Genomic DNA, 57,671 nt, shown 5'->3' with positions numbered 1-57,671 from the left:
CTAAAATTTGGTAAAAACATCATATTAATAATGGGGCAATCATGAAACATACTATAAACTTCTGGTCTTTTATTTTTTCATTTATTTGTGTTGCTTTATTCTTTTTATATCTTGAAGTATGGTCATCTAAAATGAATGAAACTATTATGAATACAATATATTTTCATCCTTTATTCGTTTTACTAGTTTTAACACTAGTAACTTTTTTTGTTGGTATGATAGGATTCTCTAAAATAAACAACTGGAAAGCGATGCTCAGGAGCATAATAACAGTCTTTCTGACATTTTCATTATCTGTCTTTTTAGCCATTATTTTGTTTGTGGGATATGGATTAAGTTAAAAAAAAAAACTAGGTGCCCCTGAATAAAACTCAAAGTTCCGTCAATATTATAGACACATGGTTATCTTTCTTCGATTTCCTCATATGAGCAGTTAGCTTTTACTAGCTGCTCTTTTATTTGTGACCTTTATAAGTAGGCTTTCATATACTATAGTCAGTCCTTTCTTATAACATGAGCTCGTCACTTTCGTTATAAAAATGAGCTTATATTCTATAACCTTTTCAAGAAATATTCATATTTTATTTCTGAAAAAGTTGCTCTGTTTTATAAAAAGGTGGTTGCGGAAACAACCGCCTTTTTATTTATGACAAAATGAAATTTTTATTATAATCTCTTTAAATCCAGTCAATAATTTCACCTTAATAGGAAATTTCTCATCATTCCCGTTCTAAAAAACCATGTATTATTATATTGCACTCAAAAAAATATTGAGCTGTTATACCGTAACTCCCGGATTTCCAGAAGTTTTGATATATAATAGCGTTTTTGTTCAAAATGATGCCCTTATTTATTTGGACACATTTACCAGTATTTTTACCAAAATATTCATGATATGGTTATTTAGTCGAGTACGTCATTACTTGACAAATACCCTTAGGAACCTCGTTGACAAGCGGGGTTTCTTTTATTCAAATAAGAATTTTGTTTAAGCATTAATAAATTTCTCCTGGATAGAGCACTCTATAACCAAAAAGGAGTAATCATGAAAACCTTAAAATATACCGCACTTTTATTCGGCTGGATTATATACGCAACATTTTTGTATGCAATATTCTTTTTATGATTACTCTTTCTATACATAAGTCTAAAATTTATAAAACACTTTAATTTTCCATCTTCTAAAAATAACTATTTTTTTGATTTTCCAAGATTTCCTTACATCTAATCCTAAAATTTATATATAATAAAATATATAGTTACAACATCTTATTATAAGGAGGGATAATTATGTCTTTTGCCGCATGGAGTATACTCTTACCAACTTTAACCGGTGCAATGTCTGGTGCAATTTTCGGTGTAATTTCTTCTCGAAACAAGAGAAAAAACCTAAATTAAAAGCTTAATTATAAAATTTAATAACTACTCTATTGGCAGCTGATTCATCCTTGAATTTTAGGCTGCCGTTTTTTATTCAAATAACGCTTTTATTTCAAAATTATATTATTTTAAACTATCTATCCAATTTCTCTTCTCTTGTTCATATGCCAAGCTCTTTATTGATAAACTAAAGATAATTGGCATAACTGAATGGGGGGCTAACTATGTCTTTTGCAAATATTTTTAAATACGGGCGCGTTCCCCACTTTAATTCTAACTTCCCTTTGATTTTATTTTGGAGTCAGAAAAGTGGCTGTACTTCTCTTTCACATTAGTTTTTTTATCAAATAAACTTATTTAAACAAGCCATAAAATACAATTCTTTCATCCATAATTTTGAAAATAAAATATACAAAAACTCCTCGGACTATTTTATTAAATTAGCTGCGGCTTTATATACAAACAGAAAAGATACCTATAAATTAGTGAGAAACCCCTATACAAGAGCTGTAAGTTCATTCTTTTCACTCATTGCTCCCCCTTACATAGAAAACCCTGCATGGAATCCTATTCGGAATTTTTATTATGGTAATGAATTTTGTAATAAACCTATTTCATTCAAAATCTTTCTCTACTACTTAAAAGAGCAAATGATAGATTTAGAACAAGTAAATCCACATTTAATGCAGCAATATGAACCCGGTGAGGAGGAGTTTGTTACAAAGTATATATACCTTGAAAATTTCTCCTTTACACATACTAACCAAATCATGGCATCATCAAAAAGACAGAGCGATTTTTAGAGGGAATTTTGCAGATGCTGATATTACTGACCCTTTATTCCCCCTCCTCCCAACATACGATAGTTTTTATGATCATGAAGCTATCCAATTAGTACAAGATATTTTTAATAAAGATTTCAGCGCGTACAACTACCCATTAACTCCTTTAAAAAATAAGTGATGTTCTACTTACAGTTTCATATAGGATATTAAACGTACAGAAGACAATACGAAATCCAAGTCCCCTTCAATGCGCTTATTATGCAGTTAATGAAAGAGCTAATTCTATACAAGGATTAGCCCTTTAATTACGACCAATCGAATATCATTTATTTTTAGAAAATATCGCTACAACATCTGTTATACTGTATATTGAAATTTAAAATAATTAAGGGGGGATAAAGATGGCAAAAGCAATAAATGAAAAAGAAGAAACAAAGCGCAGAGGATGCGGATGTTTTGGGTGTCTAGGTATTATCATTTTATTAATTCTTTTAATTGGTTCTTGCGCTAAAGACTCGGATAACGAAAAATCCGACAAAGCCGCTACTACTATTAAGCAAGAAGAAACAAAGAAATCAGAGGAAGTCAAGGAAGACGAGAAAAAACAACAAGATCTTCAAAAGCAACAAGAGGAACAAAAGAAACAAGAAGAGCTCAAAAAACAAGAAGTTGAACAAAAAAGACAACAGGAACTTCAGAAACAACGTGAAGAGCAGCAAAAACAACAAGAATTGAAGAAACAACAAGAGCAACAAAAGAAACAAGAAGCTGTTACTGAGCCCAAAACAAATCAAGTAACAGAACAAAATGGCACTTGTACTATCAAAGGTAATAAAAATAGCAGGGGCGAGAAAATTTATCATATGCCTGGTCAACAGTTCTATGATAAAACGAAGGCTGAGGAAATGTTTTGTTCAGAAGCCGACGCAAAATCTGCTGGTTATAGAGCATCAAAAAAATAAATTAAAAAACCGGCTCCTTATGAGTCGGTTTTTATCTTCCCATCATTACCTCTAATAATTTCAATAATCCTTATTAATAAACCCCATAGCAATTGTGTAAACTACCCACCACTTAATGATCTATCCTCCATACTATCAACTATGTCTCCCATCTTAATATTGGGACAAATCGTTATTTCTATGTTTTTTCTTTGTAGAATTAATGAAAAACTTTCATATAAATCAACAATTCTAAACTTTTGACTTAAAAAAGGATAGGTTCAAAATTGCCCTAACTTTTATTTTGTTAACATATTTTATAATTTTCCACACCCCCATTTAATTAAAAGGGATGCTATTCTGCTGTTTTTCTATTAAATACATATCTTTTTTATACTCATTCTCTTCATATTCAAATCATAGTAAACACTAATTACATTGAATGCTAGGAAAAATCCTAATATTTTTTATTTCTCTCATATCAGTCTGTCTTTTCCATTTCTCCTCACTTTCCCACTTCTTTTTAAGCTTTCCAACATAAGTAAAGCTACGATTATACATAATACTAATTTCCTTTTGATTCATAAGATACGGTTCCCCCTCCATTCAATCTATTTACTTTTGAATGGATTATTTTTTTGAGTTTTAGTATGCAATAGTGCATATTTCGTACTTTCAATTTTCATACATGCAATAATTTATTTATAAAAATTAAAAGTATTAGTAAGGATGATTTATATGAACAAATTCCGACAAAAGATTATTAAATCGTTACAAACATTTTGGGGAGGCTTAGCATTCGGTATATTAATTTTTGCTATCTTTTTAATTATGGATCTAACAGATACACCTTTAAATACATTAAGCTTGAGAGACTGGATAGGTTCTGCAGTAGGCGCAGCCATTATATCTGTAGGGATATTTACTTTAAGTAAATTGGATTTAAAATAAATTTCCCGTCAATACTGTATATAGGCTGTATGTCTTAACTCATTTGAAGTAGTTTACTTTGTACCTCTTTGTATTGAGCAGTTAGCTTTTGCTTGCTGCTCTTTTATTTACGAAAAAAGATGAGTTTCTTTATAGTAATTATTCTTTATTTCTCAACATAAAGATTATTTGATTTTATTTAATAATCTTTTACTATATGAACAAAGAGTAATTAAAAGACTTACTCTTTGCTATTGAGGGAAGAGCCTGAAAGCCATATCAGGCTCTTCCTTGTTTATATACGCTTTAACCAAATAACGATTTTATTAAAATTTAATTCACGCCTTATTTTCAATTTCCATATACTTAAATTGAACTGTTGGAATTTTACAAGCCTTGCTAAAGCAATTAAGACATTTTAATTGTTGGTTCAAACGCTGACGAGAAAAAGAGAGTGCTTCATCATTAAAGCAGAAGAAATGAAATAGTATCTATTGTTAAAAAAATCTATACAGTTAAAGCAAATATAAAAAAGACCGCACATAACGGCGGTCTTTTTCAAAAGATCTTTAACCTCTAATATTGTCTATACTTCCCTGTACGAAAATCGATACATTACTTAAATATTATTTTGCTTTTACAGAAACATGTAATATAGAGTAATTTGGATTTAGAGTAACTACAGACTCTCCAGGGCTTATTGAATGTAGAGGACTTATACCTATTTCTACGCTATGATTATCTTTTTCAAAACGATTGATATAATCCTTATTATTTTTTACAAAACTATCAATTTCTTTTTTTAATTCTGGACTTGGATTTACTAGTCTATCAATCTCTTTATCAAGGTTGAAATTCGGATTTATCATATGCATCCAATTTTCCGCTAGCTCAACAGTTGATTTGTCAACGACAAACACGAAATAGAAATTATCTTTATCCTTCCCAACAAACGAAAATGAACCATGAGAATCAATCATTCTTGGCAAATTAGGAGTATATAGATCAATTTCTGATGCAACGTATCTATATCTTAAATTCGCATTATATTTCTTATTTACTTCAGTAACAAGATTTTGGCCTTGCTTAGAAATAGATTGCTCTCTTACAGGTGAAATTTCAATTGAATATCTATCAAAGAAAAAATCATCTGTCACTAACGCATTGGGAATACCTATTGGCGTTACTCCTGGTTTTGTCTCTGGCTTTGTCTCTGGTTTTGTCTCTGGTTTTGTCTCTGGCTTTGTCTCTGGTTTCGTTTCTGGCTTTGTCTCTGGTTTCGTTTCTGGCTTTGTTTCTGGCTTTGTTTCTGGCTTTGTCTCTGGCTTTGTCTCTGGTTTTGTCTCTGGTTTTGTTTCTGGTTTTGTTTCTGGTTTTGTTTCTGGTTTTGTCTCTGGTTTTGTTTCTGGTTTGTTCACACTATTAATTCCATTGTATAAAAACTGTGCATATTGCTCACGTGTTACAACTCTTTTTGGCTCGAATAAGTTACTTCCTGTACCAGCAGCAATTTTACTTTCCTGCACTGCACTAATTGCCTTCGTAGCCCAATAATTCTTGTCAACATCTTTAAAAGTAGTGACAGTTGTTGCTTTTAAATCAAATGCTCGTGTTAAAACAGCTGCTAATTGTTCACGATTTAAGACCTCATTTGGTCCGAACTTTCCATCACCATATCCACTCATAATCCCTGCTTTTGTGATTGCTAAGATTTCTTTTTCAAACATAGAACCTTTTATATCCGTATATGGATTTTGAAATTTAGCATCTACATCTACTGGTTTCAAGTATACATAAAGCAATCTAGCAACTTGACCACGTGTAATATTATCACCAAAACCAAAAATGCCATTTCCATAACCAGCTACGATATTTTTCTCTTTTAGATCCATAATTGCTTTATATGACCAATGATCAGTAGGAACATCTTTAAATGTTGTATCTGCCTGTACATTTGTTAAAGATGTTAAAGTTGTTGCTGCAAGTACTGCACCTGTTAAAATTATTTTTTTCATTTTCATGCTATTTCCCCTTCTTCTCTTAATTATTCTTGCAAATAAAATATACTTTATTTTCCAACATAAATATAATAACACAAATACATTATATTTATATATAATCATTTAAAGTTATTTATGATAAAAAAATTAATTCCCCCAGAATGCTATAGATTCACTAAAAAAACTTCTTGCCTATAGAAGATTTTTTACTAAAATGTGGCTCATATATCAAGAGTATTATCAATATTATATGAAAAATAAGAAGACTCCATTTTGAAAAAAGATTAATCAAAATGGAGTCTATTGTTAGAAATCTGAATTTAGTATATATATCTTCTACCTAAAACATTGTATTATTATTAGCTGCCTCATTTGGAATTTCTTGAATTACATCCCAGTGTTCGACAATCTTTCCATCCTTTATACGGAAAATATCCACTATAGCAACTCCCTTATCTTGAGAATTAGTACGAGAATGTACATGAAGAGCAACTGTATCTCCTTCAGCCACTACACGTTTAATTTCTGCAGAGGAATTTGGATTTTTAACAAAGTCCTCCTTAAAGAAATCCATGAAGGCTTTTCGTCCATCAGCAACAAAAGGATTATGTTGCTTATAATCTTCACTTACATATTTAGGAATAATATCGATATTATGTTTGTTAAAAACTTCATTATAGAAATCAACTACCATCTTTTTATTTTTTTCTTTTTCTGTCGCATTATCATTCGATACCGGTGCAACGTTCTCACTCTTTATTGAGTGACCTTTGGTATTCCCAGTTGAAGCTTGAAATATCAAAGTCGACACAATTCCTAAAATAAACACAGAAATAATTATTACTATTAAATTCTTCTCTAATTTCATATATATCTACCTCTTCTAATTTTATAATTCACCTTCGATAACACGCTTAATAGGGGAAAAACCTTTCCCAGAATGTGATGTAAGAGATATTGTTAGGAAAATCCAGCTATCCTAACAATACTCCTTGTATGAGGCATATTAGAAACTTTTAACTCTAACTTAATACCTCATTAACAGTTGCACTGTCCACAATTTGAATAAACTTTTTAACCTTATCGTTCTCATCAAACTCATAAAGATGACAAAAATCTGCTATGAATGATTTCCCTGTTACTTTATATGTTCCACTATATTTTCCATACACGATAACAGTATTGTTATTAAAGGTATAAATTTCATCTTTAGCACTATAGTTATCCCATTCAGTTCCAAGACGTTCGTGTACATTTTTCACTACTTCATTGGGACCTATATAAATACCCGCATATGGAAATCCAGCAGCCTCTGTCCAAGATACTTTTTCATTTAAATACGTTTTGAAAACATCCAATTTTCCTTCGCCAGTTAACACATATGTTTCATGTAATAGTTTTTGATATTTGTTCATAGCATTAACCCCAAGGCATTTCTTTTGTTACAACTTTTGCACTTAATTCTAATACACCTTTATTAGCATAGCCTGGATATGCTGTTTCAAGTTTTGCTACAAAATCTTTTGAAGTTTTACTTTCCTCAGAAGCTTGAATTGCAGTTCTTAAATAATCCATAGTTGCAGTAATCGCTTGATTATCTAAGGATTTTTCAATTGATCCATGGCTCGGTACAATTACGTCAGCATTTAAAGCCTGTAACACTTTCAAGTTCTCAATCCATGCCTCCATTGCTGCTTTTGAACTAGTATCTGCTAAGAACAGATGGATTTCGTTAAATACATCTATTCCCCCAATTAATAATTTCAGTTCTCTGTTAAATAAGCTAGTTCTGTAATGATCTAAGCCTACTAGTTCAAATGTTAGTCCTTGAAAATCAATAGATTTTTCCTTAAAGACTTGAGGTAATATCACATTACTTGGTGCATTTTCTCCAAGTGCATCTTTCCAAACTTTCAATTTCCCTAATACAGAATGAACAATATGTTCAACCGTAGACTCTGTAGCATATGCTATAGCTTCTGGGTAAGCAGCTTTTATACTTTCTAACCCAAAATAGTAATCAGGATCTCCATGGATAATAAAGATTTTATCTAGAGATAAGTTATTGTTTTTCAAATAGCCCACAATTTCTTTCGAATCAGATTGAGTAAATTTTGAGTTTATTAAAAATGCATGTCCTGCTTTCTCAACTAAGGTTGTAGTGACCATAAAACTTTTTTCATCCGAACTAAACACTGTTAATTTCACATCTTTATGATTTGTATCGATTGTTTTAAACATGGATCTTATTCTCCTTTTGTTATAGTTATTGAATAGATAACACACTTTTATTTTGCCTCGACAGAAGGCCCCTCCTCAATTCTCTGAAATGCTCATGGCACCAGTAAATAGATGGAAGATGTATGTCGGTTGGCGTAAGCTAACATGTTTACTACTATAGTCTAAACTTTCTTAGTATAAATTTTTAAAACGTGCTTCAATTTTATCTGGCGTCATTACCCCACCACCAATAGGAATAATTTGATTATCCTTTTGTAAAAGTAATGAAGGGTAGCTATTAACACCAAGCTGTCGAACCTTATTAAAATCATTTTGGACGTCTATAATTGTTTCTTGCGCATTTAAACGCTCAATTACTTGTTCAGGGTCCAAACCATGCTCAATTGCAATCTTACGATATGTCTCAGGATCACTTAGGCTTTGTCCATCATAATAAAACGCTTTTTGCATAGCAGACGTGAATTCTAACAAACGGTCTGGCGCTAATGAGCGTAAAGCTGAAAAGCCAATTGCAGCATCTTTCGAATTCATTTTAAAAGTCCCTTCTTCCACCAATTTTTGATAGGAAGGACCAAATTCTGCACCTGTAAGTTGATTAATTCTTTTATTTCCCTCTTCTATATATGAGAAATTTTTTATTGGTAGATCATCTAAAAATAACCCCCCACATAAAACTGTTAACGGCATTTCAGTGTGGTCTTTGTAAAATCCTTTAATACTTTCTGAAAAACCATAGCACCATCCACAATATGCGTCCCATACGTATATAAGGTTATCTTGTTTTTTCTCCATTTAAATCTCCTACCTTTATTTTTATTAGCTAGTTCAGCTATCACTTAAAAATTCTTAGCTAGCTTTTTGGTTTGTAAAATTGTATCTTTTTTAGAAACCTTATTATTTTCCCCAAATACTAATCTTTCCAAAAAAATATCAACTAAAATTATTCATAAAAGATAACTCTGCACGTTATGGCTCTAAAGCAGGAAACACTACCGATTAAAATATGCATAGTTGTTAATATAGTAGTAACTTCCTGTACTGGACGACAACGTATAGACCGCTATCCTCAATTACATATATAAATCTTTTTTCTTAAAACAGGACTTCGTTGTAACTAAATAAGTTACACCTTATGTAACCATATTAGTTACAACTAAGTCGAAAGTCAATTCTTTTTTACAAAAAAAATTAAATTTCTACTTTAACGTTTCCACAATTATGGAATTAAAATAAATCTCCTTTACCCTAAATGTCTATTGTTTAAAGTAATGAATTCTAAAAACATCTTCTTATTTCTCTTTAAATGGAACAAACTTGCTACTTAGATTGTCTATTCATTATACGTATAAAACAGGTGTTTATGATAAGAGTGATGCAAGAAGAATGTTACCCTATACACTCTTTAATTGTATTGATATTTAGAACACCTAGAAAAAAAACATATATCTTTGAAAGAGGTTGAAAATTTATGATAGTCTTGAACAAGTTTTTTAACATGTTACCTTACAAAAAGATTGTACCTGTATTATTTCTTTCATGCGCAACGCTTATAGGCTGTTCCAATAGTAATACTCAATCTGAACCACCTAAACAGGCCAAACAAGAAAATACAGGTAATCATTCTTTTGCTAAGCTTGAAAAAGAATTTGATGCTAAACTCGGCATTTATGCCTTGGACACTGATACGAATCAAACCATTACTTATCAATCAGATGAGCGTTTTGCATACGCTTCTACCCACAAAGCTTTAGCCGTAGGAGTACTTTTGCAAAAGAAATCAATAGAAGATCTAAATCAAAGAATTTTGTATACTCGTGAAGATCTTATTAATTACAATCCAATTACCGAAAAGTATGTTGATACAGGTATGACCCTGAAAGAGCTTGCAGATGCTTCCCTTCGATATAGTGATAATACTGCACAAAATCTTATTCTTAAACAATTAGGTGGGCCAAGTGAATTCAAAAAGTCACTGATAGAAATAGGAGATATTGTTACAAACCCTGAACGTTTTGAACCAGAATTAAATGAAGTGCATCCAGGAGAGATTCATGATACTAGTACCCCAAAGGCATTAGCTATTAGTCTGCAGGCTTTCGCGCTAGGAGATATACTTTCAACTGAGAAACGGAATTTATTAATAGATTGGATGAAAAGGAACACTACAGGAGACAAATTAATTCGTGCTGGAGTTCCGGGAGGTTGGGAAGTAGCTGATAAGACGGGATCGGGATCTTATGGAACCCGAAATGATATCGCAATTATTTGGCCACCAAATAAAAAGCCAATTGTTCTTGCAATACTTTCTAATCATGATAAAGAGGATGCTAAATACGATGATAAGCTTATTGCAGAAGCAACCAAAATAGTGTTAGATGCTTTAAAAACTCCAAATAAACAATGATAGTATTAAGCCATCAGAATTTTTTTATTTTCCGTCACAATACTGTGACGGTCTTTTTGTGTATTTTACAAGAAATCTACCATTATCACTACAAAATCACCTCCATTTCGTACATAACTTTTAATTTTTCCTTTTATTAGTATCCAGGAGAATTCCATACTTAAAAATCTCCCACATAACGACCCTACAGCCTATAAGAAATAAAAGTAGTTTAATTCTTAAACATGGATTGTGGAACAACTTTTTTTCCTACTACTTTAAATTCAATTTCACCTTTTTCTCCATACATTAGTTCTATAATTGGAATAGTTACCATTAATTTTCCCTTCTTTTTTCTTTCTGTCTCTAAATCAATTATTTTCATGTCACAATCCCCTTTATTTATTATAAACAAGGAGAAAGCACTCACTTGAGTGCTTTCTCCTTGTTTATAAGTGGACCTTGTAGGACTCGAACCTACGACCGAACGGTTATGAGCCGTTTGCTCTAACCAGCTGAGCTAAAGGTCCAAAGCATAAAATTTATTTCATAAAGCGCATTCATATATATCATTTTACCATATAATGTATCAATTCACTTTACTTTTTATTTAATATGCATATTTACATCGTGGTAAAAGTGTTTATATTCTGTACTCCTAATATTTTGTAATTTGTATTATCTTTTAATACCTTTACAGAGTTCTGTTTAACAGTAAAAAATGTATATATCAATCATATTAAAAATGATATAGTTACAATATTTACTTGTTTATATTACCAAATACTCTTATGCTATATTGTTTAATATCAGAAATAGTAACTAAATTATATGCCTGTTTCATTGTGTTAAAGCAATTATCTATCTCCTCTTTTTCTAAGATAGATTTACACATATCATTATCTTCTAATTCTAGATCAGCTACTGCCCATGGTAAGTCAAATAGAATCATTTTCTCTAAACTCTTCCCACTATAACACCCTAAAGTATTAACTACACACTCTAATAGTTCCTTTTCTATTTGAGTTAACTGATTTGTACTATCATAATTAACTTCAAGATTGTCGTACTGATATCCTTTGTATTTATCAAAAATAACTCGATATACCGGGCCGTGACTTCCTACTTCACAATCATCTTCAAATAAATATGTTCCAGTAAACACCTTACAAAATCCTTGCGCATAGTATAAAAGTCTTTGAAGAGCTAAAGGAGTAACATCATCATTTTTATATAGCAAATAGTTAGCAACTTCCTCGATTTTCGTAGTCTGCGTAGAAATAATATCATCATTTTCCTGTAGCTTTGCGATTGCTTCTTTAGAGACTCTATATGCTTTTTGAGTAATTAAATCTTTATTTCTTTCCAAAATATCTAGCATAAAAGATTGATCTCTACCTAATCTTTTCAATATATCCGAGTACTGCTTTGTCGGAATATCTCCATTTACATACCTTGTTAGGGTAACTTCTCCCCAACCTAAAAGTAAAGACAATGGACGTTTTCCAATTTTATATTTTTCTAAAACCTCTCTTATTTCAGAAATAGTAACTAACTGTTCCTGTTGTCTATAGGCATGATCTAATTGTTCTAAATTATAATCATGAATGTTAGGAACAAATATTTCAGATTTACACTCCTCGCAATTTGCTTCTTTACCTACGTAATGATATTGCTTCCCTCTAATGACTGTCACTTTTGGAACATCTTTAGTAGAATACTTTACCATATCTCGACAAAACTCACATAAAACCAACATAAAAATCCTCCCTCATTTTAAAACCATTAGTCACTTATCTTTACCTAAAAAGATAAGTGACTGGTTTATTCCTTTTATGAAAAGAAACAACAATCATGTATTTGTTCCTGTCCTTATTTTCAATTAGATTCGTCTTAACATATATGTCTACCGTCCTATTTTGTCCCCAATTATCTAGCTCATATTGTGGACAAAAGATATACAATTTTTCATAAGCAAAATTTGGATTTTTATTATCAACTGCATAACAAAAATCACGTACTCCTATATTAAGAAGAATCTCTTTCACCTTACTAGCGTTAATCTTATTTGCCTCTAAAAATTCACTATTCTCTTTCCTTTTTTCATTTCGAGAAACCGTAAATCGGTTATTTTTAATTAACTTTTTAAACTCTAATATGTACTGCTCAATCTCCCCGATTGTAAAATTAGTGTGCTTTTTTGTCTCCCTATTTTGAAAGCTAATATTCATTAAAATTCTTTCCCCTTTCAAATCGTACCTCATATTTACTAGAAAAACAAGAAAAAACGTATCAATTGATACGTTTTTGTTAATTAACAGTAAACTTCCATTCTCTCCTCTTATAATCAGAACGTTTATGTCGTCTACGAAACTTCTATATGGTTGTTTTGCTGTAGTTTAATTCGTAAATAAATTACGTATCTACTTTAGAATCACAGCTTCATTAAACTTCTGATGAATAAAATCTTTATTTAACATAAAGCATGTTTCTCTTGTATCATCAAAAAATCTCTCATAGCCCCCTGTACCACTTCCTTTAGTTGAAACAACCAATTTAAGCTCCTTTCCTACATCATGTGAAGCTTTTGGAAGTTTACGAATGTCCCCTGTTTCAATTGTCTCCTTTATCATGTTATAAGTTTTTTCAAACTCATCCACTTCTTCAGGAGTAAATGTAACCTTAAAAATTTTATCCAGAATCCTTTGGCCATTACCTAGCTTCTTACCATCTTTCTCTCCTAGATAGCCTATATATATGAAAGTTACTTCCTCAAAGAATGTTTTCCAGGAAGACTCTTCCCAAGAATTTTCAAAATCTGCAAGTTGCAAAGTTCTGAACGTTGCTTTTTCTATAGGACTGTTATCTTCTCGAATTGGTATATTTTTAATTAGAAAATTAGATTTACTGAATACCTCATGCTTCTCTGGTAATTCCTTATCTGTACCTACTATCCTATTAGATACCATTTTACTAATACTGTTAGGAATTTTTTTAGCTGGATCACGCTTCTCAAAAAGATTTAATATATCTAATTGATTCATCCCCTTATACGGTTTTAGTTGATTCCAAATGTATCCTTCAGGTGTGACAAATACATTAGATTTTTCACCTCTGTCCATTCTTTCTACATGGCTTCTCAAAACACCACGAAAGAAAGAATTTTTTAGGGAAAATGCTCTTGTAGGTGCAGAGATTTCCGAATTAGGCTGTTCTGCTTTTTGTCCTTTCTGTCCTTTTGTGGCCGCCCCTAGAATAACGGTATCGCCCTCAGACAATTTATGAGCAAGTCCTTCTAGCACTTTTTGCTTTATTGTATAAAAATCATTTCGGATTATTGCTTCATCTTGCGACATATCATAGAGTTGAAAATCTCGAATTATAAAATCTCCATACGGAACACCTTTCATATATTCGTACCAAATAATTAGCAACTTTTTGTTCTTAGAAACAACTTTGCTAAACTCATATTCTTCATGAATAATATTTTTATAGTTAATCATGCTTAAAGAAATTCTTTCCTTTGCCGACCATGATCCATTTCGAAGTTTATTAAAACCAGAAACTTTCAACTCAATTCCTAATTCCCCAAAGTCTGCCTCAGGACTATTATTTAATTCATAATCATAAAATCCTGTCTCAACAACCTTACCTAGTATTCCTTTATCGTTACTATTTCCTTGTAAGATTCCTTTTGTATCAATTTCTTTAAAACTCTTCCCAATAATTCCTTCCGTAAATGCTACTAGTTCTTCCTCTGTTTTAAATTTCATACTCATCCCCACCTATCTTTCGTTATTATTTAGTTACTAAAACTGAACAATTAACTATTCATACATTAAAATAAAAAAACTACATACCCCTACGAATCAATTACTCGTAATTGTTCTCTTCCTATATAAACTTTCTTTTTTAATCTGTTATTGTATACAGAAATACATTTTCATACTTGTTTCCACCACAACAAAAAAGGCTTCGTCAAGTCGATTAATTGTGCATAGCAAAATAAGCTATTTACACTAATCGGCTCAAAGAAGCCCTTTCAAAATTAAAGTAAGAACAAAACTTACTTCTACAACTCAACCACAACACATAAGGTGTGGGAATAAACGGAATCAAGTAAACTAATAATATACCTATATATTACAAAAAAAGTATATTTATATCAACATATTTTCAAAAACTAAAATACTACTATTTTTCTATTCATTTAATTTTATTACATTCTTTTTTGACTTTTCATTTACTTACATTCCTGTATATGTCACATCAAAATTTTTTTACTATATTTGTATTTAAGGATTCGTTGCTCACGTTCATGAATTGATTATTTTTTAGATTCGCTATAAATATTTCAAGGAAATCATAATAATCTTTGGAGAAATTATTGTTTTTGTAAAGATTCAATTTCTCATCAAATCTCTCTCTGTCACCTAAAGGGAAAAATAAACAAATACCAGTGGCTTTTTTCCAAGGGCTTTTCACATTATAAACTACAGCCTGATCAACTGCACTCATAATTCTTCTTGAATAAAATGGATATTGAGAATACATTTGTTTTGCCAAATCTCCCAAGTCTACCATTTCTGAATCCTCTGGGCCATCCATTTTTCCGTACTCCTCTACATTACGTCTTGCAGTAAGGATAGATTGAAATTTATCATCATTTAATACATCTACTTTCAATAATCTTGCTATATCATCAAAAGCTTTTGTAATAGGTTTTACCTTAGACAAATCTATCACAGACATAGCTATATCATCATCTTCTTCATTTTCTATGGCTTGCTTATAAAAACCATCTGCTATGATTCTTCCCAACTCTGCTCCATTCATATTTGGTTTATTTAATAACTTTTCAAATGTATATATATAATTTAAACCATGACCTGGAACCATATCTTCTGAACCAACAATATAATTAGCATACTTATTTATATAACTAAGAGTTTCTAGATTTGTAACTAAACAAGCATCAAATGCTACAATCTCTAGCTTTTTTCTTGTTTTTTCATAAGTGTCTTTAAACGTTTTTTCTAGTTCTGGCAATGTAAGTGGATCCAATCCAAATCGTTCATCATGACCATATCCATATACAGATCCCGATCCATGCCCCCATAAAATCACAGCATATTTTTCTGCTGGATACTTTTCCATACCCCAAACCATAAAATCGCTAAGTGTAGATGATTCCCCCATATTCTTAAATCCAACATCCTCAATTAATTGTAGGGAATCTTTTTGAATGATCCATCTTTGATTGGTTTCTGGATTAATCGCAGGTGTATGCCATTTTTTTGCTCCACCTGTTTCCATAACTATGTTAACTTCTTCTGAAGATCCTATCTTCAGCATCTCTTTTAAATCTTCAGAAGCTAGCTCAAAATCACTCTCTAAACTAGAACCATCCAAATAAACCATCACAGTATATTTTGCTTTATTTACCTTATTTGTATCTGCTGAAACTTTTATTACATTATCCTCTACTAGACTACAAACCCCTATTAAAAACATTAATATTAATAGTATCCTATACGTTTTTTTCATCTTTATAGCCCCCTTTTACTTTTAAATTGATTCATAAGTAAAGCTCGCATAAAACAATGTATAGAGTTATATTCAACAAAATAAATCTTCACATTAAAGTATTAGCTGTATTTCTTAGCTTGAATAGAGTACAGCTCTGCATACTTCCCATCTTTAATTATTAATTCTTCATGGGTTCCTTGTTCTGTTACATGTCCTTTATCCAAATAAATGATATGGTTTGCTAATTTTGCAGTACTTAACCTATGCGTTACAATAATAACAGTCTTATTATCCGCCAGGTTTGATAAAACTCTTAATATTTCATCTTCAGCGTATGGATCAAGTGCTGAAGTTGGTTCATCAAATATTAAGATTTCTGCTTCTTTATCACGCATAAATGCTCTTCCAATGGCAATTCTTTGCCATTGTCCACCTGATAATTCTTGTCCACCAAATAATTTCCCCAATTGAGTGTCATATCCATCTGTCAAGGTAGGAAGCAATTCCTTTACATTGCTTTTATCACTTGCTAGTTGAATCTCATGAATATTATTAATATTTTTCACATCACCAAGGCCTATGTTTTCCCTTAGTAACATTTCGTACCTTACAAAATCCTGTAAAACTGCTGTACACTTTTTTTTGTATTCAGTTGAATCATAATCGTTTAAGTTTTTATTATTATAGTAAATCGAACCTTGACTCGGATTATATAGTCTTAATAATAATTTAATAAGCGTCGTTTTTCCTGCTCCATTTTCGCCAACTAATGCAGTAATTTTCCCTTGAGGTATGTGCAATTTCTTTATACTTAGAGAACTTTCTTCTGAATTTTGATATGAAAAATCCACTTGCGATAAATAGAAACCCGAATCCTTCTCCTGACTCTCTACTAAAGATGAATTTACTGTCTTAGGATTAGGAAGTTGAATAAAATTCAGTAAGTTCCTTAAATGTCTTCCTTCCCTAGCCCCTATAGCAATTAATGCAAAATACTCATTAACGCCTTCACATAATTGGATGGTCATACCTAAAAATAAAACTACACTTCCAATTGATACTTCATTATTAATCGCACTATAAATAATAAAAATTATGCTGAAGGAAATTACACAAGATTGTATTAGCCCCCAAAGTAGACTATGAACAGCTAATTTTCTTTGATCTTTACTTAAAGTTGCTGACAGCTTTTGTACCGTCTTAACATATTTCTCTTTAAAAAAAGGTGTTAAGTGAAATAATTTTACCTCTTGCGCTAATTGTGGTAATAGGGGAACTGACGTATAATATTCAGCTCTCCTCCTTAATTCCATTAATTCTGGCCTACCTTCAAATGTTGCTTGATTTAAATTTACCTCTTTAATAAGTTTTGGAATAGAAACTACTAAAAGTAGAAATGGATACCACGGTAAGAGAGAAAATAGTAATGCAACACTAGCTATAATCTTTACGGTGCCTCCAAATGATTTCATGATTAAATCAATCCACATTGTAATCCAATACTCATTATTTCTAAAAGACCTTATTTTGTTATAAAGTTCTTTATCTTCAAAAAACTCAAGACTCTCCAATGTATTAGCTTTTTTCATAATTAATACATCGATATACATCTGTAGTTTCGCTACCAATAACCTTTTTTTCACTTCAAAAAAAGGATTAAATAAATCTGCAGTGATTGTGAGAATAATGAATGTAATGATTATCCAAAACGTGAAATTCGAGTTTAATAATGCTGCAGGATCTTTTGATAAATCATCAATTACCTTAGTACTTAACCAAATAAGCAATGGCTGAATAATTGATTCCAGTATTTTAATGAGCATAATGTAGGTAAATCCCGCTTTATCAGCTTTCCATAGCATTTTTAAAGAAGCCAATGTTTCCCTTGTAAATTTATAAGTATGATATACCTTATTGAGACTTTTCATTTTTCACAGTCCCCTCTAAAGAAAAACTAGATGCTTGCATTAAATACATCTTTGCATATTCTCCTTGCTTATCCATTAATGCTTCATGCGAACCTTGTTCAATAACCTCTCCATCCTTAATTACAATAATAGAATCCACCATTTTTACAGTACTAAAACGATGCGAAATTAATAATACTGTCTTTTGTCTCGTTAATAAATAAAATTGATTGTACAATTGCTCTTCTGATTTAATATCTAAAGCGGCTGTAGGTTCATCCATTATTAGGGTAGAAGCGTTTCTAAAAAAGGCCCTAGCTAGTGCTATTTTTTGCCATTGTCCACCTGAAAACTCTATGCCATTCCATTCATTTCCTACCATTGTTTTATAGGAATCTGTATAACTATTAATTTTCTCGTGTATACCAACACGTTTAGCTATTTCTTGAATTTGTTTCTTATTTTCTATACTTTCATAATCACCAATTCCAATGTTCTCATCTATTGCTAAACCATATTTTCCAAATGATTGAAAGATGGCAGAAATATGTTTACGCAGATGCTGAATATCTATTTCTTTTATGTTTATATTATTAATTAGAATTTCCCCTTCATTGGGATCATAAAATCGACAAAGTAATTTTACAATTGTACTTTTCCCTTCACCATTCATTCCTACAATGGCTGTACTTTGCCTTGCATTCAGTCTAAAACTAAGATTTCTTAGAATTTTATGTTCATTATTAGTTGGATAACTAAAGCTTACATTTTTAAATTCAATATTCATTTCATGCAAATCTACAAATTTAGAATTTGGAGAGATTTGGACATCCGGCTTTAATTTAACAAAATCATGAAAATCTCCCCCCATTCTCCAAAGCTCAAGTGTTTCAACAAATTCATTGGAAACATTTCTTAATAATACATTTAATTGAAATAAGGCAGTTAAATATAAGGCGATATCTCCTATTGTCAAAGAAGCATTACTTATTTTATAAGTTATCCACAAATACCCTAATCCAGCCACTCCCCCAGATAATAAACCAGTTAAGGTAATTGGAATTAAAGATTTTGTTTGAATTTTTTTATATGCTGAAAAAACTACATCAAATGTTTCTTTATATTGCTTCAAAAAAAATTCACCCAAATTAAACAATCTAACTTCCTGTACGGTATTTTTTATTAATAAATTATCCCTATAATATGACATCTTTCTTCGATTTGATGCAAATTCATTTTCATATACCCATTCCATTGCAGTAAATTTATTTGCATATATGACATAAGGGATAGCGCTTACAATTAATATCACCGCTAAAAGAGGAGATAGCGTACCAACTACTATGATGATACTAATTAAAGAAATTCCTCCTGTTATTACACTGCCCGTTGATTCAACTATTTGCATAGGTAACCAACTAGTACTGTCTCTTAAAGTCTCAAGTTTATCCCTATATTTCGTTTCTTCAAAAAAACGCATACCTGGCATTTTTTCTATAGCTTCTAAAAGTGTCGTATTAATTGTTAACATAGATTTTTCACCTAATAACTTTTGAATCCAACTGGTAATTGATACAGAGAAAATTCCTATAACAAAAGTTGAACAATATACAATTCCCCAAATAAACACGTATGTATCACCAGGATTTGCATTTTTAATTCCATTCAGAATCTCTCTTGTAGCAAATAACTGTATAGCAACAATTAATCCCTCAGCACTAAGTAAAACTAACAAAACTATGACCAAAATCGGACTAGATTTCCATATTATTTTCCCTAAAAAAAAAGCTATGCTCATCGTATTTTTAAAATTGAGCATACGCTCTTTACAAAAATTAAACATTGCTCTCCTCTACTTTCAATAGAATGTTGCTTGTTTTAATTCTGAAGAAAAAATACACTTTCCTATATTACGAGGATCCACTGGTTTACTTCTTTCTAAAATATAATCTCTTCCCTTTTCAACTTCTTGTAACCAAATTTCTAACTCTAAAACAGAACGTAAATATTGAAAACTCATCCCTAAATCATTATTTGGATCATTAGATCTTATTAACATTGCAATTAAGTGGTCTCTATATTTCTCCTTATCAATAATCCCTAATTCCGCCACAAAATTCTTTTTATCTTTTGAGAACAATTGTAAAATATTATGTTTTTCATTTAATAAACATTTTCTAGCCATGTGCGCATAAGTGGTTTTTATTTTTCTATTCAATAAATAATCTGGTAAAACATCCTTAAACGCTTTTCTCATCAATTGTTTAGACCCTTTATAATATCCATTTTTATGCCCTTCTAGTAAATCGTAATGTTCTTCAGGTGGAACGCAAAAACTAAGTTCAATCATTTTTTTATCATAAAACGGGTACATATAATCTGTTGCTACCCTAGTTGTATCTAAACATCTTGCCCTTGGATATAAGTAATCATAGTGATATCGGTGTCCCCAAAGTTTAAAATCCTTACTTTTTTTATACTGCTCATACTCTCTTTGATTACCTTTATTTTCACGTTCAATATGTTCTGGGGTAAAAAATGGCATATTTGCTTCCACTTTTTCAGCCCAAACGGTCTTATAGTATAACCTCTCGTTTAAACCTGGAATAAATGGTGCAATTCCATAAGTAAATGTTTTATCTAAGAATCCTCCTACCTTTTTATCAGACCAATTCCATAATTTTGATACTGCTTCTTTAAACTTTTTCTGTCTAAGTAAAGAATCAATGACTAATTCCTCTCCACTCGCTACATAATCTCCACCATCGCCAGATATGGAACGATTGGCACCAACTTCAATAGAGATTGCTGCTACAACTTCATCATACAAAGGATTCCCTCGTGGATCAGGTCCATCTATATACCACATCGGATCTCTTCCTATTTCTGCATTTAAAATCTTGTTAATATCATCCCCCATAATAATGGCATGTTCAATGTTTAAGTCTTGTAATAACTTAGTTACAAGTTCTTTATCATGACTAAATGACATATCATTAGATTCAAAAGATAGATTAACTCCAAAAATAGAGGAGCTTGAGCCATTGGCAATTGCAGCTCCTAAAATATTTCCTGAATCTAAGCCTCCACTTACATCTAAAATTGTCTTTTTATCTGATATACGAAGTTGAACAACATCAAGCATTGTCTGTCTGAACTCATCCACATAATCCGTAATATTCGTATGTTTTACTTTATTAAGTAGATTATTTAGTCCCCAATACGAACGAATACTTAATTTATCATTTTTATTCCATTGTAAAATTGAGGCTGGTGGTAATCGATAAATACCTTTAAAAAATGTTTCATTGCTATATTCCGCTTCACTAATTGCAAATTGTGTAGTTGGATAATTTAAGCATGCGTTGTAATTAACTGTAAAAGGAATTTCATAATTTAATAGCAACGTTCTTAAATCATTTGATGCACAAAAGAAATCGTCATTTGGATGTTTATAATAATAGATTGGCCTCGTCGCATAAATGTCATTAGCTATTACAAGATTATCCATATTTCGATCAACATATGTAATTGTGAAATCACCATTAGCATTTTGTAATTGATAATCTATATTTGATGTTAAACCCTTATACAGATTTTCCCTAGCTTTTGATGTTAAACTTTCAACATAAGAATGCTTTAAGGAATCACTTAGTACACCATTCATAATTAATGGAGTAGCTAAAAAGGAAATTTGCTCATTGGTCTTTTTATGAGAATCTTTATAAGAGAAATCAACTTCACTTAAAAAAAATCCCTCTCTATCAAAATTAAGTTGGTTACTTATCTTCATTGAACTTAACCAATTTCTTAAATTCTTGCTCCATTGTTTTTTTATAGTATTATTTTCTCCCCACATAGCTATCCACATTCTCATTTTCCGTAACCCACCTTTCAACTCCATCTCTCATTTTAAATATATGCATTACTTGTAATTTCCCAAGATGATTTTGGGGATCAATAACTTCTCCATTCTCCAACTCAACCCAAGCATGAGAATGTAACTTTTCATCTATTTTTTTAAATCCAATTTTTAATTTTGCATCAATTCCATTTGAATATAGGACAATTTGATTTGTTAAAGAAATAGATACACATGAGGCGATTAAAGCGTCTTGTTCATCCATTTCATATAAATATTTACTAAATGTTATCAGTTCTTTTATATTTATCGGCATTGCTTTTCTCCTTTTAGCACTTTCATACATTGGAAAGAACTGAATGGAGACTTTATTAAACACAACATCAAATGAATCCTCAATTAACAATCCTCTTACTAAATTATGTAAAGCGACAAAATATTCTTTAGAGTTATTCATATTTATCAACAACCATTATTAATTTATAATTAATTAAATCCATTACACTTTCATCCACTAATTTTTGTATCTCCTCTTTAGAATTATCGAATTTAGATAAAAATTCTTCTACAATTGATTTTTTTTCAAATAAATTCTGATTAAAATTATCCCAAATTTCTTTATGAGCACCCTCTAGGCCATAGTATTCACCTTCACTAATATGCAACACAATTGTCTCTTCCTCATTAGCAATAGAAGTGACAGTATTAGAATTCTTTTTTAACAGCATAATTGTCTCCTCCTTCATTTTTTAAGAAGAATAGTAGAACTAGATTTCTACTATTCTTCTTAGATAGTTCATAAATCAAGTTTTCTATTTTACAATTTTTAACGCCTACGGACTCCTTTAGCTCTAGTGCCATCACCTGGCTTCTTTGTCTTAGCTAAGGTTACCGCCATAAACGATCCGTATCCCTTTACTTTCCCTACTTCTAATTTTTTCATTTTTCTTCCCTCCTATCCTCTTTATTTAAGAACGTTTATAGTCCTTTACGAATTCCTTTTGTTCTTGTTCCGTCACCTGGTTTGTTTTTCTTTGCTAATGTTACTGCCATAAATGATCCATATGCCTTTACTTTCCCTGCTTCTAATTTTTTCATTTTTCTTCTCTCCCTTATTTTTTAATTTAATAACGTTTATAGTCCTTTACGGATTCCTTTTGTTCTTGTTCCATCACCTGGTTTGTTTTTCTTCGCTAATGTTACTGCCATAAATGATCCATATGCCTTTACTTTCCCTGCTTCTAATTTTTTCATTTTTCTTCTCTCCCTTATTTTTAATTTAATAACGTTTATAATCCTTTGCGGATTCCTTTTGTTCTTGTTCCATCACCTGGTTTGTTCTTCTTCGCTAATGTTACCGCCATAAATGATCCATATACCTTTACTTTCCCTGCCTCTAGTTTTTTCATTTTTCTTTTCCCCCTCCTTTCTATGGAATTAAGTTGAAGTTTATACACAAGAAATTAGAATGTAAACTACTCAAGAAACTACTTTTTTTTACATTTAACATCAAAATTCTACAAATGGATGTATTTTTATCCGAAAAACAACATTTTATCAACACATATAAACAAAAAAATGTATTTTTATTACTTATCTGAATTATTTGTTTACTATTGATAAAAATGTAAATATTTTCTAAATAAAGTCTCTTTAATCTATTTTTTCAACTTTATATACTTTTATGTAAATATAAGTAATTTATGTAATTCCACCCCTAAATCATAAGATGTAAGTGCACTTATTCCTTTATCGTTAATTTGAATATTCTGTTAAATATTTCTAAATAATGACTTTCAACCTTTATTTTCTTATAAATAAAAATAGGATCACTATAGTAGCGAAATGCTATTATTATAGTGATCCTATCTTTATTTATACTTTCATTATATTGATTAACTATTAGATAAAAGAAAAAATTCTTTTTCAAATCCTGTATTCTCCCAAAAATTCAATGCCAATTTATTAGCTAAGTCAACATAGACATGAATTAAAGAGACATTTTCTTGATTCAACCAATTGCTTATATTTCCAACTAAATTTTGCGCAATTTGCTGTCTTCTATATTCTGATTTCACATAAACTTCCTCTATTTGACCATATAACATTTCTGTAACCAAATCTTGCTTTATTGAGCCAATTCCATAACCAATTAGATTATTATTTTCATCAGTTCCTACAAAAACCGCACCATATCTTGATTGAATCAATTCCACTAATTGCTCTTCAATCCCTTTTTTATGACTTTCCTCTAATTCACAATCTGCAGTTTCTATTGCGTTTAGATTCCATAATTCTATTATTTTTTTAATACTCTCTCGATTATCTATTTTTTTATCTAGTTTTTTAATACTAATTTCCATTTTAAAACCTCCTTTGTAAGTTTCTACTAATATAGTGTAATAAATTGTACGTGGCAAGTTAAACAAAGTTGATAAAATATAATCTTAATTTTAAATAATATGTAAATATGTCATTCCTCTTCTAGAGTTCATTATACTTTTTATTTTTTCCAAATGCTTTTTCTACAGGATATTTCTCAGCATTTTTTATAAGCTTAAGTTGTACTGCCTCTTCTAAATTTATATTTAATTGATCACTTAGCAGAAGCAAGTAAATCATTACATCAGCTATTTCTTCTTTCATTTCCTGCATTTTAGTCTCCGTTGCTTCTTGACTGGACTTCCATTGAAATGTCTCAAGCAATTCCGCAGCTTCTAAATTCAATGAAATGGCTAAATCCTTTGCATTATGAAATTGTCCCCAATTTCTCTCATCTCGAAATCTTATTACTTCCTTCTTTAAATCTTCCATTACTATTAATCTCCTCTCTATTTCTTACTATCTTTTCAAACTAGAACACATTATATGTAGAGTCCTACTAATTAACCTTAACCCAGATATAATCATCCTCATATTTAACATTTAATTTTAATCGGATTCCTTTCATATATGTTTCTAATTGTTTTGTAAAATTCTCATCACCGATTTGATCATATCTGTCAACATCTAAATGTAACTTGAAGATACGCCCTTCCGTTAACTCAAACTCCCATTTTAGAAAATTATGTAGCATACTTTCCTTACTCAAGTATTCATTAACTTCCATAAATTCTAGTAGCTCATATAAATTATAGTACAATAAGCTACTCGGCCTAGGCATTTCACATTTTGGACAATATTCCCTATATCTATCTTGCATTTGCATAATCATTTCTGTTCCACATTGATTACAGGTATACATGTAGTAATCTCCCTTAATGGATAACTTAATTGTTCTCCCCTATATTTTTTAATCCCTTTAAATTATATATTATACTATTTAATTTTTAAAAGTATTATTCTCATTCCTCATACACCCCTACTTCTATACGTTGCTACATGAAATAAAGTGTCTTAAATCTCTGATAGATTAGTATATTTCGGCTACACATATCACAATGAACTGAAAACCCAGTATTACACCAGAAATATATAATTTTATAAATATATAAAATTATTGTTATATTCTATTAAAAAAATAATAGACTTTTTTTAATATTACAATATATAATATTATTAATTCAGTTATTATTCTGAATTAACATAAAATACAATAATGGAGGCGTTATCATGGAATTGAAATCAAAGAAATTAGAAGTTCTTACTGAAGAAGAAGTTGTGAAAATTGATGGTGGAAAAAGAAAAAGTTGGAGTAGTGATTGGAAAGATGGAACAGTAGGCTACAATGCAGGCTGTGCTCTTGCTAGTTCTCTTTACAAAAAAAAGCTTTGTCTAGGTGATTGATTTCTAATAAAAATTAATATATAAACTCAGTAAAATGGGTACTGAGTTTAACAACTAATTAATAAAAAGGGAGCTATTATAGCACTCTTTTTATTTTATTTAAAAAAGTTTACTTTTAGAAAAATAAAATGAAAAACAAGTTAAATAGCCTTATGGCTGTAGATTTTCTTAATTATTCAATCCAATCCCCCTTAATTTACCCATCAATTGACGTCCTGACGGACTGTTCGAAGTGGGAGATTCCTAATACGGTAACCTATCGGTTTCTAATTAATTAGGCTATTCTCGTAGCCCTTACATTTAAGAAACGAATCTCTTCATTTCTTAGGTTTAGTCCCAGTATCTTTTTCTTAATTTTGGTTTCCTCCGGTTGTTTCACAGAAAGCACTAAGTTTCGCTTTGTCCACTTCTAATTACCTCAGCAATAGCATAATAGGATAACCGTATATCCTTTTCTAACATCTCAAGAATAGCTTCTAATTTTCCCGTTTTAGATATAGCTTGCATACCTTATCTAACACCCCTAGGCCCTTTTTGAACATTGCATTCTCGATTTTCTCGTTTTGTTCTTATTGTACCTAAATCTGGCGCTTTCGATTTCCCACGTTTTTCTTCTAACCCTTTCATATCTTTAGCTTCAAAATCTTTGAACAAACTGCTGACAACTGAGTGATGAATACCTAATTCTCTCATAACGGTTTTAATATAAATCTACAGCTTTTGTCTCAAATTCTACATTGTAATTTATTCTAATTTTCCCCATAGAAAAATCCCCTCTATAGTAAACAGATTAATGTACGTTCTTTTTTCTGTCTACTATAAGGAGATTAGATTAAGCCCTTCTTTTTTATCACTTTAGTTTTTTAATAAACTTTTCCAAATAGGTTTGGATCCCTTTATTATAGAAGCTTTCCCTCTTATACCTATAGGTAATTCTTGAGCTTCCTTAAAATCCATTGTCCCTTCTAATATGTATACGTATTCGTTTAAATCCTTATCATATATAGGCTGAGCTGCAATATAAGTTACAGTTCCAAACTGTTCACTTGTTGTATCCAAATTAAATGAATAATTTACTTTATCACCTAATTTTATGCCCCTTACATCATTCGCTAATAATGTTAACTTTACGTTTTTGGCACTCTCCTTTGGAACAATAGATAGTATTTCTTGTCCAGTTTTAAATATATCTCCAACTTGAATGGTTTCAAAAAATTGAACAATCCCATCCGTTTTCGCCTTAATTTCTATTTCTTCTGATTTATTACTTCTGAATTTAAGTAATAAATCTCCTTTCTTTACGAAGTCTCCATTGGTAATGACAATATCTTCTATCATGCCATCATTCTGACTTCTAATATTACTCGTTTCAGATTTATTTTTTATAAGGGCAGTCCCATTAATTACAATATTCGTTTCACCAGTACATATCCAAAATAATGAGATGGCAAGAGAACAAAACAGAAAAATTAAAAACCATTTTATAAACCGAGGCGGCTTTTTATTTAATAATTCCACACTATCGGTTAACTCTTCAAAAGCATAAATTCTATTCATTTTATCTTCACCTCAGCTTGTAAAGATTGCGACTCAATATATTCTATATGAACAGTTTGGTTTCTCCACAAACGATAGTACTCACACTTTTTCAGCAGCAATTCCTCATGGGAACCTTGCTCGAAAATTTTTCCTTGCTGCATTACAAAAATTTGATTTGCATGTTGGATAGTACTTAATCTATGAGCAATAATAATGACTGTTATACCCCGCTCACTAAATCCTTTAATTATATCTGTAATTTTCTTTTCGGTTGTTGAGTCCAAGTTGCTAGTTGCTTCATCTAAAATCATAATATCTGGATTTTTCAATAATGATCGTGCAATTGCTAAACGTTGCTTTTGCCCACCTGATAAATTTGAAGCATTTTCTTCCAATAATGTTTCGTATCTTAGAGGTAATTCACTAATAAATTCATGAATGCACGCCTGTTTACACACCTCAATAACTTCTGCTAAATCAATTTGACGATTTAAACCAAATTTCAAATTATCATAAATGGAACCACTGAAGAAAAATGACTCTTGTGAAACATAGGCAATTTTATCTCTTAATGCAGTACGACTAATCTCTTTTATATCATAATTGTCATAATAAATATTACCTTCTTGAGGTTCATAGTAAGCCATTAATAATTTAGAAATCGTTGTTTTTCCTGATCCACTTTCCCCAACAAATGCTACTTGGCTTCCAGACTTAATAGAAAAATTCAAACCAGATAATACATTTTTTCTTGTACCATAGCGAAACGTGACATCATTAAAACTAATTTCACCTGATAACCGCTTAGGAAATACTTTGTGAGATTCCGCTTCATTTTTTTCTAACTCTAATTCAAAAATTTCATTTAATCTTTCTGCAGCTACAACAGCTGACTGCATCATCGGCTGAATACCAATCAAATTTTGAATTGGATTTAAAAAGTAAACTAAAAGTGCATTATATGTTATTAATTCCCCTATTGTCATATTCCCTTTTAATACCTGCATGGCACCAATCCAGAGTATTATTGTTCCACCAATTAATTCAATTCCCATTTTTAAAGAGCTTTGTAAATTTATTAACATTCCTTTATTAAATATATATTTTAATAAACTAACAAAACGTTTTTCTGTTTGGAAAAACACTTCTTTTTCTGCATTATAAGACTTTACAGTTGAAATTCCATTTAAGCTTTCAACTAGATAAGATGTTAACTTTGCACTGCTCTCCATCTCTTTACGGTTTATATTTTGAAATGGGGTATGGAATGAAAATATTATTAATATATACAATGGAATAAGCAAAAGAGTTACACCAAATAAATAAGAATTTTGCATATAGAGTATAATTGCTCCTGCTATAACCATTAAGGTGTCAATCATTAATGTCACCGTTGTAGTAGATAGTGCATCACGTACTTTGCCAGCATCTATAAAGCGAGAAATAATTTCCCCAACTTTTCTAGTTTCAAAAAAATTCATGGGTAATCCTACAACATGGCGATAATAACCTAACATAAGCTGTATATCAATTCGTCTACTAAAATATAGTATTAAATGTGTTCTAAAATAAGATAATACAACTTTGAATACATATAATATGATGATTCCTATAGAAATTATATGTAGAGTTTGTACTAATTTATTAGTTACAATATCATCAATCAATATTTTAAAATAAAATGTACCTAACAAAGCAAATAAATTAAAGAATATAGATGCAAAGAACAAAGGGAGTAACAAATGAATTTGTGGTTTCAATAAAGCAATAAATTGACTAAATACATTTGGTGATAGTTTCCCTGGCTGAAAGCTTGGTTTTGGAGTCATCAGAACTAAAATTCCTGTCCAAATATCCCTAAAATCTTTCAATTTGTAAATAACCAGTCCCTTTGCAGGATCTGCAATGTAAACTTTATCCTTTGATACTTTATAAATAACGACATAATGTAATACGTTTTTGTCTATTACAACATGAGCAATGGCTGGTAAAGGAATTTCCTTTAAAGCCTCTATATCATTCGTCTTTACCCCTTTTGCCTCAAATTCTAACTTTGTAGCAGCCTCTAATAATCCTTTAATATTTGTTCCCTTCAAATCTGTTCCTGAAACTTCACGAATTTTTGAAATTGATAAAGAGAGTCCATAATGTCTTGATATCATTGCAAGACATGCCGGTCCACAATCTTGTAAATCATGCTGTTTAATATATGGAAAACTTTTAAACAAACTTTCTCTTCCCTTCTTTTTGATTTTCTAATATTAATTCTCATTTTTATCCATATATTATTATATCACATGAATTGAATTTTCTTAATTTTATGTATCGTACTCCCATTTAATCTATCTTGTGGTCATTTCATTTAACTCTTTGCTACTTTTGTTGCTGTCCTATAAGTACAAAAGCTTCTTCACATAATCCAATAAATTTTACTTGATCCCTATCTTAACATCGCGCTTGAAATCTACTTCTACTCTTATGAGATTATCAAAGCCTTCATTATACTTTTGGGACTTAATATAAAAAACCTGTTCCCCTAACTCGACTATTGATCCCCCCATTGTCACCATATCTGTTTCAATTGAAGCTACATTAGCTTTCGTTACCTTTTCTCCTGCTATATTAGCGCACCCCAGTATTATAAAACTAAGTGCTCCAGCTAGAATCAATTTTTTCCCATACATTCTCAATCATCTCCATTGTTATCGTATGGGAATAGATATTTTTGATATCTATTCAATGTGATCATTATAGTTACATTTTTATTTAATTATCAGGAATAGACGGTATGCAATTTTACATGTGCACCCCTTATAAAATATTTTAGACATCGTACTTTCTTAGCTTTATGTTTCTTTATAAATGTGGAAAATTTGTTAAACATACAAGAAAAGTTTCCTGCTTCATAACAGGAAACTTTTCACATACTATTTATCTAAAAACCTAAGATTCCTACAATCTGACGGGCTTTAGCATTATCTATATAATAATGCATCTCTAACCCCTTTCTTTCTGCACGAAGTACGGTTCCCCTTAATTTTGATAGATGCTGTGAAACAGTAGATTGTGGGAGTCTTAATATTTCCGTTAATTGCGTAACATTACACATTTTATGATGCATTAATTCATTTACAATTTGTAATCGTACCGGATGTGCCATTACTTTTAAAACATCTACGTCTTCTTCGCGGATTTCAGCTAGATCTCTATCAGTTACTACTGTTTTCATTTCGCATTCTCCTTTATTATTAATTTCTATTTTTCTTATTATCCTTATAAATAGTACTTATAGATGATTACGATTTGTCCTGTTGAGAAAATTTATTCTCTTTTTAAAGCAAAAAGGAAACCTATCCTGAAAACAGTTTTTCACATAACTTTGATCTATGTTTCACACGCTTTGCTAAACAAAAGTACTTCTCCTATCCTTTGTTTAAAACAAATAAAGAATTCTGCTTTGCCTACCCGTCCTGAAAAATTGATAAGCAGTATCCCCCATCTCACACTCTACAAAATTATCATTTTATTTCTCAATAAATACACCTGGAATTAAAACACCAAAAATAGTAATATAAAGTCACCTTCAGTTGTCAATTGTGTCCCTTTTTGAAAGGCCCTGTCTATAATGACAAGGCCTTTTAAATTTCCCTAACCTAAAATATCTTTTTTATTTCATTTTTTAGTTAACCCCAATAATATGTATCCCTCTTTTAATGTATTAAATCTCTTTTACACTCCTCCATTTAGAGATGCTAAATTAACCAATGTTTATTAAAACTTTATTAGAATCGCATACTACAATCATTATCCAGAACCCAAATAATACGAACGAATAAAATACGTTTTATCACTTTTACTTCGCCCAATTATCTTATCACCTAATTTTAAATGTATAATCTCAAAATAATAATTGGAAACTCCTCTTATAAGAGGGGCTATTTTTACTTACGAATGCTAATTTATTCACATTTAACTCTCTTTTATAATAAAAATTGTTCTTAGACACAATCTAATTAATAAACTGTGGTATAACGGGTATAGAAATTAAGTTTAATTTTTAATAAAAAGAAGAGTTAATTTTTAATTAACTCTTCTTTTTTGCAATTTCTCGCTCGTTATTAACAATTAATTTACGAACATGCTCTTCTCTATTTTTTTATAAACTTCATCATTTCTATTAGCTTTACTCAAATTGGCTCCTAGACGTTGCATTTTTTTATATACTCTATTAAAAATCTACACTACATAGAATAAATGTTTGTTTCAATCCAATTACTTGTCTCTTTAATCAAAATAATAACTTCTTCTATCAGTTTAAACCCTTGTAAAAGCTTAATTATTCACCAATATAAATGTACCAGCTCTTATAATTAACCATTTGTTCCATTATTTAAAAACTAAAGGGATTCACTATTGACATCATTAGTTTACTTCTTTCCATAATGACAATGCAAAAATCCAATTTGGATCTCCATTCCCTTGATAACTCTGAACTGCCTCATACACCTTATCCTCATGAACTACTCTATCCCCTGCTTTATACGCTTTACGCGCATCCCATTGTTCATAAGAGTTTTCTTGTCCTTTTGTTGTAACTGTGATGGCATCACTTTTCATTGATTTATTACCTGATGCATCGACAGCAGATACTACATACTTATATGCTGTATTCGCTTGCAAATCTTTGTCCATAAATGAAGTTGTATTAGCAGTACCTATTTCTTTCATGGTCCCTCCAACTTCTCTGTATACAATATAATGGCTCACATCTACATTATCCTCCGATGGACTCCACATTAAATCAATACTACTCGTAGTGGTTCCCATACTGTGTAATCCTTTAGGCTGGGTTGGTGCTTCCGTATCTGGTTTTTCCTCTGTTGTTTTAATCACTAATGCTTCACTTTCCTCAGATATATTCCCTGCAGCATCTACTGCTCTTACTGTATACGTATATTCTGTGTTTGGGCTTAATTTTTTATCAATTATACTTGTACCGACTACAGTATTAATTAACTCTCCATTACGTAACACTTGATATTCTTTCACCCCTTCATTGTCTGTTGCAGGTTTCCAATTAAGTTCTACACTATTTGAAGTAGCTTTTATTACTTTTAATTCAGATGGCTGGGTTGGTGCCTCTTTATCTGGTTTTTCATCATTTATTAGATTCACATCAATTACATTATAGAAAGCGTTTACAGTATCAGCTACATCCCAAACAGCTAAAATAACATGATACCCACTACGATTAGTTGGTACGTTGATTTTATGTGATAAATTATTAGTCGCTTTAGAACCATCGTGTTTTACAGTACCAATTAACTCGAAGTCTGCTCTTGTTAAAGGTTTATTTGGATCCCATCCCTTTTTCGTGATGTAATAGTGCCATTGACTTGTTGAATGAGGAGCTGTGTATTTCCAAGTGAAAGTATTTTCTCCGCCCTTAATCGTATTCTTAAACCATCGATCAGCTGTTTGCTGATCAAGAATCCCACCAAACAGGCCTCCTGCTGAAGCAATTTTCCCGTCTGCTGGTCCACCCTGTGGGAATCCTTTAGGAGCTTCTAAACTTTGCGGTTCATACATTATATTTCCACAATTTGAATTCAGCGCTCCATAATTTTGACTGCATAAAGCTGCACGGCTACCTGGCTTTTCAACAAACCCATGTGCATAGGCATTTTGAGGAATAAGAGTTGTACTCATAATTCCCACTGCTACTGCAGCAGCACTTAATCCTTTTTTAGTTGTTGCCATTTTTCTAAACTGCCCTAGAATTTTTTTATTCATACTACTAGTCCCCTCCTATTGAATTTCTTACTATATTAAGAGCATGGATGTAGGTGAAGGCTAAATACGTATAACTAAAATAAACAATTGAATACAAAATTTCATACTCAACTATTTATTTACCTCCATTACATCCAAATAACCCTATAGTTGAATTATTACATACTAATTTATTAAAATTTCACAGAAATTATGACAGTTATTGGACTTTTTCCTGTAACCCTCTTATGTCTTACAAGTTCTTCTTACTGTAATTTTAGAACAAAAAACGTATTCCCTCTTACATTTACCTACACAAATTTAAGAAATAAATAATGAAAAAGAAAAAAGAAAAATACTACAACAAAGAATTTCTATTTGTTTCCTTTTGTTGGTTTTCCAGCATGTTGTATATAAGAAAACAAGGCAATACCTGCCATAGTAAATAAAAAGATTTGATAATAATCAATCATCTGTAATCCCCCTCCATACAAAAAATAAGAAGCCTCTTTTTGAGAGACTTCTTATTTTTTATACAAACGACATACATAGGTTAAATATACACAATAAGATTAGGATGCTGAACCTTATTACAGCTTTATTATAACATACAACCCCTTATTTTGTTTAATAATTCCAAATTATACAACTTTATCAACAATTGAGTGTTTATTTATATACAATGAATGCAAGATAAAAAAACAACAAAATATTCACTTATAAAACTAACGTATGTAAAAACCAGCTACCACCCCATTCATAGTTTTAAAAATTTGTCCTCTCCTTCTTTTAACAATACTTTAAACTTCGGATAGATTATCTTATATCGACATCTTATGTATGCAGAATTACATATCAAATCTCATTGAAAATCATTCTCATTGTAACTATAATGGTTTCAAGAAGTGATATTTTCACTTCGTTTTCAAATCTCACAATTTATTAAAGGAGGAACTAGCATTATGAAAAAAGTTATTTTAGCAGGGGCATTAGGAATTGCAGTACTATCAGGTATGAATTTACCAGGAGCAGAGGCACCAAAAGCAAGTGCGGCAACTACGAACTTAGACATTCAAGAAGTTACAAAATATTACTCTATGAGTTCCTATGAAGTTTCTCAAAAAGAATCATTTAATCTTAGTAAAGGGGAAGAACTTACGGTCTTTGTACAAAACTCCGGGTTCCCAATTTCTTATACAGTCTTTGATGCGGATGATCAAGTAATTGGCACATACAATGCTAATTCACCATATGGTCGCGTATTCAAAGCGCAAAAAGACGGTAATATTTCTGTTCAATTTCAAGCAGGTGTAAATTCTTCTTACATGAAGAAGATGAATTTCACAGCCAAATTTGCAGTGTCTAAATTTAACTAGCAATAAAAATTTTCACTATCCTCTTTAAAGGCAAATTAAAAAGGTATATCCCTTCCATGGGATATACCTTTAACTTTAGTGAATTTTATATTGACCAGATAACTGCTCTTGCGCCATACGAACTAAACGTTTTGTAATTTCTCCACCTACTGAACCATTAGCTCTTGCTGTTGAATCTGGTCCAAGTGTAACACCAAATTCCTGAGCAATTTCATATTTCATTTGTTCAATTGCACTTGCTGCAGCTGCTATTAAGATTTCGTTTGAATTATTATTTTCGCGAATTTGCATTTTTTAAACACCTCCGTTGAATTTGGTAATATCATGCTCTATTTCCAACAAAATATGCAAAAAAAAATTATTCGTTTAGCCATTTTACATATATACCTTAGCTTTCACTCTTTATATGGGCATAAATAAAGGCATAGGTCATACCTATACCTACCCCTTCTCCTATCCTACTTACCTTTGAATTCCCCTATTAACTCCTGTAACTCTTGGGAGAGCCAATTTAAAGAATTTGCCAACTCTGCAATGTTTTGTACATACAGTTCTTGCTCTTTCATACTTGTCTCTACATTACTACTGCTATTCACATATGTATTTGCAATGTGTGATAATTCATTTACAATCTGAACAATAGTTTGATTATCTTTTAAAATGTCACTTGAATTATTCGAAGCTACTTTAATTTGACTGGCAACAGATTGTGCTGATTCTGAAATCTTTTCAAAGAAAGCACCGCTACTTTGAACAAGTGTTATTCCTGATTCTACTTCCTTTGAACTCTTCTGTATGGATTGTACAGCCTCATCTGCTTCAGCTTGGGTTTCATCAATTAATTTAGCTATATCCCTTGCAGATGCCTCGGTTTTTTCCGCTAATATACGTACCTCATCCGCAACAACTGAAAATCCTTTCCCCAACTCTCCATCACATGAGGCTTCAGTATAAGCGTTTACAGCTAATAAACTTGTTTGATTTGACATAGTTGTAATTACAGTAAGGATTCCACTAATTTCCTTAGATCGTGCTTCTAATGCATACATACTAGCAGATACATCTTGAACTGTATCTCGGATTCTTTTCATTTGATTTACAATTTGCTTAATTAAATCTTTTCCTTCTCTAGAATGCTGTTCCATGTCTTCCGAAGCGTTCCTAACTTGTTTTGCAGCCCCTGTAATTTCTATCATCTTACTTTCCATATCTTGAACAATTCCTAAACATTTTTGCACTACATTTTCATGAGAATGTGCTCCTAAGTTTAATCCTGTAGTAGCACTTGTAATTTCTTTAAAGGCTATGCTATTCGCTTTTGTACTTACCGACAATTCCTGTGAGGATGTCGAAACTTGTTCAGCCGTCTGCCTTACTTTATCTATAATCCTATTAAACTTTTTAATGGTGTTATTAAAATAGATATTAGTTATCCCTATATCATCAGACCTTTCATCCAATTTAATACTTAAATCCCCTTCCCCAACTTTACGTAACCCTTCTTGTAAATCCTTTAAAGGCGATAGAGATTTTCGTGAGATGAATATTTGAACTGTAATTGCGATTGTTAATGAAATGATTATAAATAGTAAACCGTGCACTATAAATTCTTTCTTTGTAAGAGGAATAATAGAAGCGTCCAAATCTGCTGCAACAATTGCAATTATATTATTATTTTCATCAGTAATTGGCTCTAAAATTGTTACCCATGTACCTAGTACATCTTCATACACTTCTGTCATTTGTGCCTGTTTCGTTTTCATTACTTGGTCGTATGCCTTCTTCCAATGAATAGGATGCTCATAATAGTCACCTGTTTTTACAGAACTTAGTTTTACAGAAACCGTATCTGTTAATTCTGTATCCAAAGCTACTAATTGTAATTCAGCTTTATCATTTAGCTTGGTTCCTGTAACATATGTTTGTTCGACACTTTTCATATTTTTTATAGCTTTATCTAATTGCTCTGTCAATTTTTCTCTCTTCACGCTTTGTGCTGTGGGGTCTTTTGCCACATCTCTTACTATTTCCAGATCTAATTGGTTTATTAATGTATCTCCTGTTTCAAAAGACTGCCTTTCAAATATAAACATCATACTATTTTGAAACATGTTAAAACTTAACGCCCCCATACTTCCCACAAGCGTCAGAATTACTAATACCGTTAGTAATACATTTTTCTGAAGCAACGATAGCCTATGCCAATATTTTTTCATAGATTTCACCTTTCTTATTTCAACAGTACAAAAACCAAGTAATAACGTATTAAAAGGTTCTATTTCTGTTATTAACTTAAACATTAAAATAGCATACTATTGATTCAATCAAACGTTCCAATTTTTTCTTTTGATAGATCTTCTTTCCTTTTATAATGATAGTTTCACTATAATTAAAGAAATAATTTAAAGTTTATTTTCTTCTTTTCGAAGCTCATTCTGATCTATTGTACAAATATCAGTTTTCCCATTTGCAATCGCATCCTTTTAATATATGTCCAGCTGCTTCTGGAAATCTATTAAAAGGAAGACGTAATACTTCTACTACCTCATCTCTTCTATTCGTACTGATATTTTCTAAATTGATGTGTTAAAGGCTTTGCCTACAATAATTGCTATAAAATTTAATGGCCTACTAAGAATATGTTAAATTTCATATTTATCTTCTACAAAATTTCACATTAAATTTGTTGGAGTTCCTTCAGTGAAGATTTTTTATAATATCGTTAGTTTTAAATAAAGACAAGAATTTTTAAGAGCCTCTTCTGTAGTTATCTTTATCTTGCATAACAAAAAATCGGAAAGTTGAATCCAATCTCCCATTTTATAACTTTTTTCCTTATTTTTCTATAAAATTTTAATATTTACTTGTACAAATTAAACTTAGACTTTTTTGGCCTTGATTCTTTAATTGCCTTAAATTCATATGAAGCAGCATAGTAAGTAAAGTTTTATATTAAAAATATGCAAAAATACATACTCTCCCAAAACTATATGCACTTAAATATTCATATAGTAAAATAATTAACACAAGAGTGTCCTATATAACAGATTTCCTTAAGAAGCTTGATATATTATTTATCATAGAATTGTTTTGACATTAATATCTCACTTTGCTCTTTAATATTTTGATATTAACAATATGGTGTTAATATATGCCTACTTTATAGCTACACCTATATAAGCCAAGGATTCAATTACAGAACATTTTCCATCAATAGTAAACGAAAAAAAGATGTGAAACAAAAAGAGACTCAATTATATATTAGTTTTTGTATATGTGTAATAAAAGATTATAGGAGAAATATATATGCTAAAAAAAATAAATAGATTTATGTTTACTTTGCCTACAATTTCTTTTGTTTTTCTTATTTTATTAGGAACATTTTTATTTGTTATACCATTAGATTTATTCTTACCTGAAATACAAAAAAACCCAATAACAGAAGCACCTCTTATTCTGCAAGTTTTATTAGGGGTATTGGCGGCACCTATATATGAAACAATAGTTTTTCAAGTATTTTTATTTTGGATATTAAGTTGGATTCCTTATATTAAAAATCGCGATTACCTTATCATTTTAATGGCATCAATTATATTTGGATTAAATCATCAATATGGAATCACTTATATAGTTGGTACAACCATAATTGGTCTTTTATTTAACTATGCTTATTGGGTATATAAAAAAAAGAATGAAAAATATCAGGTTACAATGTCTGCTTTTGGGGTTGTGTTTTTGATTCACTTATTACATAATTCTATTGCTTTTATAGCATCTAATTTATAAATTTAAAGATAATATAGATTAATGAATTATGTTTGTACTTATTTAAGGTAAAAGACACGAAATAAAGATTAGAGAGTGCCCGTATTTTCAAAGCATAACTAAGAATTAAGCCACCTGAGTCTATATTTGTATGCGCTCAGGTGGCTTAATTTCTTTTGAAATCTTTAATGATTATAAAACTATATATATTTGCGCACTTAACATAGCGAAAGAATTCTTTTTATACATGCATTATCCTAAAAGTTTCGCTTTCGTGACATACTTTCCTTCATTTTTCTAACATCTCATTCTCTTCTTCCAATCGTTTAGTCTTAGTACCTAAACATAATCCTTTTGTTTCCCCACGTTATTCTTCCAGTTCTTTAATACCTACAGTTTCGAATTATTTCATCCAACAACTTATAATAGGACAATAAATCTCTAATTCTTTCGCAACAATTTTATCCCTTATACCTTTTTTGAGTATAAACGCAATTCTTTTTCTTTGCATTTTGTATAGCGAGTAATTCTAATTTAACACATAGAAAAATCCCCTCCATAGTAAACAGGTTAATGTGTTTTCTTTTCCTATCTACTATAGGGGGAGTATAGCATAGCTTCTTTTTTGTAAAGATTTAAGATTCTAGTGCAGTAATTAATTGCTGACGTTCTTTATCACTAAAAACTTTAATTTCATGTTTAAACTCATAGTTTCCTTCTTCAAATCTAACCCATTCCTTACTTGTCCAATATATAACACCTACATTCGCATCTAAAATTACAGAACAGGTATCTATTAATTCTTCTTCGTAAAATGGCGCTTCTTTTGCTAGTTCAAAAGCTAATACTTTTGGATCGTTACTTTTAATTTGAAATTCCCTTGAAGTTTGCCCTAAATACTGCCATGGAGAATCTAGAGATTGCACATGGAAATTTTGAGTTTCTTTAAACTTTGATGGAGAATACATTGTAGCAGCAAATGTAGGTTCACTCACTCCTATTGTTGCTCCGAAAGCAATAGAACCAATAATAAGTTTTTTAATCATTTTTTCAGCCCCTTTAATTATTTTGGATATGCTTCCTTTTTATACTACGTTCACGTTCGTGTAAATGAAGATGATTTGACATGATTCATCATTTTTCTCAAAAACTGTATATTAATTAATCGCTGTAAATTCACCAAAAACAAAAAAGTTTCCTTACGGAAACTTTTTTGTTTTTGGTATACATTATATGTATAAAAATTAGTTTTAAAAATATTTACTTATTTGTTGATAAAATTGTATTTGGATATTGTTCCTACTATTATCTTCATACATTTCATGCAAAGCTTTACTACAACATGAACAAACTTATCTTATGACCGCGTTTCTTCTTACGAAATTAAGTAATTGTTTTAATAGCTGGTTTGGGAATCATAGAATTACTTTCTTTCTTAGCCCTATTATTGTGTTCTTTTGCCTAAAATTCCAATATCCCCATTACTTCTTTCGTAAATAGTTTAAAATCAGTTAAATGTTTTTCAATAATTTGACGAACAATATCTAAATTTACACTTTGATAATCATGAACAGCAATATTACGAAATCCAACCATCGCCTTTAACTTATTTGCTAGATCAGCGCTAAGTAATCCTGCTGTAACCAATAAATCAAAGGCCTCTCGACTAGATTGGGGTAGTCCTAATTTTTTCCCTGCAACAATATGCATTGCTAAATCAATACTCGCTTCACAAGCTCTTTGTATGTTCAATATTATTGAATCTTGTTTTGTAAAGTCCTCTAAATTTTCAGGGTCATTTCCATATACATCTTGGATTCTTTTTATACAACGCTCTATTGTAGAAATTTTATTTAAAATAACCTCATTCTTCATATATAGAACCTCTTTTCTTTATATCATCAAATACTATCTGTCGTTCTTCATTTAATTTTGAATACATTTTTAAGGTCTTCATTTCAAAAATGACCTTACGTTTTTCATCCGAACAAAATATTGTCTTTCCTGTATGTATAATCTGAGCTTGAAAAACTGTAGAAGCTTCGGATAAATCAACTAAATCAACATCTCTATGAACAATGTTAGCTAACTCCTGTGCTAATAAAAAACGTTCATAGTTCCCTAAAGTTGTGTCACTTAAATAAGCTATATCAATATCACTATCTTCTCGTTCTCTGTTCTCAGCCGTTGATCCAAACACAATTATCCAATAGGGATTCACCGTCTCTTGTAATTTTTCTATAATAGCTGTTATCATGCTTTGAAAAATCATTTTTTTAATCCCCCTTATTGTACTTGAATTTTATTATATCATAACCATTATATAACCTTTTCAGCTATACAGTATAATACATTAAAAGTATTAAAATGCCCTCCTTATTAATAATAAAAACATTACAAATATTTCTGGATACACATATTAAAACTATACTTATTTTCCCTATAATAATCCTTGCTGTCTAATATCATCAATTTATAAAACAAATTTATTCATTCAAAAGACACTTTAAACAAAGAAATTAAAAATCCCTTTGGGAATATTTAATAAAATAACATTTAAATTAATTATTAACTTCTCAGCTTATGGCCCACTAATAGTAGATGAAGGATACTCTTTTTTTACATTACTCAATTAAATCACGTGCCATTTCTTACAATCCCAAAGGGATGTAACTGAAACATGATTTTGATCTGAAAATTGATCCACAAGAAGAACTATTTGAGATTGTGGTTACAAAGCTTCTAAGTCAATTGCTTGATACATCAATTCATTAAAATCATTTCTCAAATTCCGATCCGTATCTACAAGCTTTATTTCTGCTGGAGCAAGAAAATGAACAATAAATTTAGCATACTCTGCTGTAATCCCTAACAAAAAAACATTTTCTTTAATAATCATTTTTCTTAGTTGTATAGTCAACTAACAGTAGAGAGTTATTTTGTTCTGGCAATTTACATATGAGAATTAATCCTAGAATTTTTTGTTCAAACCCCACAATATTAGTTGCAGCTTGTTGTACTTATGAGCTAAATCTTTTTATTTGTACAACATGCTTAAACAATTGATAAACTTTATTAATTCATTCCATAAATAAGATATCCTTTTATCTAAATACCATTTGAAGAAAACATAATAGTCCCTGATAATTCTATCTCAAAAACAAATTTCATTTACTAATGGTTCAACAAACATTACATACTTACCAACCATAACAGAATGTAATAAGGTTTCATCCCTATTTATTCTTAATCTTCTCAGTAAACAATAAGCACATTCCTTTCTATGAATATATATATAAATACCATTCATCAAAGTTTATTATGGCTATAAAAACAAGATTATTTATCATTTAAAATTAACAGAATGTCTACAATCTCTCACTTAAACACAAGATAAACTACTATTTTAAGGGCTAATAACCTTTTAATAACTTCTCACTATAGAGATATTTGAACCCTAGTAAAATTCCGCACCACTAAAAATAAATTACCACTTTGTCTATTTCGATTAGTAATTTTCAACATATCCTATCTTGAGAAGTAGCAAAGAGGTATTTTTTATCCCTTTTCTACTTTTTTAATTTATTTGAGGAGGAAGATATAAATGCCAGAACGTCATGAAGATGAAATCCGTGAATTGTTACACGCATTTCAATTAGTAGGGGTAAGAGTAGTATTATTTTTACCATCGTTTCATGTAGAAGGTCTTATCACTCGAATTGGAGAAAACTTTGTTACCCTTCGCCGTGGTAACGGAGAAGGTGTCGAAGTCGAAAGTAATGCGAATGGTGGGGACCTTGAAAATCCAAACCAAATTAGTGTTAAAATTAGTTCAATTTTATCAGTTAGTGATGACCAAGGAGCTTAATATTAATAAAGCAAAAAATGCAATGGGGTTATAAATACCCATTGCATTTTTTGAATCTTATTTTATAATATATCAATTATATAGAAAATAGCTTTGGCTTGTTTATTATTCTTTTTATTATCCCCCCTTTACATAATCTGCTTAATATATAATACAACTTTCCATAGGAATTATTTGGATATTTCAGTTTTATTCAAATCAAAAAATATTAAACAATCTAAAATGTCCCCCAAAAACAAGATTATTTATCATTTAAAATTAGCAGAATGTCTACAATCTCTCACTTAAACTCAGGATCAACTACTATTTTAAGGGCTAATGACCTCTTAATAACTTCTCACTATAGAGATATTTGAACCCTAGTAAAATTCCGCACCATTAAAAATAAATTACCACTTTGTCTATTTCGATTAGTAATTTTCAACATATCCTATCTTGAGAAGTAGCAAAGAGGTATTTTTTTATCCCTTTTCTACTTTTTTAATTTATTTGAGGAGGAAGATATAAATGCCAGAACGTCATGAAGATGAAATCCGTGAATTGTTACACGCATTTCAATTAGTAGGGGTAAGAGTAGTATTATTTTTACCATCGTTTCATGTAGAAGGTCTTATCACTCGAATTGGAGAAAACTTTGTTACTCTTCGCCGTGGTAACGGAGAAGGTGTCGAAGTCGAAAGTAATGCAAATGGTGGAGACCTTGAAAATCCAAACCAAATTAGTGTTAAAATTAGTTCAATTTTATCAGTTAGTGATGACCAAGGGGAATAATCAATAAAACCCAAAAATGCAATGGGCTTGTAAATACCCATTGCATTTTTTAAATCTTATTTTATAAAATGTCATTTATATAGAAAATAACTTTGGCTTGTTTATTATTCTTTTTATTATCACCCTTTTACATAATCTGTTTACTATATAATACAACCCTTTATAGGAGGTGTTTAGATGTGTCATTTATGTTCAAATCAAAAAAATATTGAACAACCTAGGTTTAAACTGTTTAATATAAATCCGATTCCTTTTTATACTCCGCCTCATTCACAAAAAGGTTCCACAATTTCGTCAGAACCTGCAGATACTCCTCTACGTTCACATCAAAATCCTACGATTTCGTCAGAAACAACAGATATTCCACCACGTTCACATCAAAATCCTACGATTTCATCAGAACCTGCAGATACTCCTCCACGTTCACATCAAAATCCTACGATTTCATCAGAACCTGCAGATACTCCTCCACGTTCACATCAAAATCCTACGATTTCATCAGAACCTGCAGATACTCCTTCACGTTCACATCAAAATCCTACGATTTCGTCAGAACCTGCAGATACTTCGCTACGTTCACAACAAAACTCTACTGTTTCATTAAAACCACCGAATACTCCATCATATTTACAAAAAACCTCAACAGTTTTATTAAATTTACCACCCTCACTTGTTCCGCAAGGAGATTCAAAAAGGTTCAAAATAAAACCAAATAACTCACAATCGATTTCTAAATATCAAATAAACTCGTCTAAAGATATCAAAGATATTACAAATGAAACCCGAAAACTTTTACTTGATTATCAATTAATCCATTTACCCATCATAATATTTTTAGAACAAATTCATATTAAAGGTTTTATAATGAATATTGGTAAAGAATCAATTACTATTACTGGGCCAAATCTACAAATAAAGGATAATTCAACTAATAAGATTATAAAATCTTCAAATAAAATCACTATTAAAATTAAATCAATTCAAGCAATTAGTAATGCGAAAAACTTCCTTATAAAAAATAATGCAGATCAAACAAATTAAAACAAGACCTCTTCGGATAGTTAAAAGTACAATAGATAGACTCTTATATTACAACACATAAGAGTCTATTTCACTGTTATTATGAACAATTAGTTATATATAATTCTTTCATATTAAATAGGAGCTATTTTTATTATTCCGGGAAAATGAAGTTAGAGTTTCCTTCACTATTATCGGAATCCTCTTGCGGGAACGTAATAGTAGAACCTTTATTCCCTTTATTTATTTCTTGTTCCTCAGGAAATACAATAGAAGAATCATTACCTAAGTTTGGTGAAAAACCAAGTTTAGATAAAATAGCTTTTAAGTCAGGTAAAACACCAATTTTATCAGAGATTGGATCGTTAGATTTCGTTCCAGTACTAGGATTACTTAAAATGTCCCTAAGCTGGCTTGGCGTATATACTTTTCCCTGATTATTTTTTGCAATTCCTTGAATTGATGCAGCAGCACCAGCAATAATAGGCGATGCACTAGATGTTCCAGCAAAACTAGATGTATATAGATTTGTTATAAATTCACTTGGTTTAGCATCTGTAGTATCTACTGCATTCCCCCATCCATACACATCCACTCTACTACCGTAATTAGAGAAATATGAACGTTTATGAGGAACCCTTGCAGAAGCTGCCCCAACCATAATTGCCCCTGAATCTTTAAAATCAGGACTATTACGATTTAAAACTTGTTTACCAGTACGGTCTCTAAATTGATCCAAATCATTTCCACCGTTTGCACCTGCTTCAATAATAATAATTCCTTTATTTGCTCCCAGACGAATTGCATCAAATATATCCGGTTTTACTTCTACAGGAAGATAGTTCTTATCTCCATATCCATCATAAGTAGCCTGGGCTTCTAATAAAAGGATATCTCCAGCTTGCATATTGTTAACTGCACTTAAGATAGCATCAGCTGTATTATAATTTCCGTTATCCCTAATCTGAGATACAACCCTTACCTTAGCTTTAGGTGCGATCCCAATTCCACCTATGTTATTATCCTCTGCCGAAACAATTCCTAAGACTGATGTACCATGATCATGGTGCTCGCTTTTATTCTGTCCAGATATCAATTCAATCTTTTGATTCACTAAATCCTCATGACTAAATAACCACCCATACTCCATATCTACGAAAGTAGTCCCTTTTCCATCCCCACCTTTTATGCTCCAGGCATAAGGTGCATTAATTCCTAATGGTGCTGGTTCAAGGTAACCTTGTCTTGTAAGTCTAGGCTCATCATATGGATTAACAGATAAATTTGGTAAACGCTCTTCTGGTGGCGCCTCTTCTTCCTGTAAATACGCCGTTTCAACAAGAGATGATTTCTCAATTTTTGTAAGTAATGCTTGTACATCAATATCATCTTGAGTTTCTACAATATAGTAGTTTAGCAAATTAGAAGAAATATGATTGGAATCTTTTATTTCTTTACCTAGATTTTTAATTTCTTTAGGATTTAAAGAATTAAAAAGTCGATTTATAGTTACATTTGGATATTCAGCTAAAATTCCAATGAATTCAGGATCCTGTTTTTCTTCTTTAATGAATTTTTCTATTCCATCCTGATATGGTAAATTCGCTTCATTTTTAAATTTTAAAATTAATTGTTTAGTAGCTTGCTTATGTACAGTAGAATTCAATTGCTTATTTGAATAATTGTAAGTAGCTGCGTAGGCAACTTCTGATTTTTCACTTGGAAGTATACCGCCTACTCCATTAAATGCTGTTAATGCAATTGAAGAAACTAGAATTCCCTTAAAAATTTTCAAAACGTGCACCTCTTTTTATCAATATATAATTATAAAAAAATGTATATTACCTAACTTCTTTTTATCAAAACGTTTTATATGTCGGACTGCATTTTCAACTCCATTCATTCTTTAATATTTGTTTAAACGTCATTAATACAACTAATTCATACCAACAATTTCATTCAGTTACTTTACTGTAACCAGTATAGTTACACCTTAAAAAATAGTCAACCTTAAATGCAATTTTGCATGTAAAATCATACATACTTCTTTTAACTTGCCCCCAATTATTTCAATAGAAGTTGAGCTTCTATCATTTTGAGTAATTGCATATATGTAATATAAAACATATAAGGAGGTTAAAATGTGGTAATCTCAAGACAAGATTCCTGGACTGATGATAACGATTTACTTCTCGCATCAACAGTACTTCAGAATATTCGTAACGGTGGAACACAATTAGCTGCATTCAAAGAAGTAGCAAAACTACTAGCTAGAACACCCGCAGCTTGTGGATTTCGTTGGAATTCATATGTGAGAAAACAATATCAAGAAGAAATACAACAAGCAAAACAAGAGCGAAAAGCGGGAAACAACATTCCCTTATCTCCACCAGAAAAAGAAAAAAACTCCTTGCCTATTACATTAGATGACATTATTCTCTTTTTACAAAATTATAAAGATGTGAATGAATTGACAAAGTTACAAAATCAAATTGAAGATTTAAAAGCTGAGAATCAATCTCTTCTACAACGTTTAACTATGTATGAAGAAGAATATCGTATGTTACTGAACCATATTGATAAGACAAGAAATTTAATTGCAGTGGATTCAACAGCATAACCATATTGATTCTCTAATAGGACCTTCGCCCTCCAAAATCAACATTGATATAGAAGATTCAGGCTCTTATAATTGTATATAAGTAAAATACACATACATAATGTATGTGTATTTTTAATTTGACTATTATTAAAAGAAATATTTAGTCTATGTTACATCTTTTCTAATATTTCTTGTCTTTCACACCATTTTGTTAGCTTTTCTAATGCTTTTTTAGATAAACGTTTTGTTTTATAATTACAGAACCTAGATAATGTAGACGGAGAAATACTGATTTCATCTGCTATTTCACGAATACTTACCTTTTTTTCATTGTGTACTTTCAGTATTTGGTCACGGATCTTTTTCTCTATTTGTTCCACTGATTCTACAGTCTTCTTTATCTCTTTAACAACTGTTACTTCAGGTAATTGTTCTTGAGGTTCTTCTATAATCTTTTTTCCAATTACCCTATCCATTGATTGCAGCATTTCCTCAGGTGGTAAAATCGTGATTCCTAAGTTAGTGTAATAATTTTTAAACCAATTACGTTTCCCAATTTGTTGTTCATCAAGTGGATCACTATACTCCCAATGAGAGATTACTTTTTCATTTTCTAAATCCATTAAAACATTTTCTAACTGTTCTCTAATACGATTTGGTTTCCAATCTTTTGGGATATCCATTACCGCAAGCAGCCCTTTGTCCCCACCTATAGAATATGGCTTTTTCAATGATGAATACATTTGTCTAATTCTCCATTGCCATGTTAAGTATCGAATTAACCTTTTATGATATTTATGTCTATAGCTATTGTATTCAAGTGCTTTTTTAGACAATAATGCTGTTGTATTATTTGATCCGTATAAATAATTGGTTAAAAAACTGCCTGGCTTAATACGACAAGATTCAATGCCCATATATTCATTTGTCACACTATGTCTCCATAATACAACCGAATCTAATACAAATAATCGCTTAACAACCTCACGCTTTAATTCTAGTCGTTCCCCTTCATCTTCACGATCATTTAATACTACGACTTCATTATCATCATTTAAATAGATAAAAATACTTGCTAAAGCCGCAATTCTTTTTGCTATTTTAATTTTATCTTCCGCTCTATAGTATTCCTTATTTTTTACTACTGTTTTTGGAATGTTGCACATCTCTAAAACTTGCTCATAAGAAAAATCAATGAATTCGTCTGGAGATTTTGCTTCGTTTATCCATTGTATTGTAATTGCATCTAAACAATCTGCCGTTAAATCATCCATATTACTCATTACATCATCGACAAGAGTATTCCATCGAGCAGCTTCTTCTATATTAGTAAGTCTTAAATCTTCATCTTTGTGTGAAGAAAGCTGAGCTACACCATTAGAAGATTTTGTTTCAATAGGATATTGTAAAACCTTACTTAATTCATCTTCTTCAAATTGATTTTTTGCAATCCCATCTCTTAACTTATAATAAACAGCAGAGTTATTTACCTCATAATAATCCTCATGGTTTACTATACTTGTCTCTTCGATATTTTGATCATTTTCTAATATTATGGAGCTTGAAGGTGCTACATTTTGGAATTCTTTGTCTATAAATCCTTCAATTTCTTTATATATTTCTTCCTTATAGGAATCAATTTTGGCATAAATTTGTACTAATGTGGTACCGGATTCTTGTTTTTTTTCTAGCCAAGACACTAATGCAGTAAATGATGGGGAAGCATGAGGTGAGGTTAATACTTTATTATTATTGTTTTCAACATCTTTAAAATATGCATTCCACTTATTCCATACTAGCTCATTGGTCTTATAAATTGGCTCAGAGATTAACAAGGCATCTCGAAACATTTGTAATAAGTTATCCACTTTATATTCCTCCCTAAACCATGGATTACAACAAAGTAGTTTACATTATAAGATTTCTCACTACTATTATATTTAATTTATTGTAACAGATATTTACAAGATTTTGCGTCTTTCTTTCCTTAACTCCTCAACTTGCAACGATTTGCTCTTTCTCTTACCTCTTTCTTTCAACTTGCACACTTTTTGCGCTTTGCTTTCCTTAACTTTTTAACTTGCAACAATTTGCTCTTTCTCTTACCTCTTTCTACTTCCTACATTTCTTTTGCGCCTTACTTTCCTTAACTTTTTAACTCGCAACAATTTGCTCTTTCCCCCACCTATTTCTTTCAACTTGCACACTCTTTGCGCTTTGCTTTCCTTAACTCTCTAACTTGCAACACATTTGCCCTTTCTCTTACCTATCTCTCCTTACTTACATTCCTTTTGCGCTGTGCTTCCCTTATATTTCTCAACTTGCAACAATTTGCTCTTTCCCCTACCTATTTCTTTCAACTTGCACACTCTTTGCGCTTTGCTTTCCTTAACTCTCTAACTTGCAACACATTTGCCCTTTCTCTTACCTCTTTCTACTTCCTACATTTCTTTTGCGCCTTGCTTTCCTTAACTCTCTAACTTGCAACAGGTTTCTCTTTCTCTTACCTCTTTCTACTTCCTACATTTCTTTTGCGCCTTGCTTTCCTTAACTCTCTAACTTGCAACAGGTTTCTCTTTCTCTTACCTCTTTCTACTTCCTACATTTCTTTTGCGCCTTGCTTTCCTTAACTCTCTAACTTGCAACAGGTTGCTCTTTCTCTTACCTCTTTCTACTTCCTACATTTCTTTTGCGCCTTGCTTTCCTTAACTCTCTAACTTGCAACACTGTTGCTCTTTCCCTTACCTCTTTCTACTTACTTACATTCCTTTACGCTTTGTTTGCCCTATATTTCTCAACTTGCAACACGTTTGCGGTATCCTCTCCCTATTTCTTTCAACTTGCAACAGTATAATTTATTTCTCAACCAAATAATTTTAAAAAAATCATGTCATTTTAAAGTTTTTAAGCTATTTATCTCATATTTTTAATAAGTTACATACATAATATGCAACATGTTTGCGGTATCCTTTCCCTAACTTTTCTACTATTTTCACTCTAATGCTTTATATACCAAGGGTTTAGGTACTTTTTCACATACTTTTATACATATCACACAACTTGCAACACGTTTGCGGTATGTATGCCCTTATTTTTCTCACAAGATGCAACACTGTTTGCGGTGTCCTTTCCCTACTTTCAATCTATAAATACCAACAAAGCCTTTTATATCAATGATATTCATTGTAACTCATTTTTAATGATTGCGTTCACAAACTTGCAACACATTTGCGGTATCCTCTCCCTAACTTCCCTCTCATTTTCACTCTAATCCTTTATATAACAAGGGTTTAGGTACTTTTCCACTTACTTTTATACATATCACACAACTTGCAACACGTTTGCGGTATCCTTAACACAAAAAAAAATCATGAAATTCTCTTATCCCTTGATACAACTAGCTTCATAAGCTGTTGCAAGTTGCTAATTTTCTTCTTAAAGGAGCACGTTTCAGCAATTTTCATTTTGCTATAATCAAAATTGGTATATTTTATAGTATTTTGACATATATTTCTGAATTTGTAGAACGGAGGTGAAAAAGATGGGGAAATCATTTGTGATACGTAATCAACGTAGCTTAAATGGGAAAACAACAAACGCAGTTTTAGTAACACTAAAATCTTGGCAAAAGTTTGTGGAAACATTTGAGGAGAAATACTACAGCTATAAAGATACATATTTAGAAGATATTCTGCAGCACATGACATACGAAGAGCGTATTGCGGATGTAGAAGGTTTTGTCGAAAAAGCCAAACCATCTTTTTCACGTCGGGCAATGTCTACACTTGCAGAAAAGGCAGGACGAAAACATAAATTATACGGTATTACGAATGCAGATCTTGAAGTATTCTTGTACCTACATAAAAAATGCTATACAAATGGCGTCATTCCAAATGTAACAATACATATGATGTGGGAAGATTACAAGCAATATAAAGAAGAATTTGCTTATATCCAACACTCTCAATTCTATATCGCATTAAAGAAATTAAACTTACATAACATTATCTCCATTGAAAATGGAGTAGATGGCCGTTATACAATCAAACTCACTCATTTTATGAATGAGGAAACAGAAAAAGCAAATCCATACGTATATATTAGTCCTGTTGTATTTACAAAGGCTTTCTTTAAGCTCTCTGTAGCAGCTAAGAAACTATTCTTAGACATCGCGATGCAACAACATACAGAAACAACTTTAAAACGTTCTTTGGACAAGCAGGATGAAAGAGGCAACAAAACTCACTTTGGTGGGATGTATCGTTTCTTGCATAAAAAATATCCGCACCAAATTCATGCAGTTATCGAAGAATTAACAACTGCATTACCATGTACGGGGAATCCCCTATTCAAAATTTGTAAAATGCAAAAAGGTGTAAAGCATACAAAACGATATACAACCTTATATCTATCTATCCATTCGGACTTCTTATGTACGAAAGAAGCTGGTGAAGAACAACACAGGGATCCATTTACACCAAGAGCTACCTATGCCCGTAAAGCGAAGTTCATCGAGTCAGTCCTACAAGAAATGAACATCGGTGAACTGTCTTCAGACATGAATAAATTCATTCATGTCTTAAAGCATACTTGTCATCGTCAAATTCGCAGTGTCCTTCGTGGGCTTCGTGACATGGTTGATCGAAAAGAAGGATATCCAACGAAAATTGTATATACATTGAAAAAACTATTGCATCAAACATCTCAATATCAAATTCTTGATACTGCGGCGAAAGAAGGCATCTACCCTCTAATTGCGCAGCACATACCAAAAGAGAGAAATAGTGACCGTGAGCAAGCTGTCTTTAATTTTGGTCTACATTATTCTATGTACTCTCTTCATAACATTAAAAAGATGTTTAAAAATGTACATGCACTACTAAAGCAGAAGTTTGCGGTACCAGTGACGGAAGAATCTTATCACCGTAATTATCTAAAATACCAGGAAGAAACATTATTTAGAAAATATGCATATGATCAGGGTGTGAATCTCCATGCATATATCGCTTTAGAAATTGAAATGCGTGAAAAACTAAAAGTTCGTGGTCATAAAGAACGTACGATTCCAAGTGATGTGCGTGAATGGTTTATCGAAGCTATTGATAAGCTGCCACAAGAAAAACTCCGTGTTATTGAGCTACCAAAGCAGTTTAATTTACTAGAGTTTATGCGTACCTTCGAACGTTTAGTACGTTCTGGTGTAACAATAACAGATCCGGATCAGGTGCTAACCGAAATGGAAATAAAATAAAAAGCTACAAGCTCTCTATTTTTGAAAAAATCAAAAGTGGAGGGCTATTCGTGTTTGTTTCATTAATACCCCTTTTCCACTTCTCTATTTATACATACCAAATCAGAAAGACCTCATGTAAAATGAAGTCTTTTTTTATGCATTTCTATACAAGTTCTCTTCTTTCTGTCCATAACTCTCCACATAATACTAATGGGTATTCTTCTTCTGTAATAAAACCTATCCTATTATACCTACAAAAAATCAGAAGGATATTTATAAAAACAGTGGATATGAGGACAATTATGATTAAATGTGAATAATATTTTCTCAATACCCTTGATAATACTAGTGTCGTTTATTTCATCTAATAAAAATCATCAATAATAATGTGAGTTATGTGTGAATACTGAGTTATGTTAAAAAACAGCTACATTTTCTGAACAAAATGTGGATAATTGAACGTTAGATACTTCCTTATTTACCAAGCTAAGGAAAATAAATCCTATTTCCATAGTTGAATAAATATAAAGTAATTTGTATTAATTTCTTTCCGATTTCATGTAGAAATATATGATTTTCTTTCTGCTTTTTTGTAGAATTGAAAGTCTGATAATTATTGAATCTATGAATACATTTTTTACTATTTATGATTTTTTAGGTTCTAATATCAAATTTTCCCTTGTGGGAGTAGATCTTTCCCCCATTTTTGATGTCCTATAATAGTTTTATCTTTATTTCTTTTTAATATATAAGATATATATTTATAATAGATTTTATTATTACTAGTATGATTGTTAATAAGATGTCAGACTTAATTGAAAATATTTGTAAATTTAGTTATAATCAAGGTAATTAAAGATATCATTACCCTCATACAAAAGGACAAACCTACGTATCCCTACCAGGGCGAGGTTTGTCCTTTTTTTTATTTTAGTAAACTATTATCATTAGGAGGATTAAATATGGCTGTACTAAAAGATATGACTTATATCGAAACGAATACATATAACGGGATTAGATTTTTCAAAGGGATATTTTGGGGAATAGTCTTTGTAGTTCCTTTTTAGAGTATTATGATAGCTTTATTCATTTGGCTTTGTAAATAATAATCAATATATCAAAAAGCAACTATGCGTAGCAAAAAAAGAAAGTAGGTCTTTCCCCTACTTTCCGTTATAATACACCCAAAGAAATTAGGTGATTATAATGAAGGTGACAATTAGTTTAGAAAAAATCTTAGAAGCCTTTTCTGCTTTTTGAATGAAGACAAAGAGATTAACTGAAAGACAGGCTAAATATCGACCTCTAATCATGTATAGAAACGCTTGTATAATCAATTTAATAGTAAACTATGGTTTATCCTTGAAAGAGCTTGTATCGCTTAATATGAGCCATATACGGTTTGCTAGAAATACCTTCGTGGTATCTGAAGAAAATGGATTAACTAAGTCTGTCTCCTTAACTAAAGAAAATACACACCATCTTTACAAATATTATACGACTATTCCGGAACCAGTAAGATCTTGACAACACACAGATAATCCCCTATTTGTGGCATTTCATTTTAATCGAGGTACGTTTCGTTGGGTGTACGAAACGGATGCCCCTAAAGTGCGGGGCTATACAATAAGTCCTAAATTGAAGACAACAAAAAAGGCTTCTCAAGTCGATTAAAAATGTACATAGCAAAATAAGCTAATAATACCCCTATATGTTTCATAATTGAGGTTACTATAGCAATATATTTTCTGATTTTTAAAACTTATTCACAAAAAATATTACTATTTATTATTTTTTATATTTAAAAAGTTGTAATTCAGGAATCTAAGTTGATTGAGATAATTATGATTTTTAATATGTTAGGGATGGGAAAAAGCGTATTTTGACTAGGGATCAAAATACGCTTTTTTATTCATTTATTTATTTTGTAAAAGGTGTATAGGTTTAGCTGATAATGATTGTTTTGCTGCTATCCACACCACAATGATTGTTGTTATAACAGATAAAAGTATGCCTAAAATAGACCAAGTCATATCTATTTTCATCGGCATTTGGAACAAGAAGCGCAAAATGATACCTGAAAAGGCTAATGCAATTCCAGCACCAACTAATCCAGCTGATAGGGAGATAATCATATTTTCTAATAAAATGGATTTCATCAAATTACTAGAAGACATACCAACTGTTTTCATAATAGCAACATCCCGTGTCTGTTGCATTAAGCGAATGACAACTTGATTTCCAATTGTGAGAACAGCCGTTAAAAATGCGAACAGTGCTACAATTGAGAAGAATGCACTTTGCATTTGAATAATATACTGAAGACTATCGATTGCTGTAGCAGAAATGGAATATGCCATTGCTGAACTAGGAAGTTTTTCATTTAACTTTGTTAATATAGCATTTGTTTTTTGTGGATCACTATCTAAAGAATAAGTAATTCGGCTGGGTTTCCCATATGTAGCTAATGTTTCAGTTGGGATACGGATGCCAACTGTTTTCACTACACCAGATTTAAAGAAACCTATAATTTCGCAGTTTACTAATTCATTTCCAATTTGAATATCAACTGTATCACCAATTTTCATACCTAATTTCTTATAGCTGTCCAAAAGAACTGCTTTTTTCCCCTTTGCATCCGATAGAGATAAATCACGTCCTTCGGAAATCGTATAAGCTCTAGAATTAAGGGTTGTATCCACTCCCTCTATAGAAATTTTAGTTGAACTAAAAAATTTATCATTTTTTGCATTCTTCGTAAATATAGATGCGGCTTCTACCCCGTTAATATTTTGGAGTCTTCCATCTAATTGATATCCTTTTTTCCATCCTTTTATGTCCTTAATAGAGTTTAGTTGTTTTTCAACTTTCTCTTCATCATGAATGGAACTGGTAATAAGAAGATTTCCCATTGCTTCTTTTTCCAATTGGCCTTGAACTGATTCAATTAAATTGTCTGCAAATACATGGCTAGAGACAACAGAAACAACACCAATAGTTAAAGTAACTGCCAATAAACCACTTCGTTTACTTGTAGTAGCCATGTTGTGTAAAGCAAGGAATAGAGTTTGTGGCATTATGTTTTTCATAGCACCAATTAATTTAAATAATAAAGAATATATAAATCCTATAAAACGGATAAAAGCAAAAATAAATAATAGAACTGCATTTGTAAGTAAAAAAGCAAGAAACCACTTAAAGATGGCATTGCCATTTGTATTTGTTGTAAAAGCTATATTATAAACATAAATAGAAAGAATCCCACAAATAAATATAAAAAGTTGAAATTTCTTTTTAAATGGTAAAGTATAATTCACACTTGTATTCTCAGTATCACGTAACATTTGAAGTGGTGATACACGCATGCCACTTTTTACAGGTATCCAAGAAGCTACGAAGGTTACAATTAATCCCACAATAATGGTTGTGAAAATTACAGACCATGAAATTCCCCAATGTAGAGGTAGTGAAAGCACGTCTGCTAGATATGAAGTTAGCCAAACGCTAGCTAATAAGCCAAGTACAATCCCACCAACTGTTCCGAGAATCGCTAACCAAAATGCTTCTAATAGAAAATATCGAATAATATATTTAGTTTTCATTCCTACTGACTTCATAACAGCGATATCATGCGTGCGTGAAGCAATAATGACTTTCATTGTGTTAGAAGTAGTAATAGCAGCAATTCCAAGGGCTAATACGCTGAACAGTTGAAGAAATGGTAACAACATCCGTAAATCTTTTTGTCTCTCTAGTTCTTTATCCTGAACATCTATTACGCTACTTTGTGGTAATTGTTTTTGGATATTCTTTTTAAAAGAAGTAGTATTAACATTCTCATTTAATAAGATTAATGCTTCATTAATTGTACCTGTAGGTACATTTAAGAGTTGCTGTACTTGATCTAAATGTAAATAGGCAGTTCCAAAAATCGAAGCATCGCCATAGGATTCTTGGACACCCTCTACTAAACCACTGATTTTATATGAGGACATGGCCCCAGTAGAACGATTCGGAATCTCTACTCGATCTCCTATTTTAACTTGCAAACGATCAGCTGTATTTTTGGAGAGTAGAAGTTCATCTTTATGTAAAGTGCGAATCTTAGGAAACAGATTATCACCAAAGAAAGGATAGTGATTCGTTTCAATTCCTTTTACGATTAAGCTTGTTGTTTTTTGATCAGATTTGACCATACTTTGACCTAATAAAGAAGTTGTGAGCGCTTTCTGTTCTTCTTTAGGTATGGAAGAAATAAGAGTTTCACGATCCATCGGTTTTAAATAGGATTGGACTGACACATCTCCTCCTAAAAGGATTTTAGAAGATTCGTGAATAGATCGAGGAACTAGCTCTACCAACATGGACATAGAAAAGAAACTAGCTACCCCTATTAAAATACTGAACACTGTAAAAAAAGTTCTTAAACGATTACGCGCTAAACTACGTAGTGCAGATTTTAGTAGCATGATGTTATGCCACCTTCTTGTTTACTAGATTTTGTATGGTTGTTAAGAGTTTCTTGAACTAGGAGACCATCTTCCATTTTTAAAACACGATCTGAAAGTTTTGCCACATGCGTATCATGTGTAGCGATAATAAATGTCATATGGAGTTGATCACGTAGCTGAAAAATCAAGTCTAAAATATTTTTTCCTGTTTTTGAATCTAAGTTCCCGGTTGGTTCATCAGCAATGACAATGGTTGGATTATTTACTAATGCACGAGCAATTGCTACACGCTGCTGTTGTCCCCCGGATAGCTGGCTTGGTAAATGATGATATCGCTCTTCCATCCCAACAAGGTCCAACATTTCCCTAGACTTTGTTATCATTTCTTTTTGGCTTTTTACTCCAGCGCACATAAGCGCCATCATAACATTTTCTTGAGCGGTCATTGTTGTAACTAAATTATACGATTGAAAAACAAAACCGATTTTTTTTGCACGGAAATCAGCTAGCTTTTCTTCTGACATGGAGGTAATATCTTGTTGTTCAATAATAATACGTCCTTCGGTAGGTGTATCCAATGATCCCAGTATTCCAAGTAGTGTGGATTTTCCACTGCCACTAGGACCAATAATACTAACAACCTCTCCAGAATAAAATTGAGTACTAAGCCCTTTTAAAATTTGGATTGTTCCTGCCTCGGTTTCATAAGCTTTCTTTATTTTTTCTACTTGAAGGATTACTTGTTTGTTTAGCATCCTTTTCCCTCCCAGCCCTTTTAAATTTTAATGCGAAGACAATTATAGTCCTAATTAAAACTACAATTATTACAATAATGGCACCTTTTGCATTTCCCCACGTGAACGAGTCTAGCGATGTGAATAAGTAGATAGTATATCGAAGAATGAACCAGATAGCCGTGATGACTGAACAAAAATATATGCTAGCATATGTAAGAAATGCAAATTTATAGTGCTTGTTCATCTTTTTAATTGTATCATTAAATTGTTCTCTATAATTAGATTTTAAAAAAAGGTATCCTAGTAAACCACTTTTTACTAGTTGAAAAGTTCTAGTATGCAAGTTTGCAATTCCTAGAGCATCAGTAAGAACCCAAAATCCATCGTATTGTAAAAATGGATATAAATTATATAAAACGGTAATAAGTATGAATTGATTTGCTATAAAAAATTCCTGATATCCCGAAATAAAATAAAGTAACTCAAAAAATATAAATATCCATAACTCAAAATAAATACCACCAAGGTCAATAACTACTCTCTGTCCTCTAGGTAATCGCCAAGTATCACTTAAATCAACAAATAAAACAGGTCGCATCATATACAGACCAAATCCCACATCTCTCGGCTGTATTTTATATCGATAAGCAGCAACTATATGACCAAATTCATGAATAATTAAAGAAAATAATAGTAGTAAAATTGCAATAGAAAATTTATAAATGGACCCAAACGTAGTTGCTATATTTTCTGTGTTTGTCTGAAAAAAATAATGAATTAGGCTTATAGTGAA

General features: G+C 31.1%; 50 protein-coding genes, 1 tRNA gene and 3 pseudogenes (1 of these 54 only partly in view). 14 read left to right on the top strand and 40 right to left on the bottom strand.

Features of this window, described 5'->3' with window-relative positions:
* Positions 1-41 precede the first annotated feature (41 nt).
* From ACZ76X_RS18040 to ACZ76X_RS18030, 3 genes and pseudogenes are all read left to right on the top strand, one after another.
* Complete coding sequence (locus tag ACZ76X_RS18040) at positions 42-341, top strand: hypothetical protein (protein WP_479851254.1); 300 nt, start codon at positions 42-44, stop codon at positions 339-341.
* A 1,263-nt stretch (positions 342-1,604) separates the two neighbouring features.
* A pseudogene (locus ACZ76X_RS18035) lies at positions 1,605-2,343 on the top strand (sulfotransferase family 2 domain-containing protein).
* Positions 2,344-2,566: 223 nt separating this feature from the next.
* Positions 2,567-3,127 carry a sunset domain-containing protein gene (locus ACZ76X_RS18030; protein ID WP_479851253.1) on the top strand — a complete coding sequence of 187 codons (561 nt, stop codon included), beginning with the start codon at positions 2,567-2,569 and terminating at the stop codon, positions 3,125-3,127.
* 408 nt (positions 3,128-3,535) lie between these two features.
* Here ACZ76X_RS18030 and ACZ76X_RS18025 read toward each other — a convergent pair whose 3' ends face one another.
* Positions 3,536-3,691, bottom strand: a complete 156-nt coding sequence (locus ACZ76X_RS18025) for a hypothetical protein (protein ID WP_479851252.1) — start codon at positions 3,689-3,691, stop codon at positions 3,536-3,538.
* 153 nt (positions 3,692-3,844) lie between these two features.
* On the opposite strand from ACZ76X_RS18025, the gene ACZ76X_RS18020 reads away from it, so the two are divergent.
* A complete protein-coding gene (locus ACZ76X_RS18020; RefSeq protein WP_048530014.1) occupies positions 3,845-4,057 on the top strand; it encodes a hypothetical protein in 213 nt (70 codons plus the stop codon).
* A gap of 605 nt (positions 4,058-4,662) precedes the next feature.
* On the opposite strand, the gene ACZ76X_RS18015 is transcribed toward ACZ76X_RS18020, so the two are convergent.
* From ACZ76X_RS18015 to ACZ76X_RS17995, 5 genes are all read right to left on the bottom strand, one after another.
* Positions 4,663-6,057 carry an S-layer homology domain-containing protein gene (locus tag ACZ76X_RS18015; RefSeq protein ID WP_479851251.1) on the bottom strand — a complete coding sequence of 465 codons (1,395 nt, stop codon included), beginning with the start codon at positions 6,055-6,057 and terminating at the stop codon, positions 4,663-4,665.
* Between the two features lie 319 nt (positions 6,058-6,376).
* Positions 6,377-6,904, bottom strand: coding sequence for a nuclear transport factor 2 family protein (locus tag ACZ76X_RS18010; protein ID WP_479851250.1), 528 nt, complete (start codon positions 6,902-6,904; stop codon positions 6,377-6,379).
* A 154-nt stretch (positions 6,905-7,058) separates the two neighbouring features.
* Complete coding sequence (locus ACZ76X_RS18005) at positions 7,059-7,451, bottom strand: nuclear transport factor 2 family protein (RefSeq protein WP_479851249.1); 393 nt, start codon at positions 7,449-7,451, stop codon at positions 7,059-7,061.
* Positions 7,452-7,455: 4 nt separating this feature from the next.
* Positions 7,456-8,277 (bottom strand): MBL fold metallo-hydrolase, encoded by an 822-nt coding sequence (locus ACZ76X_RS18000; RefSeq protein ID WP_479851248.1) that lies wholly within the window; start codon positions 8,275-8,277, stop codon positions 7,456-7,458.
* Between the two features lie 171 nt (positions 8,278-8,448).
* The gene (locus ACZ76X_RS17995) at positions 8,449-9,069 is read right to left on the bottom strand and encodes a DsbA family protein (RefSeq protein WP_166689515.1); all 621 of its coding nucleotides are present in this window, start codon (positions 9,067-9,069) and stop codon (positions 8,449-8,451) included.
* 685 nt (positions 9,070-9,754) lie between these two features.
* On the opposite strand from ACZ76X_RS17995, the gene bla reads away from it, so the two are divergent.
* Positions 9,755-10,681, top strand: a complete 927-nt coding sequence (gene bla, locus ACZ76X_RS17990) for a class A beta-lactamase (RefSeq protein WP_479851362.1) — start codon at positions 9,755-9,757, stop codon at positions 10,679-10,681.
* Between the two features lie 211 nt (positions 10,682-10,892).
* On the opposite strand, the gene ACZ76X_RS17985 is transcribed toward bla, so the two are convergent.
* From ACZ76X_RS17985 to ACZ76X_RS17900, 18 genes are all read right to left on the bottom strand, one after another.
* Positions 10,893-11,045, bottom strand: coding sequence for a hypothetical protein (locus tag ACZ76X_RS17985; RefSeq protein WP_479851247.1), 153 nt, complete (start codon positions 11,043-11,045; stop codon positions 10,893-10,895).
* Positions 11,046-11,116: 71 nt separating this feature from the next.
* Positions 11,117-11,190 (bottom strand) — tRNA-Ile (locus tag ACZ76X_RS17980).
* Positions 11,191-11,423: 233 nt separating this feature from the next.
* A complete protein-coding gene (locus tag ACZ76X_RS17975; RefSeq protein WP_479851246.1) occupies positions 11,424-12,419 on the bottom strand; it encodes a type II toxin-antitoxin system antitoxin SocA domain-containing protein in 996 nt (331 codons plus the stop codon).
* A gap of 40 nt (positions 12,420-12,459) precedes the next feature.
* Positions 12,460-12,891, bottom strand: coding sequence for a hypothetical protein (locus tag ACZ76X_RS17970; RefSeq protein ID WP_479851361.1), 432 nt, complete (start codon positions 12,889-12,891; stop codon positions 12,460-12,462).
* A gap of 192 nt (positions 12,892-13,083) precedes the next feature.
* Complete coding sequence (locus ACZ76X_RS17965; protein ID WP_479851245.1) at positions 13,084-14,433, bottom strand: Sau3AI family type II restriction endonuclease; 1,350 nt, start codon at positions 14,431-14,433, stop codon at positions 13,084-13,086.
* Between the two features lie 496 nt (positions 14,434-14,929).
* Entirely contained in the window at positions 14,930-16,207 is a 1,278-nt protein-coding gene (locus ACZ76X_RS17960; protein WP_097841732.1) for a clostripain-related cysteine peptidase, read from the bottom strand.
* A gap of 101 nt (positions 16,208-16,308) precedes the next feature.
* A complete protein-coding gene (locus ACZ76X_RS17955; protein ID WP_098347264.1) occupies positions 16,309-18,117 on the bottom strand; it encodes an ABC transporter ATP-binding protein in 1,809 nt (602 codons plus the stop codon).
* Positions 18,101-19,939 carry an ABC transporter ATP-binding protein gene (locus ACZ76X_RS17950; protein WP_097841734.1) on the bottom strand — a complete coding sequence of 613 codons (1,839 nt, stop codon included), beginning with the start codon at positions 19,937-19,939 and terminating at the stop codon, positions 18,101-18,103. Before ACZ76X_RS17950 ends, ACZ76X_RS17955 begins: the two co-directional genes overlap by 17 nt.
* 15 nt (positions 19,940-19,954) lie before the next feature.
* Positions 19,955-21,994, bottom strand: a complete 2,040-nt coding sequence (locus ACZ76X_RS17945) for an asparagine synthase-related protein (RefSeq protein ID WP_479851244.1) — start codon at positions 21,992-21,994, stop codon at positions 19,955-19,957.
* Entirely contained in the window at positions 21,939-22,415 is a 477-nt protein-coding gene (locus ACZ76X_RS17940; protein WP_016135747.1) for a lasso peptide biosynthesis B2 protein, read from the bottom strand. The genes ACZ76X_RS17945 and ACZ76X_RS17940 overlap by 56 nt, the downstream gene beginning before the upstream one ends.
* Positions 22,408-22,686 (bottom strand): PqqD family protein, encoded by a 279-nt coding sequence (locus tag ACZ76X_RS17935; RefSeq protein WP_016135746.1) that lies wholly within the window; start codon positions 22,684-22,686, stop codon positions 22,408-22,410. The genes ACZ76X_RS17940 and ACZ76X_RS17935 overlap by 8 nt, the downstream gene beginning before the upstream one ends.
* A gap of 98 nt (positions 22,687-22,784) precedes the next feature.
* Positions 22,785-22,901 carry a lariocidin family lasso peptide gene (locus ACZ76X_RS17930; protein ID WP_423778875.1) on the bottom strand — a complete coding sequence of 39 codons (117 nt, stop codon included), beginning with the start codon at positions 22,899-22,901 and terminating at the stop codon, positions 22,785-22,787.
* A 35-nt stretch (positions 22,902-22,936) separates the two neighbouring features.
* Positions 22,937-23,056, bottom strand: a complete 120-nt coding sequence (locus ACZ76X_RS17925; RefSeq protein ID WP_016135744.1) for a lariocidin family lasso peptide — start codon at positions 23,054-23,056, stop codon at positions 22,937-22,939.
* 36 nt (positions 23,057-23,092) lie between these two features.
* Positions 23,093-23,212, bottom strand: coding sequence for a lariocidin family lasso peptide (locus tag ACZ76X_RS17920; RefSeq protein WP_016135744.1), 120 nt, complete (start codon positions 23,210-23,212; stop codon positions 23,093-23,095).
* A gap of 35 nt (positions 23,213-23,247) precedes the next feature.
* Positions 23,248-23,367 (bottom strand): lariocidin family lasso peptide, encoded by a 120-nt coding sequence (locus ACZ76X_RS17915; RefSeq protein WP_423778874.1) that lies wholly within the window; start codon positions 23,365-23,367, stop codon positions 23,248-23,250.
* Positions 23,368-23,853: 486 nt separating this feature from the next.
* Positions 23,854-24,321 carry a GNAT family N-acetyltransferase gene (locus ACZ76X_RS17910; RefSeq protein ID WP_479851243.1) on the bottom strand — a complete coding sequence of 156 codons (468 nt, stop codon included), beginning with the start codon at positions 24,319-24,321 and terminating at the stop codon, positions 23,854-23,856.
* Between the two features lie 121 nt (positions 24,322-24,442).
* A complete protein-coding gene (locus ACZ76X_RS17905) occupies positions 24,443-24,772 on the bottom strand; it encodes a nucleotide pyrophosphohydrolase (protein ID WP_097841738.1) in 330 nt (109 codons plus the stop codon).
* Positions 24,773-24,839: 67 nt separating this feature from the next.
* The gene (locus ACZ76X_RS17900) at positions 24,840-25,202 is read right to left on the bottom strand and encodes a hypothetical protein (protein WP_479851242.1); all 363 of its coding nucleotides are present in this window, start codon (positions 25,200-25,202) and stop codon (positions 24,840-24,842) included.
* A 368-nt stretch (positions 25,203-25,570) separates the two neighbouring features.
* Between ACZ76X_RS17900 and ACZ76X_RS17895 the strand changes: the two genes are divergently transcribed.
* Entirely contained in the window at positions 25,571-25,744 is a 174-nt protein-coding gene (locus ACZ76X_RS17895) for a hypothetical protein (protein WP_479851241.1), read from the top strand.
* Between the two features lie 855 nt (positions 25,745-26,599).
* Here the strand turns inward: ACZ76X_RS17895 and ACZ76X_RS17890 are convergent.
* The 5 genes from ACZ76X_RS17890 to ACZ76X_RS17870 form a co-directional block, all read right to left on the bottom strand.
* Positions 26,600-27,301 carry a hypothetical protein gene (locus tag ACZ76X_RS17890; RefSeq protein WP_479851240.1) on the bottom strand — a complete coding sequence of 234 codons (702 nt, stop codon included), beginning with the start codon at positions 27,299-27,301 and terminating at the stop codon, positions 26,600-26,602.
* A complete protein-coding gene (locus ACZ76X_RS17885) occupies positions 27,298-29,511 on the bottom strand; it encodes a peptidase domain-containing ABC transporter (RefSeq protein WP_479851239.1) in 2,214 nt (737 codons plus the stop codon). The genes ACZ76X_RS17890 and ACZ76X_RS17885 overlap by 4 nt, the downstream gene beginning before the upstream one ends.
* Positions 29,512-29,712: 201 nt before the next feature.
* Positions 29,713-29,967 carry a hypothetical protein gene (locus ACZ76X_RS17880; RefSeq protein WP_479851238.1) on the bottom strand — a complete coding sequence of 85 codons (255 nt, stop codon included), beginning with the start codon at positions 29,965-29,967 and terminating at the stop codon, positions 29,713-29,715.
* Positions 29,968-30,218: 251 nt separating this feature from the next.
* The gene (locus ACZ76X_RS17875) at positions 30,219-30,512 is read right to left on the bottom strand and encodes an ArsR/SmtB family transcription factor (protein ID WP_088047567.1); all 294 of its coding nucleotides are present in this window, start codon (positions 30,510-30,512) and stop codon (positions 30,219-30,221) included.
* A gap of 1,193 nt (positions 30,513-31,705) precedes the next feature.
* On the bottom strand, positions 31,706-33,076 hold the full coding sequence (locus tag ACZ76X_RS17870) for a lytic polysaccharide monooxygenase (RefSeq protein ID WP_479851237.1): 1,371 nt from the start codon (positions 33,074-33,076) through the stop codon (positions 31,706-31,708).
* 941 nt (positions 33,077-34,017) lie between these two features.
* On the opposite strand from ACZ76X_RS17870, the gene ACZ76X_RS17865 reads away from it, so the two are divergent.
* Entirely contained in the window at positions 34,018-34,431 is a 414-nt protein-coding gene (locus tag ACZ76X_RS17865; RefSeq protein WP_070169553.1) for a hypothetical protein, read from the top strand.
* Between the two features lie 75 nt (positions 34,432-34,506).
* Here the strand turns inward: ACZ76X_RS17865 and ACZ76X_RS17860 are convergent, their stop codons facing one another.
* Positions 34,507-34,722: an alpha/beta-type small acid-soluble spore protein gene (locus ACZ76X_RS17860; protein WP_001167047.1), complete on the bottom strand. Its 216-nt coding sequence runs from the start codon at positions 34,720-34,722 to the stop codon at positions 34,507-34,509.
* Positions 34,723-34,889: 167 nt separating this feature from the next.
* Positions 34,890-36,647 carry a methyl-accepting chemotaxis protein gene (locus tag ACZ76X_RS17855; RefSeq protein WP_479851236.1) on the bottom strand — a complete coding sequence of 586 codons (1,758 nt, stop codon included), beginning with the start codon at positions 36,645-36,647 and terminating at the stop codon, positions 34,890-34,892.
* A gap of 1,090 nt (positions 36,648-37,737) precedes the next feature.
* Here ACZ76X_RS17855 and ACZ76X_RS17850 point away from each other — a divergent pair.
* Positions 37,738-38,217 carry a CPBP family glutamic-type intramembrane protease gene (locus ACZ76X_RS17850; protein ID WP_479851235.1) on the top strand — a complete coding sequence of 160 codons (480 nt, stop codon included), beginning with the start codon at positions 37,738-37,740 and terminating at the stop codon, positions 38,215-38,217.
* 614 nt (positions 38,218-38,831) lie between these two features.
* Here ACZ76X_RS17850 and ACZ76X_RS17845 read toward each other — a convergent pair.
* The 4 genes and pseudogenes from ACZ76X_RS17845 to ACZ76X_RS17830 all read right to left on the bottom strand — a co-directional run.
* Positions 38,832-39,242 (bottom strand): hypothetical protein, encoded by a 411-nt coding sequence (locus ACZ76X_RS17845; RefSeq protein ID WP_479851234.1) that lies wholly within the window; start codon positions 39,240-39,242, stop codon positions 38,832-38,834.
* Between the two features lie 415 nt (positions 39,243-39,657).
* A complete protein-coding gene (gene hepT, locus ACZ76X_RS17840; protein WP_000787540.1) occupies positions 39,658-40,071 on the bottom strand; it encodes a type VII toxin-antitoxin system HepT family RNase toxin in 414 nt (137 codons plus the stop codon).
* The gene (mntA, locus tag ACZ76X_RS17835) at positions 40,061-40,468 is read right to left on the bottom strand and encodes a type VII toxin-antitoxin system MntA family adenylyltransferase antitoxin (protein WP_000577223.1); all 408 of its coding nucleotides are present in this window, start codon (positions 40,466-40,468) and stop codon (positions 40,061-40,063) included. The genes hepT and mntA overlap by 11 nt, the downstream gene beginning before the upstream one ends.
* Positions 40,469-40,823: 355 nt before the next feature.
* Positions 40,824-41,344 (bottom strand): annotated as a pseudogene (locus ACZ76X_RS17830) (DUF2935 domain-containing protein); the annotation flags it as partial.
* Between the two features lie 456 nt (positions 41,345-41,800).
* Between ACZ76X_RS17830 and ACZ76X_RS17825 the strand changes: the two are divergent.
* From ACZ76X_RS17825 to ACZ76X_RS17815, 3 genes are all read left to right on the top strand, one after another.
* A complete protein-coding gene (locus ACZ76X_RS17825; protein WP_479851233.1) occupies positions 41,801-42,064 on the top strand; it encodes a hypothetical protein in 264 nt (87 codons plus the stop codon).
* Positions 42,065-42,571: 507 nt separating this feature from the next.
* Positions 42,572-42,835: a hypothetical protein gene (locus ACZ76X_RS17820; protein WP_076775769.1), complete on the top strand. Its 264-nt coding sequence runs from the start codon at positions 42,572-42,574 to the stop codon at positions 42,833-42,835.
* Between the two features lie 177 nt (positions 42,836-43,012).
* On the top strand, positions 43,013-43,876 hold the full coding sequence (locus ACZ76X_RS17815; RefSeq protein WP_479851232.1) for a hypothetical protein: 864 nt from the start codon (positions 43,013-43,015) through the stop codon (positions 43,874-43,876).
* Positions 43,877-44,009: 133 nt separating this feature from the next.
* Here the strand turns inward: ACZ76X_RS17815 and ACZ76X_RS17810 are convergent, their stop codons facing one another.
* Positions 44,010-45,650 (bottom strand): S8 family peptidase, encoded by a 1,641-nt coding sequence (locus tag ACZ76X_RS17810; protein ID WP_479851231.1) that lies wholly within the window; start codon positions 45,648-45,650, stop codon positions 44,010-44,012.
* 348 nt (positions 45,651-45,998) lie between these two features.
* On the opposite strand from ACZ76X_RS17810, the gene ACZ76X_RS17805 reads away from it, so the two are divergent.
* Positions 45,999-46,475 (top strand): RsfA family transcriptional regulator, encoded by a 477-nt coding sequence (locus ACZ76X_RS17805; protein WP_479851230.1) that lies wholly within the window; start codon positions 45,999-46,001, stop codon positions 46,473-46,475.
* Positions 46,476-46,627: 152 nt separating this feature from the next.
* Here ACZ76X_RS17805 and ACZ76X_RS17800 read toward each other — a convergent pair whose 3' ends face one another.
* Positions 46,628-48,325, bottom strand: coding sequence for a helix-turn-helix domain-containing protein (locus tag ACZ76X_RS17800; protein WP_479851229.1), 1,698 nt, complete (start codon positions 48,323-48,325; stop codon positions 46,628-46,630).
* 1,673 nt (positions 48,326-49,998) lie between these two features.
* Here ACZ76X_RS17800 and ACZ76X_RS17795 point away from each other — a divergent pair.
* Both ACZ76X_RS17795 and ACZ76X_RS17790 read left to right on the top strand, forming a co-directional pair.
* Positions 49,999-51,708, top strand: a complete 1,710-nt coding sequence (locus tag ACZ76X_RS17795) for a hypothetical protein (protein WP_479851228.1) — start codon at positions 49,999-50,001, stop codon at positions 51,706-51,708.
* Positions 51,709-52,950: 1,242 nt separating this feature from the next.
* A pseudogene (locus tag ACZ76X_RS17790) lies at positions 52,951-53,301 on the top strand (integrase); the annotation flags it as partial.
* 305 nt (positions 53,302-53,606) lie between these two features.
* Here ACZ76X_RS17790 and ACZ76X_RS17785 read toward each other — a convergent pair.
* The 3 genes in view from ACZ76X_RS17785 to ACZ76X_RS17775 are tightly spaced (each overlapping or abutting the next) and all read right to left on the bottom strand, a layout consistent with a single transcriptional unit that may run on beyond the window.
* The gene (locus ACZ76X_RS17785) at positions 53,607-56,159 is read right to left on the bottom strand and encodes an ABC transporter permease (RefSeq protein WP_479851227.1); all 2,553 of its coding nucleotides are present in this window, start codon (positions 56,157-56,159) and stop codon (positions 53,607-53,609) included.
* Positions 56,150-56,896 carry an ABC transporter ATP-binding protein gene (locus ACZ76X_RS17780; protein ID WP_479851226.1) on the bottom strand — a complete coding sequence of 249 codons (747 nt, stop codon included), beginning with the start codon at positions 56,894-56,896 and terminating at the stop codon, positions 56,150-56,152. The genes ACZ76X_RS17785 and ACZ76X_RS17780 overlap by 10 nt, the downstream gene beginning before the upstream one ends.
* A protein-coding gene (locus tag ACZ76X_RS17775) for a zinc metalloprotease (protein ID WP_479851225.1) crosses the window boundary here: on the bottom strand, positions 56,844-57,671 show its 3' portion. Its footprint extends 414 nt past the window's final position; only the last 828 of its 1,242 coding nucleotides appear in the window; the start codon falls outside the window, past its right edge; it ends in the stop codon at positions 56,844-56,846. The genes ACZ76X_RS17780 and ACZ76X_RS17775 overlap by 53 nt, the downstream gene beginning before the upstream one ends.

The organism is Bacillus sp. BC05(2025) (genome assembly GCF_056725905.1).
The sequence above is the reverse complement of the archived record's forward strand: the minus strand, read 5'-3'. Positions and strand labels throughout refer to the sequence as shown.

Bases quoted from the DNA above. Each gene is read 5' to 3' on its own strand.
- ACZ76X_RS18040 (WP_479851254.1), top strand. From the start codon at position 42: ATGAAACATACTATAAACTTCTGGTCTTTTATTTTTTCATTTATTTGT.
- ACZ76X_RS18030 (WP_479851253.1), top strand. From the start codon at position 2,567: ATGGCAAAAGCAATAAATGAAAAAGAAGAAACAAAGCGCAGAGGATGC.
- ACZ76X_RS18025 (WP_479851252.1), bottom strand. From the start codon at position 3,691: ATGAATCAAAAGGAAATTAGTATTATGTATAATCGTAGCTTTACTTAT.
- ACZ76X_RS18020 (WP_048530014.1), top strand. From the start codon at position 3,845: ATGAACAAATTCCGACAAAAGATTATTAAATCGTTACAAACATTTTGG.
- ACZ76X_RS18015 (WP_479851251.1), bottom strand. From the start codon at position 6,057: ATGAAAATGAAAAAAATAATTTTAACAGGTGCAGTACTTGCAGCAACA.
- ACZ76X_RS18010 (WP_479851250.1), bottom strand. From the start codon at position 6,904: ATGAAATTAGAGAAGAATTTAATAGTAATAATTATTTCTGTGTTTATT.
- ACZ76X_RS18005 (WP_479851249.1), bottom strand. From the start codon at position 7,451: ATGAACAAATATCAAAAACTATTACATGAAACATATGTGTTAACTGGC.
- ACZ76X_RS18000 (WP_479851248.1), bottom strand. From the start codon at position 8,277: ATGTTTAAAACAATCGATACAAATCATAAAGATGTGAAATTAACAGTG.
- ACZ76X_RS17995 (WP_166689515.1), bottom strand. From the start codon at position 9,069: ATGGAGAAAAAACAAGATAACCTTATATACGTATGGGACGCATATTGT.
- ACZ76X_RS17985 (WP_479851247.1), bottom strand. From the start codon at position 11,045: ATGAAAATAATTGATTTAGAGACAGAAAGAAAAAAGAAGGGAAAATTA.
- ACZ76X_RS17975 (WP_479851246.1), bottom strand. From the start codon at position 12,419: ATGTTGGTTTTATGTGAGTTTTGTCGAGATATGGTAAAGTATTCTACT.
- ACZ76X_RS17970 (WP_479851361.1), bottom strand. From the start codon at position 12,891: ATGAATATTAGCTTTCAAAATAGGGAGACAAAAAAGCACACTAATTTT.
- ACZ76X_RS17965 (WP_479851245.1), bottom strand. From the start codon at position 14,433: ATGAAATTTAAAACAGAGGAAGAACTAGTAGCATTTACGGAAGGAATT.
- ACZ76X_RS17960 (WP_097841732.1), bottom strand. From the start codon at position 16,207: ATGAAAAAAACGTATAGGATACTATTAATATTAATGTTTTTAATAGGG.
- ACZ76X_RS17955 (WP_098347264.1), bottom strand. From the start codon at position 18,117: ATGAAAAGTCTCAATAAGGTATATCATACTTATAAATTTACAAGGGAA.
- ACZ76X_RS17950 (WP_097841734.1), bottom strand. From the start codon at position 19,939: ATGTTTAATTTTTGTAAAGAGCGTATGCTCAATTTTAAAAATACGATG.
- ACZ76X_RS17940 (WP_016135747.1), bottom strand. From the start codon at position 22,415: ATGAATAACTCTAAAGAATATTTTGTCGCTTTACATAATTTAGTAAGA.
- ACZ76X_RS17935 (WP_016135746.1), bottom strand. From the start codon at position 22,686: ATGCTGTTAAAAAAGAATTCTAATACTGTCACTTCTATTGCTAATGAG.
- ACZ76X_RS17930 (WP_423778875.1), bottom strand. From the start codon at position 22,901: ATGAAAAAATTAGAAGTAGGGAAAGTAAAGGGATACGGATCGTTTATG.
- ACZ76X_RS17925 (WP_016135744.1), bottom strand. From the start codon at position 23,056: ATGAAAAAATTAGAAGCAGGGAAAGTAAAGGCATATGGATCATTTATG.
- ACZ76X_RS17920 (WP_016135744.1), bottom strand. From the start codon at position 23,212: ATGAAAAAATTAGAAGCAGGGAAAGTAAAGGCATATGGATCATTTATG.
- ACZ76X_RS17915 (WP_423778874.1), bottom strand. From the start codon at position 23,367: ATGAAAAAACTAGAGGCAGGGAAAGTAAAGGTATATGGATCATTTATG.
- ACZ76X_RS17910 (WP_479851243.1), bottom strand. From the start codon at position 24,321: ATGGAAATTAGTATTAAAAAACTAGATAAAAAAATAGATAATCGAGAG.
- ACZ76X_RS17905 (WP_097841738.1), bottom strand. From the start codon at position 24,772: ATGGAAGATTTAAAGAAGGAAGTAATAAGATTTCGAGATGAGAGAAAT.
- ACZ76X_RS17900 (WP_479851242.1), bottom strand. From the start codon at position 25,202: ATGTATACCTGTAATCAATGTGGAACAGAAATGATTATGCAAATGCAA.
- ACZ76X_RS17895 (WP_479851241.1), top strand. From the start codon at position 25,571: ATGGAATTGAAATCAAAGAAATTAGAAGTTCTTACTGAAGAAGAAGTT.
- ACZ76X_RS17890 (WP_479851240.1), bottom strand. From the start codon at position 27,301: ATGAATAGAATTTATGCTTTTGAAGAGTTAACCGATAGTGTGGAATTA.
- ACZ76X_RS17880 (WP_479851238.1), bottom strand. From the start codon at position 29,967: ATGTATGGGAAAAAATTGATTCTAGCTGGAGCACTTAGTTTTATAATA.
- ACZ76X_RS17875 (WP_088047567.1), bottom strand. From the start codon at position 30,512: ATGAAAACAGTAGTAACTGATAGAGATCTAGCTGAAATCCGCGAAGAA.
- ACZ76X_RS17870 (WP_479851237.1), bottom strand. From the start codon at position 33,076: ATGAATAAAAAAATTCTAGGGCAGTTTAGAAAAATGGCAACAACTAAA.
- ACZ76X_RS17865 (WP_070169553.1), top strand. From the start codon at position 34,018: ATGAAAAAAGTTATTTTAGCAGGGGCATTAGGAATTGCAGTACTATCA.
- ACZ76X_RS17860 (WP_001167047.1), bottom strand. From the start codon at position 34,722: ATGCAAATTCGCGAAAATAATAATTCAAACGAAATCTTAATAGCAGCT.
- ACZ76X_RS17855 (WP_479851236.1), bottom strand. From the start codon at position 36,647: ATGAAAAAATATTGGCATAGGCTATCGTTGCTTCAGAAAAATGTATTA.
- ACZ76X_RS17850 (WP_479851235.1), top strand. From the start codon at position 37,738: ATGCTAAAAAAAATAAATAGATTTATGTTTACTTTGCCTACAATTTCT.
- ACZ76X_RS17845 (WP_479851234.1), bottom strand. From the start codon at position 39,242: ATGATTAAAAAACTTATTATTGGTTCTATTGCTTTCGGAGCAACAATA.
- hepT (WP_000787540.1), bottom strand. From the start codon at position 40,071: ATGAAGAATGAGGTTATTTTAAATAAAATTTCTACAATAGAGCGTTGT.
- mntA (WP_000577223.1), bottom strand. From the start codon at position 40,468: ATGATTTTTCAAAGCATGATAACAGCTATTATAGAAAAATTACAAGAG.
- ACZ76X_RS17825 (WP_479851233.1), top strand. From the start codon at position 41,801: ATGCCAGAACGTCATGAAGATGAAATCCGTGAATTGTTACACGCATTT.
- ACZ76X_RS17820 (WP_076775769.1), top strand. From the start codon at position 42,572: ATGCCAGAACGTCATGAAGATGAAATCCGTGAATTGTTACACGCATTT.
- ACZ76X_RS17815 (WP_479851232.1), top strand. From the start codon at position 43,013: ATGTGTCATTTATGTTCAAATCAAAAAAATATTGAACAACCTAGGTTT.
- ACZ76X_RS17795 (WP_479851228.1), top strand. From the start codon at position 49,999: ATGGGGAAATCATTTGTGATACGTAATCAACGTAGCTTAAATGGGAAA.
- ACZ76X_RS17785 (WP_479851227.1), bottom strand. From the start codon at position 56,159: ATGCTACTAAAATCTGCACTACGTAGTTTAGCGCGTAATCGTTTAAGA.
- ACZ76X_RS17780 (WP_479851226.1), bottom strand. From the start codon at position 56,896: ATGCTAAACAAACAAGTAATCCTTCAAGTAGAAAAAATAAAGAAAGCT.